Source organism: Hydrogenophaga sp. (assembly GCF_019264445.1).
Taxonomy (GTDB): domain Bacteria; phylum Pseudomonadota; class Gammaproteobacteria; order Burkholderiales; family Burkholderiaceae_C; genus Hydrogenophaga.
Genome location: NZ_JAHVAB010000061.1, coordinates 1 through 57,505, shown reverse-complemented (window position 1 = coordinate 57,505; position 57,505 = coordinate 1). Strand labels below are relative to the sequence as shown.

The window sequence follows — 57,505 nt, the reverse complement described above, 5'->3', positions numbered from 1 at the left end:
TCTGGGCCGCGCTGCTGGGCTCGTTGATCTATTCGGTGCTCATGCTCGTGGTGAACACCGCGACGCGATCCCTCCTGCGCTGAGCCTACTCTTCGCGCACCGACTCGCGAAGCCGCGCTTCCACCTCACGCCGGCGGCTGTCGACGATGGCCAGCTCCATGCCATCGGTGCGCTCCGCCGCAGGCAGCGCCTGAGCGGCCTTGAAGCGGTCGGCTGCGCCCGCAAAGTCCAGGTGTGCGGCACGTGCCTCGGCCTCGGCCCGGATCGCCCGAAGTTTCTGGCCTTGCACCTCGTACGCCCGCGACAACGTCTGCCACGCCACGGCATCGCGCGGCTGCAGCGCCACCCAGGCCTGCAGACGCGAGACCGCCCGCTGCGGTTGCCCGGTTGCGATGGCCGCTTGGGCGCCCTGCAGCGCACTGGCACGCGTCGTGCCTGCCAACGCCTGGTCGCGCAGCTCACCCAGCAAGGCTGATTGCGCAGGCGGCAGGGCAGCCGCACCACCCGCCGCAGGCGCCAGCAGAATGTCGAGCAACAACGCATCGACCGTGGCACGCGCCTCGGGCGCGGCCACCGCGCGCAACCGCTGCGCCAGATCCAGAGCGAGATCGCGCTGCCCCAGGCGCAATGCGGAGAGTGCCCCCGCATAGCGCTCGCCAGGCGACGCGTTGGCGCCCTGGCCCAGCGTCAGCCACGCGCGCTGGCGGTCCGGACCGTTCTCGGCCAGCACCCTCGCCCTTGCCGACACAAGCGCGTGCTGAGCCCGTGACGGCATGGCCAGACCCATTGCCGCAGACGGCGCATCGCGCCGGGGCAGATCGAGTTTCAGCCCACCTGTGCCTGTACCCGCGCGCGCTGCGGCCGCAGAAGGCGCGCCTGGCGCCGGCGCTGCACCGGCGGCGACCGTCGGGCCGGAGGGCACACGCGAGCGCATGTCGGCGATGCGCTCGCCCGTGAGCGGGTGGCTGCGCAGGTAGGGGAACGAGCCGTCGTCGTAACGCGAGGACTGCTGCATCTTGTCGAACATGCTCACGAAGCCCAGCCCGTCAAACCCGGCGCCGGTGAGCACACCGAATCCCACGCGGTCGGCCTCGCGCTCCATGTCGCGCGAAAAATTCAGCTGCGTCTGCGCAGCGACCGCCGAACTACCGGCAATGGCCGCGCCAGCCACTTGCGAGTTGGCGCCTGCCGCCAGCGCGCCAAGGATCATGGCGCCCAACATCCAGGGCGCCATGCGCTCCTCGCGCGTGATCATGCGTGCAATGTGGCGCTGCGACACGTGGCTGAGTTCGTGCGCCATCACCGAGGCCAGCTCTTCCGGTTTGTCGGTGAGCGCCAGCAGCCCCAGGTTCACGCCCAGATAACCCCCTGGCAAGGCAAAGGCATTGACGCGCTTGTCGCGCGACACCATGAGCTCCCAAGCCATGCGCTCGGCCAACTCGGGTGGCACGTCGCCACGGTCACGTGCAGCGCCCAGCAGCGGCTGCCACACGGCCTGGAGATAGTCGCCCAGCACGGGGTCGTCGAGGTAGTCGGGATCGCGGTAAATGTCGCGCGCAATGCGGTCGCCCAGACGGCGCTCTGCCGCAATCGACATGCCTTGGCCGTCCCCCAGACTGGGCAACGCCGAGCTGGACGCGCCGTCTCGAATCGGCTGCGCCATCAAGCCCGGCGAGGGCAGGCAGGTTGACACCAGGGCGAGCACGCCCAAGTACAAAGCACCACGGCGAGCGGACGGCAACAGCGAAGTGAGGGAAAAACGCATCCCCGTATGATGCCGCCAACGCCTGACGGTTCTGTAAAGCCCGCGAAACAAGCCCCCATGACCGATACAAAAACCCCCTCTCCGCTCACCCACTTTGATGCCCAGGGCCAGGCCCACATGGTCGATGTGGCGGCCAAGGCCAGCACGCACCGGGTTGCAGTCGCACAGGGCCGCATCAGCATGCAACCGGCCACACTGGCTTTGATTCAGTCGGGCTCAGCAAAAAAGGGCGACGTGCTCGGCATCGCCCGCATCGCCGGCATCCAGGCCGCCAAGAAAACCAGCGACCTCATCCCCCTGTGCCACCCCATCGCCCTGACCCGCGTGACGGTGGAATTCGACATTGATGTCGACACCCACAGCGTGCTGTGCCGCGCCACCGCCGAATGCACCGGCCAGACCGGCGTGGAAATGGAAGCCCTGTCCGCCGTGTCCGTGGCCTTGCTCACGATCTACGACATGTGCAAGGCGGTGGATCGGGGGATGGTGATGGATGGGGTGCGGTTGATGGAGAAGCGGGGGGGGAAGAGTGGGGAGTTTGTGGTTTGAGGTAAGGCACGTAGACACTACGGCCCTGTGTCCATGTGATCCTTGGACTTCTTCCATTCGGCATAGTCCTCCGGCCAAGCTGCTCTGAAGCGAGTTTCGTGCAATTGCGCCAAATCTGTTCGACCTAGCAACTTTGCGGCTTCAATCACGCGACGGATGATTCGTGCATCTGGTGCTGTATGCAGTGACGCCAGACCACCGGCCAGTATGAGCTCAGCATTGCCAGATTGGAGTTCGGTGGCAATAACTTGCGCGATCAAAACATGCGAATTGAACAGCACGGTGTCGCGAGACTTGTTGAAGGTGTCCTCGCGGTAGCTCTCCAGCCTTTTGCTCTCTGGCAAATAAAGCTGACTCACTTTGAGGTACTCCCATGCGATGAAGGCGAGGATCGCGAGCAGCAGAGCAGAAGCACACGCGCGCGCACCTGCACTCACGCGACGAGTTACCAGCTCGCTGCCTCCGCCCCGCGTCAGATATATTTGCCACCCGGCCAGTAGGGCCATCAGTTGGAAGACTCCAAACCAGAGCGGGTACTCCAGCAAGCTGTGCAAGGAAATCAACGCTACAACGCCCCAGCAAAGACGCTCTGTGGGATGTAACGCCTGCCAAGGGCGAAGCCTCCACACGAAGTACACCATCGCCGTACACGCAATGACCGCAATGGGAATGCCCATGGTGAAAGCGAGTTGCAGAGGCAGGTTATGAGCATGGGAGAGCTTCTCGCAAAAGCGGGAGTCGCCGAAGTCAGTCGCGTAATGCGCGTAAAGGAGCTCTCCGGGACCCCATCCCATCCACGGCTTGGCAGCAATGAGGTCAACCACATTGCTCCAGAGCAGCCGTCGGCTGTGACAGGTAGCACCAATCGAAAAGCGATCAAACAGTTGGCGCTCGACCGAGATGCCGCTCATTTCAGCGAGCATTGGCAGGCCATTCGCCGCGATGGCATAGAAAGTCCAACCAACTACAAGAATCAGAAGTGCTTTGCGCCACTGGCTTGAGTGCCAAAGCAGAAGCATGCATGAAATAGCCAAGAGATGCACCACACCCGTTCGAGATGCGGTTGCGGCAAGCGTTACTAATAGCAAGGCTGCCATCCAGACAACGTGCACCGTGGCAAGGCCGCGCCTGACCACCATCCACCATACGCACAGCAAACCCACAGCGAGCAACGTGGCCAGCATATTGAGCTGATGGACGTTCGCAGTGACGTAACCCGGCATCGTGGGTGCGATCCATGGATAAAATCCATTCTCAAGGTCGAAATACTGCATCAGGCCCAGCAGAGTGCTGCCCAACGCTGCAATCAACCAACCACTAACGAGAGCAAGCTCTCGTCGCGCACCTGTACTGGGCAGAAGGAACAGCAGCACTGCCCCCACTGTCCATGCGAAAAGATCTGGCCACATGGCCGACACGGGACCTGAGAGAAAAGGCCAAAACCAGGGAGCGGCCACCAGCAAGGCGCAAAGCGACGCCAACGCAACTGATGCTGCATCTGAAGCAGTTGTGGCTAAAGAGGGATTTCGCGCTAGGCTCATCGCCAACCATCCAAATGCAAATATGCGCGAGGCTGACCGCTGGCGCGCTCCACAATAGCGACCCAGTCGGTGATCTCTTCGCGAACCAAGGGTAGGTAACCCATTTGGGAATCCAGAAGCCCTGCTTCTGCCAATACCGCGTCGATAGTAGCGCCATCCTCGCGATGTCTCTCGCGAAGCACGCTCAAAGGCTGTAGTTCAGCCTGCAAAGACGGCAATTGCTCTCCCCAAGGGATCCAGCGAGAAGGTCTGAAAGACGGATGGAGCCCTTGCGTCGACATTTGCACGCTGGCGAGGTAGTCAGCATCACCGGGATGAGCAAGCCGGACACCGATGAGCTTTGGCCCCAACAGTGGAAGCGATTGCATTCCATCGCGCGCTTCAGGCAGTCGTTGCATATCTACGTCAAATGCCTGAACGACACGGAATCGATCCCCTTCGAAGGCTACGAATACTGGCCTTGCAGCAGCCACCTGACCAATGCCGTAGACCAAGGCACCAAGTTGCAAGAGAACAATCAGCGCAAGATCGACACGCCATTTAAGGCGGGACTTCGCCGGGTCATACAACACGAGAGTCAACATTGGACCGCAGACTAAATCCACGGCCATCAAAATGAGAAAGAGGTTTCGCCCTCCCGTCAACTCGTGGAGAGGGGAAGGGAACCAGACTACAAAGACCACCCAGGCCACGGTGGTCGCCACCAAGGCGCAAAACGCCAAATGCCAGAGAGCAGCCCGTAAAGCCGATCGGAAACGTGCAGTCCATACCATCTGACAAACTTCCTTCCAAGAAAAAAGAGCGCCGTAGCGCTCTTTTTCGTGATGCAAAGCTCAGCTTACTTGCATTCAGCGGGAGCGAAACGGGCCGGCAGGGTTGCGGCTGGGGTAGGAACGTTCGCCCAGCTTGCGGTGGCCGTGTTGGCCGCCAAGCATTTCCACGCAACGGACTGAGCGGGCGGGGTGAAAGCCGACGTACCGGTGGGCAGGCCGGTTCCACCCGGGGCATTTGGCACAACGTGCAAAGTGCCCCCGCCAGCAGCGGGGGTCGTCGTGATCGTGATGGCGCCTGTCGCTTCCGTGATGACCACACTGTTCACGTTACGGGTGGATGCAGGTGCGGTATAGCCCAGCGAGTAACCCGATGCAGAGTTCGAAGGGTTGCCGGAGGACAGCACATCCTGCACATTGACTTTGGCAGCGGATGCTGCAACCAAACCCTCAGACACACGCGCACGCACCGTGTAAACCTGATAAGCCGGCAGCGCAACAGCAGCCAAAATACCGATGATGGCCACCACGATCATCAGTTCGATCAGGGTGAAACCTTTTTGGAGGGAACGCTTCAGCTTCATGGAAAACTCCTAGGGGACAGAGGTTGGGTTAAGGACGGTTTCCTATCAGCAGACGCCGTGCCAACCTGAAATGGCGGGTTTTCTGAGGTCTATTTCACGCTTTAACCATCACCAGTGACATTTGGTGACCGCAGCGCCGGAATGTGACCGACATTTTTTGTCACCGTCGCCTTGCGCGACGGGATTTGTCACAGCTCGAAGGTGTCGCCCGCGCTGAGCCAGCGGATGTCGTGACGCGGTGCTTCCGTCGCCTGGGGCGCGTCGTCGAAACGCCGAATCTCTTCCATGATCAAGCCGGTCTCGGCGGGCTTGGTGTGGGTGATGTAGATCGGGTAGGGGTGGCGTGTATCGATCTGCGCGAGTTCCTGCGCCAGCATGCCGGGGGCCAGATGCAGGCTTCGCTGGGCGAGGTCGTTTTCACGGTCGCTGAAGGCCGTCTCGATCACCAGCTGGGCCACGGGCAGTTGGTTGACGCGCTGCCAGAAGGCTGGGTTGCGCCCGGTGTCGCCACTGAACACCCAATGCCCGGAAGCTGTGGCCGCGGCGAACCCCACGGCGGGCACGGTATGCACCGCAGGCAGCACCTCTACCGCCTTGCCCCCCACGTGCAGCACCTCGCCCACGGCGATGGACACGAAACGCATCAGCGGCGTATCGACGCTGGGGATGGCGGAGAAGTCGGGCCAGATGAGGTTGTTGAAGATGTGCACCTTGAGCGCGGCGATGGTGCCAGGCAGGGCGTACACCTGCAGCGGCGCCGCACCGCTGGCCAGGCGCCGCGCGGCAACGGCATCGAGCATCAGGGGCAGGGCTGCCACGTGATCCAGGTGGGAGTGCGTGAGCAGCACGTGGTCCACACGGGCCATCTCGTCCAGGGTGAGGTCGCCCACACCGGTACCAGCGTCAATCAGGACGTTGTCGTCGAGCAAGAAAGAGGTGGTGCGGCAACCTTGGGCAATGGCGCCGGAACACCCGAGTACGCGGACCCTCATGGGAAGCCTGGGCAGTGAAATGGCCGAAGAACCCGGCGCATCAAATGAAGAAACAGGTTGGCCGGACTCTGCTGGAGTCCAGTGGCAACCGCCTGCCGAAGGCTACCGCGTTGAACAAGTCCCGGAAAGGACTTTTTTGGCACTTCTGCCTGATGGCTCAACGCCTTTGGGCAGGCGTTGGCGAGGGTGGCTCAATGCTGCACGAACTGCATCTGCGTGCCGGCCAGTTCCAGCAAATCGCCGTGGTTCAGGTTCACGGCATCGGTGCCGATGGGGTTGCCATTGATGGTGGGCTTCTGGGTGCCCTCCACGAGCGCCACCACATAGCCATGGGGCCGCCGCGTGATGGCCGCCACGGCCACACCCGGTTTTCCGATGGTGGTCACGACCTTGACCAGAGGTACCTCACGGCCTGCGGCCGTGCCCGACATCACCTTGATCGCTGCGTTGCCCAGAGGAGCGCCTTGCGCATCGCCGGACTCCACCACGGAGCCTGCGCTGATGACCATGGTTTTTTCGTAGCTCTCGCTGGCGCCTTCGTGCACGAACTTGATTTTGTACTTGCCGATCTCGACCGCATCACCGTTTTGCAGCTGCTGCTTCTTGATCGCCTTGCCGTTGACGTAGGTGCCGTTGGTGCTGTTGAGGTCTTCCAGAAACACGTCCATGCCGGACATCTGCATCACGGCGTGTTCACCGCTGACGGCCAGGTTGTCGATGACGATGTCGTTGTAGGGACGGCGGCCAAGCGTGGTGCGGTCTTTGGTGAGCTGCACTTCCTTGATGACGACACCGTCAATCGAAACGATCATTTTCGGCATGGCCGACTCCTCTGGAACCTATTGGTTAATTCTCAAAATAACGCTGATTATTTGCCCAGCATGCGCGAGAGCAGGCCCTTGCGCACAGGCTTCGAGCGAGCATACGCCAGTATCACCGAAATATTGTCGCGCCCGCCGCAGTCGTTGGCGGCGTCCACCAGCGCCTGCGCCTTTTCCTCCAGCGTGCCTGCCGTCACCACCAACGCAGCAATGCGCTCGTCGCTCATCATGTCGCTCAGGCCGTCGGAGCAGAAGAGGTACAGGTCCTCGTCCTCGACGCGGTACTCGTTCACTTCGAGCAGCACGGTGTCTTCCACGCCAAGCGCCCGGGTGACGAGGTTTTTGTGGGTTGCGTACTGCGCCTGCTCCAGGGAAATCAGGCCGGCGTCGATCTGTTCCTGCAGCAGGGAATGATCGCGCGTGATCTGCATGAAGTTGCCTTCGCGGAGCCGGTAGCAACGGGAGTCGCCGACGTGGCCGATCATGGCGCGGGTGCCATGAAAGACGCCCATGACCAGGGTCGTGCCCATGCCCGCGTACTGCGCGTTGGAGTTGGCTGCGTTGAAGATGGACCGGTTGGCGTTGTCGATGCAGATTTCCATGGCGCGCTTGAGCTCGCGCGCGCTGGCCTCGTGCCCACCCTCGGACATCCAGCGCCCGAGCTCGGTCTTGATGAAGGTGGTCGCCATGGCGCTCGCCACCTCACCTGCGTTGTACCCGCCCATGCCGTCGGCCAGCACCGCGATCTGGTTCTCGGGATCGAGGGCCACGGAGTCCTCGTTGTTGTCCCTGACCAGACCAGGATCTGTGAGGCAAAAATACTCAAAAATCATATGGTTGGAGTTATAAGCGGATATCGAAGCCGGAGGTCTGGGACTCGGTCGAGGAAACCGGGGGCGGCGTGACAACTGTGGCAACCATGGCGCTTTCGTCGCGCTGCGCGTTCATGGCCTGCGTTCGCTGAAACGCCTGGGCGGTAGCGCTCGGTGCCACGGGCGTGTCCGGAACAGCGCGCAGTGCAGCGGCGATTTCAGCCCCGGTCTGGTAGCGCTCCGAGGGCGACTTCGCCAAGGTTTTGGCCAGTATATCGGCGAGGTCCTGCGGCAACTCGGGGCGCAACTCGCGCACGCTTGGCGCGGGTGTATTGGCAATCTGGTACATCAAGGCCGCGATGGAATCGCCTCTCAATGGCAGCATGCCGGTGAGCAGCTGAAACAGCATGACGCCCAAGGAGTACAGGTCAGAGCGACCGTCCACCCGCTGACCGCCGAGCTGCTCAGGCGACATGAAGCTGGGCGTGCCGAGCACCATGCCGGTCTTGGTTTTGCTGGTGCCGGTGATGCGCGCGATGCCAAAGTCGGTGACCTTCACGGCGTCCGTGGCGGCGTCGTACATCACGTTGGCCGGCTTGATGTCCCGGTGCACCACCTGCTGCCGGTGCGCGTGATCCAGCGCCAGGGCAACGCGCTCACCAATGCTCAGCACCGTGGCGACCGGCAGGAGCTGACCGGCGCGCGTGTGATCCACCAGATCACGCCCCTGCAGAAACTCCATGGCGATATAGGCCAGGTCGTGTTCTTCACCTGCGTCAAAGATGGTGACGATGTTGGGGTGCTGCAGCCGCCCGGCGGTTTCTGCTTCCCTGAAGAAGCGCTCGCGCACATCGGTGAGCTCCGAACCCTCGAACTCCGCGCTGAGCGCCAGGGTCTTGATCGCCACCGTGCGTCCGATCTTCGGGTCACGACCCAGGTAGACGACGCCCATGGCGCCTTTGCCCAGCTCTTTCTCCACCTGGTAGCGGCCCAGCATGGGCTTCTCGATGTCTCCACCGGAGAGCAGCAGCGTGCCGCCCGGGTGGGCAGAACCTGTCCCGAGCACCACGGTGTCCGACAAATTCTTGGCGCGCTTCAAGCGCGTCTGCACGTCGGTGTCGGTGCGATCCAGACGCGCCATGTGTTCGTACACAGCTTCGGCCTTGTTGAACTGGCGTTTGCGTTCAAAGTCCAGCGCCAGATGCTTGAGCGTGTCCATCAGCGCGGGGCTGTAAGGCACGCGGCGCAGCCGGTCGAACGCCATGTCGAGCTGGCCCTGACCTTGCAGCGCGAGCGCCATCATTCGGTTGGTTTCTGCCGACTCCGCATCGGTCTTCTGCTTTCCCGCCTCCGTCACCAGAAAACGCCGCGTGGTGAGCGCCAGGTGCCCGATCAGCAGCAGCGCCACCGGAAACACCAGCTGGAGCCAGATCGCTGTGGCGGCGAGCAACTGGTATTCCGCAACGAGCAGCGTGATGAACAGGACCCCCGTCACAACGGCGCCAGCGGCAGCGGACAGTCTGGGCAACACCACCAGGAGATAGAGGGTGACCAGCAGCAGCACGGCGAGCACCGCCATGTCACCCCACGCCGGGCTTGCAATGAAGTGCCCACTGAGGATGCTCGATGTGATGTGCGCCAGGATCGTTGCGGGCGACATCGCGGCCGACACCGGCGTGGTGAACAAGGTGCCGACACCCGCCGCCGTGGCTCCAATGATGACGATCTTGTCGGCGTATTTGCTTGCAGGAATGCGCCCGGACATCACGTCGTAGAAAGAGTCCACCGCAAACGCCGGCTTGCCATTGCGATCGGCGTAGAACTGCGGCAGCAAGCGGGCTGAGGCGTCGGTGGGGATGACGGTAGGACCCAACTGCACGCCAACGCCGGGCAAACGGCGGATGTCCTGGGTGCTCAGATTCAGGCTGTGCGCAGCAATCGCGAGCCCCATGGACGGCACCGAAAATCCGTCGAAACGCACGAGCAGCGGCTCTTGTCGCACCGAGCCATCGGCGTCAGGCAACAGGTTCAGGTGGCCAACCGCCTTGGCCGCATCGCCCACGCCAGCCAAAGGCTGTTGGGAGCGAAGGGCGGGTACGCCAAAGCCGTCGTCGCCAGCCAGCGCGCTGCGCTGGGCAAAAGCCGGCAGGGGTTCGTCGGGTCGGCCCAGTGGATCGCCCAGGGTAAAGACCGAAGGCACGATCACGTTGCCCGCCCGCTCCACGCTCGCCACAAGGCGGGCGTCTGAATCCAGGCGCTGCTCGGCTTCGCCGATGAAACCCAGCAGCCGCCGACGCGAGTCCTCACCCAGATCCGGCCAGGGGGCAGCGCCAGTTGCGGTGCCATCCACCTGGCTTCGAAGCTCGCGCAACTGCGACAACCCGCGGTCTGTCTGGGGCTCAAAGAAAAAGGCGGTATGGGCGATGGTCTTCGCCTTGGCGGCGCTGAGCTGATCGATGAGCTCGGCATGCACTTCACGCGGCCAAGGCCAGCGCCCGATGTTCGCGATGCTCTCGTCGTCAATCGCAATGATGGCGATGCGGTCGCTCGGCAGGCGGCTGCTGGCGGCGCTGGCGAGGTCGTAAAAGCGACGTTCCAGGCCACTGAAAAGGTCGGTGGAGGCGTGCAACACAAAGACCGCCACCACCACGAGCAGGCCCATCAGGGCGTCGGATCGCCAGATCCGGCCTTTGCCTCTTTTGGATTTCGCCTTGTTGGTGGACACGCTGCACATTCTCCGGGTGGGTTCGCCTGCTGGTCGCCGCGAGCCGCCCGAAGGTCAGAGACAAGCGCACCATCGGTGCCGATTCACGGAATCAGCGACCAAAGCGTGGCATTTTGTTGCAGCCGCCGCGGGCTGGGCAAGAGGCTCTGTGGGGTTGAAACCTCAATAACCGGCGACGCAAAGAAAAAGGCAACGCAAGCGTTGCCTTCTTCACGCGGAGCGCCAGCAGATCAGAGCTGGGCCTTGAGCAGCTTGCCCAGTTCCGACGGGTTGCGCGTGATGATGAAGCCAGACTCTTCCATGATGGCCAGCTTGGCATCGGCCGTGTCGGCACCGCCAGAGATGAGCGCGCCAGCGTGGCCCATGCGCTTGCCGGGGGGCGCGGTCACGCCAGCGATGAAGCCCACGATAGGCTTCTTCATGTTGGCCTTGCACCACTGGGCGGCTTCGGCTTCGTCCGGACCACCGATCTCACCGATCATGATGACGGCGTCGGTATCGGGATCGTCGTTGAAGGCCTTCATCACGTCGATGTGCTTCAGACCGTTGATGGGGTCGCCACCAATGCCCACCGCGCTCGACTGGCCCAGACCCACTTCGGTCAGCATCGCCACGGCTTCGTAGGTCAGCGTGCCCGAGCGGGACACCACGCCGATACGACCCTTGCGGTGGATGTGGCCGGGCATGATGCCGATCTTGATTTCGTCCGGCGTGATCAGGCCAGGGCAGTTGGGGCCCAGCAGCAGCGTCTTCTTGCCGCCAGCGGCTTCCTTGGCCTTCATCTTGTTGCGCACTTCGAGCATGTCGCGAACGGGGATGCCTTCGGTGATGCAGATGGCCATGTCCAGGTCCGCTTCGACGGCCTCCCAGATGGCGGCGGCCGCGCCTGCAGGCGGGACGTAGATCACCGACACGGTAGCGCCGGTCTGCGATGCGGCTTCCTTGACGGAGGCGTAGATCGGGATGTTGAAGATCGACTCACCGGCCTTCTTGGGGTTCACGCCAGCCACGAAGCAGTTCTTACCGTTCGCGTATTCCTGGCACTTCTCAGTGTGGAACTGGCCCGTCTTGCCCGTGATGCCCTGGGTGATGACCTTGGTGTCTTTGTTGATGTAGATCGACATGATGCTAGTCCTAGTCAGTGAGGGACAGAGCGAAAGATCTGTCCCCAGGTCATTACTTAACGGCAGCGACGATCTTGGTCGCAGCTTCGGCCATGGTGTCTGCAGCGATGATGGGCAGGCCGGACTCGGCCAGCATCTTCTTGCCCAGCTCTTCGTTCGTGCCCTTCATGCGCACGACCAGCGGCACGTTCAGGTTCACGGCCTTGCAGGCGGTGATCACGCCGGTGGCGATGGTGTCGCACTTCATGATGCCGCCGAAGATGTTGACCAGAATGCCTTCGACCTTGGGGTTCTTCAGCATGATCTTGAAGGCTTCGGTGACCTTCTCGGGGGTGGCACCGCCGCCCACGTCCAGGAAGTTGGCGGGCTCGCCGCCAAACAGCTTGATGGTGTCCATGGTGGCCATGGCCAGGCCGGCGCCGTTCACCAGGCAGCCGATGTTGCCGTCGAGGCTGATGTAGGCCAGATCGAACTTGGACGCTTCCACTTCGGCCGGGTCTTCTTCGTCCAGATCGCGGTAGGCCACGATTTCAGGGTGGCGGAAGAGGGCGTTGGAGTCGAAGTTGAACTTGGCGTCCAGCGCCATCAGGTTGCCCTTGGAGTCGCAGTTCAGCGGGTTGATTTCCACCAGCGACGCGTCCGTGTCCATGTAGCACTTGTAGATCTTCGAGAAGATGTCCACGGCCTGGTCGACCGACGCACCGGTCAGGCCAATGGCGGCAGCCACCTTCTTGCTCTGCTCGGGCGTGATGCCCGTCAGCGGGTCGATCATTTCGGTGATGATCTTTTCGGGCGTGGCGTGCGCCACTTCTTCAATGTCCATGCCGCCTTCGCTGGAGGCGATCAGCGCCACCTTCTGCGTGGCGCGGTCGGTGACCAGGGAGACGTACAGTTCGTTCTTGATGTCGGCGCCGTCTTCAATATAGAGGCGGCGAACCTTCTGGCCTTCAGGGCCGGTCTGGTGGGTCTTGAGCTGCATGCCCAGGATCTCGCCAGCCAGACGCTTCACATCGTCCACCGACTTGGCCACCTTCACACCACCGCCCTTGCCGCGGCCGCCGGCGTGGATCTGTGCCTTGACCACCCAGATCGGGCCGCCCAGCTTTTGAGCGGCTTCCACCGCTTCTTGCACCGTAAACGCCGCAATGCCGCGCGGCACGGGCACACCAAACTGGCGCAAGATTTCCTTGCCTTGGTATTCATGGATCTTCATGAGGTGTCTCTCAGGAACAGGTAAAGGAGTGACGGCCGCACCGAGGTGGCCGCAAGGTGGGCACTGAAAACAGCAACCCGGGACTGTATCATGGTGCAACGCACCAAAACAGCGCGCCTGGCGGGCGAGTTTTGGCTCCTTTCCTGAATCCCAACTGACAAGACGGAGCGGCCATGGCCAAGGTTTTCATCGATGGCGAAGCGGGCACCACCGGGCTGCAAATCCGTGAACGCCTTCAGGGCATGCCGCAGATCGAGCTGGTGAGCATCGCGCCCGAGCATCGCAAGGACCCTGCGGTCAAACGCGAGCTGATGGCGCAGGTGGACCTGGTCATCTTGTGTCTGCACGACGACGCTGCCCGCGAATCGGTGGCGATGATCGACGCCCTGCCCGGCGCGCGCCCCAAGGTCATTGACGCGTCCACCGCGCACCGCACGGCAGCGGGCTGGGTGTTCGGATTCCCCGAGCTGGCCGCCGGCCAGCGCGATGCCGTGAAGAACGCCAGCCGCGTGGCCAACCCGGGCTGCTACGCCACAGGCGCCATCGCCCTGCTGCGTCCACTGATCGACGCCGGCGTGCTGCCGGCGGACCACCCCGTAAACCTGCCTGCGGTCAGCGGCTATTCCGGCGGCGGCCGCACGATGATCGAGTCCTACGAAAAGGGCGAGTCGCCCGCGTACGAGCTCTATGCGCTGGGCCTGCAGCACAAACACATCCCTGAAATCATGGCGTACACGGGCCTGCAGCGCCGGCCCATCTTTGTGCCTTCAGTGGGCAACTTTGCCCAGGGCATGCTGGTGCAGTTGCCGCTGCACCTGGACACACTGCCTGCCAGGCCCACACTTGATGACTTGAACGCGGTGTATTCAAAGCACTATGCGGGCAGCGAGTGGGTCAGCCTCCAGCCCGCGACCGCCGACGGCAAGCTCGACGCACTCGCGCTCAACGACACCAACCAGCTCGAAATCCGCGTGTTCGGCAACGCCCAGGCGCAGCATGCCGTGCTGGTGGCGCGGCTGGACAACCTCGGCAAAGGCGCCAGCGGCGCTGCGGTGCAAAACCTCAAGCTCATGCTGGGGCTGTAAACGCCGGCGGCGCTGGTCGAAACGGGCCACATCGCTTCGTCGTGCCTTGTGACGCACCGGCCAACGCCGGGCGCCATGCACGGCTGAAACCTGAGGAGATGCCCCTTGTCCGCCACCCACGCGCCACCCGACATCGCACCGCCGCACGCCACCCGCCGTGAGTGGGTGGCGCTGGGCGTGATCGCTTTGCCTTGCCTGGTCTACGCGATGGACCTCACGGTGCTCAACCTGGCGTTGCCCGCCATCAGCGCCGACCTGCGCCCCTCGGCCTCCGAGCTGCTCTGGATCATCGACATCTATGGCTTCATGGTGGCCGGCCTGCTCATCACCATGGGCACGCTGGGCGACCGCGTGGGGCGCCGGCGCCTGTTGATGATCGGTGCAGCGGCGTTTGCGGCGGCTTCGGTGGCCGCCGCGCTGTCCACCACCGCGCAGGGTCTCATTGCCACGCGCGCACTGCTGGGCATGGCGGGCGCCACGCTCGCGCCCTCGACGCTTTCGCTCATCTCCAACATGTTCCGCAACGAGCGAGAGCGGCGCATCGCCATCGGCATCTGGATCTCAAGCTACTCGGTGGGCGGCGCCATCGGTCCACTCGTGGGTGGCGTGATCCTGCAGTACTTCGCGTGGCCGGCCATTTTCTGGGCGGCGGTGCCAGTGATGTTGTTGCTGCTGGCCGTCGGCCCCTTCCTGCTGCCCGAGTACCGCGATCCGGATGCTGGCCGGCTCGACCTGCGCAGCGTCGCGTTGTCGTTGACCGCGGTGCTCGGCGGTGTGTTTGCACTGAAACGGCTGGCCGAAGGCCATGTCGATGCGCTGACCGCCAGCGCGGCCGCGCTGGGGTTGGCCGCTGGCGTGGCCTTTGTGCGGCGCCAGCGCCGCATCGACTATCCGCTGCTGGACATCGGGTTGTTCGCGCAACCCCGCTTCGCTGCCGCCATCTGCACCTACGCCCTCACCTCGTTCGCCATGTTCGGCGTCTACATCTTCATCTCGCAGCACCTGCAGCTGGTGCTGGGGCTCTCGCCGCTGGTGGCCGGCCTTTGCACCGTGCCCTGGGCGCTGTCGTTCGTGGTCGGCTCCCTGTGTACGCCCGCGCTCGCACAGCGCTGGTCGGCACCCCGCACCATGGTGGCCGGGCTTTCGCTGGCCGCCGTCGGTTTTGCGAGCATGACGATGGTGGACGGCGCGCTCGGACTGGCCTGGCTGATGGGCGGCATGTTGCTCATGGGTCTGGGCATGGCGCCGGTCTTCACCCTGGGCAATGACATCGTGATCAGCTCGGCACCACCCGAGCGGGCTGGCGCGGCTTCGGCCTTGTCGGAAACCAGCGCGGAGCTCTCGGGAGCGCTGGGCATCGCGGTGTTCGGCAGCCTGGCCACAGGGCTGTACCGCGCCGGCATGGCGGGTCAGCTGCCGCCGGGCCTGTCGGCTCAAGCAACGGCAGAGGCGTCCACGCTGGGTGGCGCACTCACCTTGGCAGACAGCCTGGCGGCACCGTCCGCCGAAGCCCTGCGCAGCGCTGCGCGCGCCGCTTTTGTGGACGGGCTTCAGGCGGCGTCGGTGGTGGGCACCGCCATCATGGTGGGCAGTGCGGTGCTGGCCTGGCGCATGCTGCGTTCGGGCAAGGCACAGGCCGCTGCGCCGGACAGCGCGAAGCCCTGAGGCGGACGGTCAGTCGTCCTCGGGCGCGCCTCGCACCACGCGGCGCACGACCTCCGCCTGAAAGCCCCGCGTGAGCAGGAAGCGCATTTGCTTGCCGTGTTCGGCCGCGTCGCCGGGAGGTGCCCCGAATCGCTTGCGCCAGACCTCGCGGGCTCGCGCTTCCTCGGAACCCTGCAAGCTGGCCACCGCTGTGGCCACCGCCTGCGGGTCCAGCCCTTTGGCCTGCAGCTCCTGGCGCACCCGGGCCGCGCCCAGGCGGCCAGCACGCCGATGCACCACCGACTCCAGCACGCGCTGTTCGTCAATGAAGCCCTTGGCGGCGAGCTCGTCCAGCGCCCTGGCCAGTTCGCCAGGCTCGGTTTCGTGTGCGCTCAGCTTGCGCTGGAGCTCGGCGCGCGAATGCTCGCGCCCGGCGAGCAGCCTCAGCGCACGGCCTTTGAGGGAGATCTGGTCGAAGCCCATCAACACCTTCCGGTTGCCATGCCCACGGCAGGTGCCGCGGGCGCTGCGCACTCAGCCGGCCACGGGGGCGGTGTCGGCGTCCTTGTCCTTGGCCGCCTTGGCGGCCTTGCCACCTTTGGTGGCAACGGGCGCTTCGTCCACCGGCAGCAGCGGCACGCCCAGCTCGGTGCGCACCTTGTTCTCGATCTCGACGCGCAATTCGGGGTTTTCGCGCAGGAATTCGCGCGAGTTGTCGCGGCCCTGCCCGATCTTCTCGCCGTTGTAGGCGTACCAGGCACCCGACTTTTCCACCACGCGGTTCACCACGCCCAGGTCGAGGATCTCACCCTCCCGACTGATGCCTTCGCCAAACAGGATGTCGAACTCGGCCGTCTTGAATGGGGGTGACACCTTGTTCTTCACCACCTTGACCTTGGTCTCGTTGCCGATCGAGTCCTCGCCTTTCTTGATCGTGCCGGTGCGGCGAATGTCCAGGCGCACCGAGGCGTAGAACTTCAGCGCGTTGCCGCCGGTGGTGGTCTCGGGGCTGCCGAACATCACGCCGATCTTCATGCGGATCTGGTTGATGAAGATGACCATGCAGTTGGTCTTCTTGATGTGGGCGGTGAGCTTGCGCAGCGCCTGGCTCATCAGGCGGGCCTGCAGGCCGGGCAGCGAGTCGCCCATTTCGCCTTCGAGTTCGGCCTTGGGCGTGAGCGCAGCCACCGAGTCCACCACGATGAGGTCGACCGCGCCGGAGCGGACCAGGCTGTCGACGATTTCAAGCGCCTGTTCGCCGGTGTCGGGCTGGGAAATCAGCAGGTCCTGCAGGTTCACGCCCAGCTTCTGGGCGTACTGGATGTCCAGCGCGTGCTCGGCGTCCACAAAGGCGCAGGTGCCAGCCAGCTTCTGCATTTCGGCGATCACCTGCAGCGTGAGCGTGGTCTTGCCCGACGATTCCGGGCCGTAGATTTCGATGACGCGGCCGCGCGGCAAGCCGCCAACGCCCAGAGCGATGTCCAGGCCCAGCGAGCCGGTGGAGACCACCTGGATGTCCTCGATCACTTCGCCCTCGCCCAGCCGCATGATGGTGCCCTTGCCGAACTGCTTTTCGATCTGGGCCAGTGCGGCCTGCAGGGCCTTGGCTTTTTCGCTGTTGAGGGGGTTGTTCTTGACGGCTGCGTCCATGAGGGGCTCCTGAGCGGTGGGTGGAAGTTCGCAGGGCCTGTGTGAATGCGTACAGGCTGGATGCTTGAACAGCAGTTTACAAGCGCATTGAACGTTCACAATCGATTATTTGGTCAGTTTGCCTTACCATCTGGGCATGTCTGACGCACCCTTGCCTGACGACCGCTGGCGCGGCAGCCACCTGGGCCGTTTGATGGGCCTGGCGCTGCGGCGGTTCGACGAGCGCGTGCTCAGCCTGATGGCGCACGACGCCAACGTGCCGCTGGCGCTTTCCCATCTGGCCGCGCGGGCGCAGGTGGGCGCGGCCCATATTCACCTCACGCGCCACCTCGGCCTGCAAGGCTCGCGGTTGACGGAGCTGGCGCAGCAGGCGGGCATGAGCAAGCAGGCGATGGGCGATCTGGTCACGCAATGCGAAGCGTGGGGACTGGTGCGGCGCGAGCCCGACGCGCGCGATGCCCGCGCCCGGCGCATCGTGTTCACCGACACCGGCTTGCTGTGGCTGGAGGCGTTTCGCCAGGCCGTCGCCCAGGCCGAAGGCGAATTCCGGGCGCAGGTGGGCGACGAAGTGGCCACCGTGGTGGCGCTGGGCCTGGAGGCCTATGGTTCGGAATTGCCGGGCGCGCGCGCGGCGGTGGCCGCCCGGTAAACCCCGGCTGCACCCGCACACGCGCGGCCTAAAATGAGCGGCCCGGTCCAGGGCGCCCCACCGCCCAGCGCTGCCCAGCCAGCCACCCAGGAGACAACCATGCGCATCCTGATTGCCGAAGACGACCACGTGCTGGCCGACGGCCTGCTGCGCAGCCTGCGCGCCGCAGGCGCTGCGGTGGACCACGTCACCAGCGGCACCGAGGCCGATGCCGCCTTGTTGACCAACAACGAATTCGATCTGCTCATCCTCGACCTGGGGCTGCCCAAGCTGCACGGGCTGGAGGTGCTGCGGCGACTGCGCTCGCGGGGCTCGGCACTGCCGGTGCTCATCCTGACCGCGGCCGACAGCATCGAGGAGCGAGTCAAGGGCCTGGACTATGGCGCGGACGACTACATGGCCAAGCCGTTCTCGCTGCAGGAGCTCGAAGCGCGCGTGCGCGCCCTCACGCGGCGCGGCATGGGCGGCTCCACCAACACCATTCGCCACGGCCCGCTGGAGTACGACCAGGCCGGTCGTGTGGCCACCATCGACGGCAAGATGGTGGAGCTGTCGGCGCGCGAGCTGGGCCTGCTGGAGGTGCTGCTGCAGCGCGCAGGACGCCTCGTCAGCAAAGACCAGCTCGTCGAGCGGCTCTGCGAGTGGGGCGAAGAGGTGAGCAACAACGCCATCGAGGTGTACATCCACCGCCTGCGCAAGAAGATCGAGAAGGGCCCGATCCGCATTGCCACCGTGCGCGGCCTGGGCTACTGCCTTGAAAAAATCGCCGGCTGAAACCCCTGCCGGCAACGAAGCCTTGCCGCCCGCGCTGGAGGTGCGTGCAGGGCCCAAGTCGTTCGGCCTCTTCCAGCGCGAGCAACGCAGCCTGTTCGGTGAAATCCTGGACTGGATGCTCACGCCGCTGCTGCTGCTGTGGCCGCTGTCACTGGCCCTGACGTGGTTTGTCGCGCAGGGCATCGCCAGCAAACCGTTCGACCGCGCGCTGGAGTTCAACCTGCAGGCCCTCACGCAGTTCGTGGCCAAGCAGAACGGCCAGGTGAGCTTCAACCTCACGCCCCAGGCGCGGGACCTGCTGCGCGCAGACGACAGCGACCTCGTCTACTACCAGGTGGTCGACCACCGCGGCAAGCTGGTGAGCGGCGAGCCCGAGTTCCCGGCACCCCGCGACAGCGGCATTCCCGAGCCCGGGCTGGTGCTGCTGCGCGATGACGTGGTGCGTGGCGATGAGGTGCGCGTGGCCTACACCTGGCTGGTGCGCGACAACCCCGAACAACTGGTGCTCATGCAGGTGGGTGAGACGCGTGGCAAGCGCTCCACACTCGCGGCGGAAATCATCAAGGGCGTGATGGTGCCGCAGTTCGTCATCCTGCCGCTGGCGGTGTTGCTCGTGTGGCTGGCGCTGGTGCGCGCCATCCGCCCGCTCAACGAGCTGGAGCAGCGCATCCGCGCGCGCAAGCCCGATGACCTGAGCCCGATCGAAGAGTCGGCCATTCCGCAGGAGGTGGCGCCCCTGGTGTCGTCGATCAACGACCTGCTCACGCGGCTCAAAGCCTCGCTCACCACCCAGCGGCGCTTTCTGGCCGATGCGGCGCACCAGCTCAAGACACCGCTGGCAGGCCTGCGCATGCAGGCCGAGCTGGCCCAGCGCGAAAGCGATCCCGCCGAAATCCGGGGCTCGCTGAAGCAAATCGCGCACTCGAGCTCGCGCGCCACGCACACCGTGAACCAGCTGCTGGCGCTGGCGCGCGCCGAAACCACGGGCCGCACCTTGCCCACCGCCCGTATCGACCTCGCGCGCCTGGTGCGCGGCGTGGTGCAGGAGTCGGTTCCGCGAGCGCTGGAACATGGCATCGACCTCGGCTGCGAAGGCCCCGAGGAAGTGCCCGAAGACTGCCTGATGGACGGCAACCCTATCCTGCTGCAGGAGATGGTGCGCAACCTCGTGGACAACGCGATCAACTACAGCGGGCGCGGCGGCGTGGTGACCGCGCGCGTGCTGATCGACCGGTTCAGCGGTGTGCAGATCCTGCAGGTGGAAGACAACGGGCCCGGCATCCCCGAGAACGAACGGGAGTTCGTGCTGCAGCCGTTCTACCGCGCGCTCGGCACCAACGTGGACGGCTCAGGGCTGGGGCTGACCATCGTGCAGGAAATCGCGCAGCAGCACGGCGCCACGGTGCTGATCGACAGCGCCCACCCCGACCGCAGCCCCTCCGGGCTGCTGGCTTCGGTGCGCTTCACGCCGAAAACGCCCCGACAGGAATGACGCGTCAGGCCGCGGGCTTGTAGACGTTGAGCGTGAGGCGCTCGCGCTCCACCGCGCGCGCCACGGGCGGCAGGGCAGCAAAGCGCTGCGCCAGCGCCCAGGTGGCGGGCAGCGTGGTCGGGTCGATACCGGCAAAACCGCCCCAGCGCAGCAGCGTGAGCGCATAGGCATCGAGTGCACCGGGTTGCTCGCCGGTCATCCAGGGCGATGCTTTCTCGGCCAGCAACTCGATCTCGCCCAGCAGTCCCCGGTAGGTCTTGGCGGCGTAAGCGCGAATCGCCTGCCTGGCGGCCTCGTCGTCGGTGAACTTCTCCGGCATGAACACGTGTGTGAACGTGGGATGCACGGTGTTGTTCATCCAGGTCAGTGTCTGCAGGGCCCGCGTGCGTGCCTCACCCGCAGCGGGCAGGATGCCGGCTTGCGGCAGCCGGGCATCCAGGTGCAGCAGGATCGCCACGATCTGCGTGACCACCTGATCGCCGTCCACCAGCACTGGCACCTGGCCACGCGGGTTGATCGCCAGGTACTCCGGGCTGCGCTGCTCGTTCTTGTGCAGCTTCACACCGTGCGGTTCGAACTCGACACCGGAGAGCTCCAGCATGCTGTGCGGCACAAAGGAACAGGCGCCAGGGGCGAAATACAGTTTGAGGCTCATGCGAAACGTCTCCTTGAATGCGATCAACTCAGGTGCTGGCCCACCAGGCCGGCAATCTCGAACATCGTGACCTGGTCCTTGCCGAACACGGGCCGCAGCTTGGCGTCGGCATTGACGCGGCGCTTGTCGGCGGCATCCTGCAGGCCGTTGGCCTTGATGTAGTCCCACAGCTTCTTGACCACCTCGGGGCGCGAGACCAGACCCTCGCCAATGACGGCGGCCAGCGCCGCGCTGGGTTGCTTGCCGCTGGCAGCGGTGGTCTTGCGTGGGGCCTTGGGCGTTTTGGCCGCGGCGGCTTTTTTGGCGGCTGGCGCCTTCTTTGCTGCGGGTGCTTTGGCGGGCGCAGCCTTCTTCGCCGCAGGCGCTTTGGCCGGTGCACCGGCGGCCGTCTTGCGCGGCGGGAACTTGCTGGCACGCGGCTCGAACTCGAAGTTCACCTTGCCCGCCTCCTTGTCCCAGGCCAGGAAGGCCTTGAACGCGCGGCGCGTGCGCATGGAGACGAACTTGTCGAGCAGGTCGGTCTTGCCGGTGGCCAGCAGCTTGGTCATCTGCTCGCGCGAGACCGGCTGCTGCAAGATGATCTTGCCGCTCTTGAAGTCGCAGCTGGGGGTGGGCTGGGCCATGGTGGGCACCGACTTCTCGCACACGTAGTTGCTGCCATGCTCGTGGACCGCACCACCGCACTTGGGGCACTGGCCCAGCGGCTCGCTGCCCGTGAAGTCGACCAGTTCGCCGCTTTCCTCGCCCTTCTTGTCGTCGCCGAAGTCGAACTCCAGCTTCCAGTTCTTTTCTTCTTCGTTGAACTTGATGACGATCTCCGCCACGAACGGCCAGCCCGCCTTGGAGCGGAAGCCTTCCAGCGGGCCGATCTGCTTGGTGGCCAGCAACTGCTCGGCTTCTTCAGGCTCGAAGGTGCGCCCCGCCGGGGACTTGCCAAACGAAAAGCCACACCCTTCGCTGTTGCCGTCGACGCCGGTACAGCCGTAGCGGCGGTAGTTTTCCTTCACCACGCCGCCGCAATTGGGGCAAGGCGTGGACAGCGTGGCGTAGTTGCCCGGAATGGTGTCGCGGTCGTATTCCTTGGCCTTCTTCACCATGCGTTCGGTCATGGCGGCGATCTCGCCCATGAAGGCGGCGCGGCTGAGCTTGCCGTGCTCCATCTGCGCCAGCTTGTATTCCCACTCGCCCGTGAGCTCGGGCTTGGAGAGCTCTTCCACACCCAGCCCGCGCAACAGCGTCATGAGCTGGAAGGCCTTCGCGGTGGGGATGATTTCGCGCCCTTCGCGCAGCATGTACTTCTCGGTCAGCAGACCTTCAATGATGGCAGCGCGCGTGGCTGGCGTGCCCAGCCCCTTCTCCTGCATGGCCTCGCGCAGTTCGTCATCGTCCACCAGCTTGCCCGCGCCTTCCATGGCGCCCAGCAGCGTGGCTTCGGAGTAGCGCGCGGGCGGCTTGGTCTTGAGGCCTTTGGGCTCCACGGTCTCGGTGCGCACGGTCTCGCCTTCGCGCACGGGCACCAGGTTCTGGCCCTTGTCGCCTTCTTTGGCATCAGCCACGTCTTCGGCGGCTTCCTTGCCGTACACCGCCATCCAGCCCGGCTTGACCAGCACCTTGCCTTCGGTCTTAAAGTGGTGGCCCACCGACGAGGTGATGCGCGTGGTCACCATGAATTCCGCCGACGGGAAGAACACCGCCAGGAAGCGGCGCACCACCAGGTCATAGAGCTTCTGCTCGGCTTCGCTCAGGCCGCTGGGCGCCTGCAGCGTGGGGATGATGGCGAAGTGGTCCGACACCTTGCTGTTGTCGAAAACACGCTTGGTCGGGCGGATGTAGTTGTTGTTGAGCGCAGTGAGGGCGTGCGGCGCCAGGTGCTTCATGCCGCTGTCGGCCAGCATCTCAAACGTCTGCTTGACCGTGGGCAGATAGTCCTCGGGCAGGGCGCGCGAATCGGTACGCGGGTAGGTCAACGCCTTGTGGCGTTCGTACAGGCTTTGCGCCAGCTGCAATGTGGTCTTGGCCGAGAAGCCGAAGCGGCCGTTGGCCTCGCGCTGCAGGCTGGTCAGGTCGTACAGCAGACCGCTGGCCTGCGTGGTGGGCTTGCTTTCTTCCTTGACGCTGGCCGCCTTGCCGCGCACGGCCTCGGCAATGGCCATCGCCTCGCGCTGGCTCCAGACGCGGTCGGCGCGCAGCTCGGCATCGGCGTCGTCGCCGGTCGGCTTCTTGAAATTGGGGTCGAACCACTTGCCCGGGTACTCACCGGCCTCGGCCAGAAAGCTGGCGTGGATTTCCCAATAGTCGCGGCTGCGGTGGGCGCGGATCTTTTCTTCACGCTCCACCACGATCGACAGCGTGGGCGTCTGCACGCGGCCCACGGTGGTCAGGAAGAAGCCGCCGTCGCGCGAGTTGAACGCCGTCATGGCGCGCGTGCCGTTGATGCCCACCATCCAGTCGGCTTCCGAGCGGCTGCGAGCGGCGTCGGCCAGGCCGAGCATCTGTTCGTTGCTGCGCAGCTGCTCGAAGCCATCGCGGATGGCCGCTGGCGTCATGGACTGCAGCCACAGGCGCTGCACCGGCTTGCCCAGCGGTTGGTACTGGCCACCTTTGAGGCCACCTGCGTACTGCTCGATCAGGCGAAAGATGAGCTCGCCTTCGCGCCCCGCGTCGCAGGCGTTGATCAGGCGCGTGACGTCCTTGCGCTTGACCAGCTTGACCACCGCGCCCAGACGCGACTTGGTCTTGTCGATGGGCTTGAGTTCAAAGTAAGGCGGCAACACCGGCAGGTGGGCAAAGCTCCACTTGCCACGCTTCACGTCGAACTCTTCGGGTGCAGCAATCTCCACCAGGTGACCCACAGCGGAGGTCACCACGTACTTGTCATTTTCAAAGTGGTCATCGTGCTTGTCGAACTTGCCCGCCACCGGGGTAAGCGCTCGCACGATGTCTTGGGCCACGGATGGCTTCTCGGCAATGACCAGGGTTTTCATCTCTACAATCGGCTTTCCACGCGCGTGTACACGCGCACATGGGCACGCGCACACTCGCGCGCACCTGCATGAAACAACCTTACCAAATATTTTGGCCGTGACGAAAAGCCCCCGCCAGACGCAGCCGCGCCCCACATTGGCCACCAAGGCCCCCGCCGGCGGGAGCCGCCGCATCCAGACACGCCGCTCCGGCGTGCACGGCAAGGGGGTGTACGCCGTGGTTGATCTGGCCGAGGGCGAGACACTGATTGAATACGTCGGCGAGATCATCACCTGGGAAGAAGCGCTGCGCCGCCACCCGCACGACCCGAGCGATCCGAACCACACCTTCTACTTCCACATCGACGAAGACCACGTGATCGACGCCAAGGTGGGCGGCAACTCGGCCCGCTGGATCAACCACAGCTGCGCGCCCAATTGCGAAGCCGACGTGGAAGACGGGCGCGTGTTCATCCGCGCGCGGCGCAACATCCAGGCCGGTGAAGAGCTGTTCTATGACTACGGTCTTGTGATCGACGAGCCCTACACCGCCAAGCTCAAGGCAGAGTACCCCTGCTGGTGCGGCGCCAAGAACTGCCGCGGCACCTTGCTCGCGCCCAAGCGCGCGGGGCGCGCTTCCAAGCTCGGTTGAGGGCGCACTTCCCCGCATGGCCGACACCCTGACCCACCACGCCGAGGCGGTCTGGGAGGCCGTGGTGCCCCTGTTGCCGGGTTTCACGGTAGAAGTGCTGCCCAGCATCGACTCCACCAGCAGCGAACTGATGCGCCGCGCGCGCAACGGGCTCATGGAGCCCGTGCTGCTGACCACCGAGCAGCAAACCGCTGGGCGAGGCCGCCTGGGGAAGGCCTGGCTGAGCAAGCCCGGCCAGTCACTCACCTTTTCCATGGCGTTGCCGCTGGCGCCCGCCAGCTGGTCCGGCCTGTCGCTGGCGGTGGGCGTGAGCCTGGCCAGCAGCCTGCACCCCGATGTGCGACTGAAGTGGCCCAACGACCTCTGGCTGCACCAGCGCAAGCTGGGCGGCATTCTGGTGGAAACCGCGGGTACCGGAGAAGCATCGCAGGGGCAGCGCCTGGTGGTGATCGGCGTGGGCATCAACATCGCCCGGCCCGATGCGTCGGCGGTGGCGGCCCTGGTGCCGGAGGGCTCGGCGGTGGCGGCCATGGCTCCGGCCGGGCTGGCCGAGGTGCACATGGGCATCACCGCCGGCGAGGTGCTCGAACGGGTGGCGCCCGCGCTGGTGCGCGACGTGCTGGCCTTTGCATCCCAGGGGTTTGGCGCGTTCTCGCAGCGCTTCGAACAGCTCGACGCACTGCAAGGCCAGACGGTGCAACTCAGCGACGGCACACGCGGCACAGCCTGCGGCGTCAATGGCGACGGTGCCTTGCAGGTGCTCACTGCGCACGGCATGCAAAGCGTCACGAGCGCAGAAGTGAGTGTGCGACCGTGCTGAGATGGGCCATCGCTGTTCTGGTGCTGGCCAACGCGGGCTACTTCGCATGGACGCAGGGCTATCTCGATGGCCTGGGCCTGTCACCCTTGGAGCAGCGCGAGCCACACCGGCTGGCCGAACAGGTGAAACCGGACGTGCTGCGTTTGCTCAACGGCCCCAAGGCCACGGTGAACGAGCCCGTCGCGCTGGCGCCAGCTCCCGCACCAGCCACCGCAGCCGAGCCCGCACCCGCACCCACACCCACATCGGCTGCGAGCGAGCCCGCGTCGCCTGCCACGAGTGGCCCTTCGGCGGCGGTGCAAGGCCCCGTCTCTGCTGCAGTCGCAGCGGCCAACGGACCCCGCTCCTGCTGGCAGGCAACGGGATTTACCGAAACACAAACCGAGCTGCTCAAGGCCGAACTGGCGCTGCTGGGCCTGCCGGCCAGCAGCTGGCAGCTCAGCGAGGTCCGCAGCAGCGGGCGCTGGATCGTCTACATGGGGCGATACGACAACAACGAACAGGTCGAGCGCAAGAAGGCCGAGTTGCGCGGTCTGGGTGTGCAGTTCCGTGAGATCTCGGCGCCCGGTCTGGCGCCCGGTCTGGCGCTGGGCACCTACTCCACCGAAGACGCGGCGCGTCAGGCGCTGCAGAAGACCGAGCGGGATGGCGTGCGCACCGCCAAGGTGGCGCAAGAGAGAGCGGAGTCCGTCTCGTTCACCTTGCGCCTGCCCGCCATCACCGATGGTCAGCGGTCAGCGGTCGACGGCCTGCGCGAGGCCATGTCGGGCAAGACGCTGAAAAGCTGCGGTTGATCCTGCGCTGCGGTGGCTCGTCGCTCAGGCGCTGCGGCGGCGGCGCTGCCACAACGCCACGGCGATCACCCAGGCCCAGAGGCTCGCGCCCCAGAGTTGACCCGTGGAGCCTCCGCCACCGCCTGACACGACGGGCATGGCGGCCACGACTTGCACGATGTCTTCGCCTGATCGGCTTGGGCTTGCGTCATCGACGACCGTGAGCGAGAACACGTAGGTGCCCTCGCTGCGCAAGGTGGCCTGCGCCACGGCACTGCTCGACGAAGTGATGGTGGCCGCTGGCCCGCTGACCTGCGTCCACTGGTAAGTGACGATCTGTGCCCCGGGAATGGCCACGCTCTGGCTGCCGTCGAGCGTGATCACGGTGCCGGGCTCCACTTGCGACAACGGCTGGATCACCACGGCAGGCCCCGTGGCCAGCGCGACGGACAGGTTCGCATCCAGCAGCCCCGCGCCACAGGTGGTGGTGGTACAGGCACATGGCCCCACGCCGGCGGTTCCGCAGACAGGCAAGCCGGTCATCGGGACGTGCGGGCGCACGCCTGCTTTCATGCGTTCGATGAGCTGGCGCGGACTCAGCGACGGATTCACGGCGAGCATCAGGCTGGCCACGCCCGCAGCCTGTGGAGCGGCAAAACTCGTGCCCTGCTTGTAGCCATAGCCATCGACGCCAGGCACGGTGGCTCCGCTGTTGTCCGCGGACAGCAGCAGCGTCGCTGCGCCGCCTTCGTTGGTGCCGCCGGGCGCGGCCAGGGCCACGCGATCGCCAAAACTGGAGTACCACGCCTTCGAACCGTCCTTGTGCACCGAGGCCACCGTCATGACCCGACGGCAGTCGGCCGGCCGCGTGAGCGTGCTGTCGGCGTTGCCTGCGGCCACGACGATGAGCGCACCCGCTGCGGTGACCGCATCGATGGTCATCTGATAGGCGAACGAACAAGGCGCATCGCCGCCAAAGCTGAGGTTGATCACGCGCGCGGGGTTGGGATTGGTCGGCAGACCCGAGACGGGCAGGCCGGCCGCCCAGCGCAGGCCATCGAGCAGATCGGAGAGCAGGGCGCCGCATTTGCCGGACACGCGCACCGGCAACACACGGGCGCGCCAGTTCAGACCGGCCACGCCCTGCCCGTTGTCGGTGGCGGCCGCCAACTGACCCGCAATGAAGGTGCCGTGCCATGAGCTGCCCGACAGGTCGCAGCTGGCAAAGAGCGGGTTGGCACGGTCGGCAGAGTCGATCCAGTCGCCAGGGTCGGTGGGATCGTTGTCGCGGCCGTTGCCGTCGTTGGCCACAGACAGCTCGCTCACCAGGTCGTACCCTGGCAGCAACTTGCCGGCGAGGTCCGGGTGCCCGGGGCGAATGCCGCTGTCGACCACCGCGACCACGGCCGTGCTGCCCGACAGGCTGCCAATGGTGTCGCCCCACGCGGGAGGCAGGTTCAAGCCCGTGGGGTTGCCCGGGGCCGTGGGCGACTGGAGATGCCATTGCTGGTTGAACAGCGCGTCGTTCGGGACCCGGGGCACACCCAGGCGCGGCACCAGCACATTGGGCTCGACCCACGCCACGTCAGGGTGCAGGCGGGCGCGGCGCAGCGCGTTGTCCAGGGCCTTGCCGCGCAAGGGCTGGTTGAAACGCAGCAACCGGCCGTTGCCTGCTTCGCCGATCGTGCCTTCGGGCAGGCCCGCTTCTTTGGCAACGCGGGAGAGGCGTTCGCGACCCTCGCGCGCCTTTTTGTCCCACCGGGCTTTCGCACCGTCGCGCCCTGAAGCCCAGGGGCCATGCGGCTTGTCGGACGGCGGGTCGTCTGCTTCGTCGCCCTTGAAGCCGATGATCAGGCCTGACGCCTCTGCCACGGAAATCGACTGCTCGGCCCGAGCCGAGGCTGGGGCCAGGATCGCGCCGGCCAGCAGGGCTGCGGAGATCAGGGCGGAGAGCAAGTGCCTCATGGGTGTGAGCGGAAAGCCAATGAACAAGGGCCATCAAACGTTGAAGGGCGGGCGTTGGATTTTGGCACGGCACCCCGCCCTGCCATCCCTGCAAACCCGCCTTTCGGCTGCTTCGCACCGCTTTACAACACACCCTTGACGGAACAGCAAAGCGGCCGATGGGCGCACAAAAAGGGCGCCCGCGGGCGCCTTTTTGCAGTGCAGCACAACGAGTGCTTACTTCGCCACCACGCGCACCATTTCCAGGCACTTGTTGGAGTAACCCCACTCGTTGTCGTACCAGCTCACGACCTTGATGAAGGTCTTGTCCAGCGCGATGCCGGCGTCGGCGTCGAAGATGGAGGTGCGGGTGTCGCCACGGAAGTCGGTGGCCACCACCTTGTCCGTCGTGTAGCCCAGCACGCCCTTCAGGGCGCCTTCGCTCTGTGCCTTCATCTCGGCGCAGATCTCTTCGTAGGTCGCTTCCTTGTTGAGCTCCACGGTCAGATCGACCACCGACACGTCGGACGTGGGCACGCGGAAGCTCATGCCGGTGAGCTTCTTGTTCAGCTCGGGGATCACCACGCCCACCGCCTTGGCAGCGCCCGTGCTGCTGGGGATGATGTTTTCCAGGATGCCGCGGCCGCCGCGCCAGTCCTTGTTGCTCGGGCCGTCCACGGTTTTCTGCGTGGCGGTGGCGGCGTGCACGGTGGTCATCAGCCCCCGCTTGATGCCCCACTTGTCGTTGAGGACCTTGGCAATCGGGGCCAGGCAGTTGGTGGTGCACGAGGCGTTGGAGATGATGGCCTCGCCCTTGTAGGTCTTGTCGTTCACGCCGAAGACAAACATGGGGGTGTCGTCCTTGGACGGGGCGGAGAGGATGACCTTCTTCGCGCCGGCATCCAGGTGCTTCTGGGCGGTGACCTTGTCCAGGAACAGGCCGGTGGATTCGATGACGACGTCGGCGCCAACTTCGTTCCACTTCAGGTTGGCGGGGTCGCGCTCCTGGGTCAGGCGGATCTTCTTGCCGTTGACGATGAGCGTGTTGCCCTCGACAGAAACGGTGCCCTTGAAGCGGCCGTGCACGCTGTCGTACTGCAGCATGTAGGCCAGGTAATCGGGCTCGAGCAGGTCGTTGATGGCCACGACTTCGATGTCGCTGAAGTTCTGGATGGCGCTGCGCAGCACGTTGCGGCCAATGCGGCCAAAGCCGTTGATGCCGATCTTGATGGTCATGAATGCTCCTTTGTTTGAAAAAACCGATCCGTTCGCCCTGAGCCTGTCGAAGGGCTCACCCGTGCGGGGGCTTCGACAAGCTCAGCCCGAACGGGCTTATTGCTTCGCGAGCACGGCACGCACCGTGTCCGCCACGTTCTCAGGGGTGAAGCCGAAGTGCTTGAAGAGCACCGGGGCCGGGGCCGATTCGCCGTAGGTGTCGATGCCGACCACCGCGGCCACGCCGTACTTCCACCAGCCGTCGGTGCTGCCCATTTCAACGGCGACACGCGGCACACCGGCCGGCAGCACCGAAGCCTTGTAGGCCGCGCTCTGGCGGTCAAACGTCGTGGTGCTGGGCATGGACACGACGCGCACGGCGATTTTGTGCTCGCGGGCCAGCAGTTCCTGGGCCTTGAGGGCCAGCTGCACCTCGGAACCCGTGGCAACGATCACGGCCTGCGCTTTTTTCTTCAGGCCGACTTCGGCGGGCTCGGCCAGCACATAGGCGCCCTGGCTGATGTGGCCCAGGTCATCTTTGGGTGCGTAGGGCAGGTTCTGGCGGCTGAGTAGCAGCGCGGTCGGGCGGCTGGTGTTTTGCAGGGCCACCGCCCAGGCCACGGCGGTCTCGGCCGTGTCGGCAGGGCGCCACACGTCGAGATTGGGGATGAGGCGCAGGCTCGCCGCATGTTCGATGGACTGGTGCGTCGGGCCGTCTTCACCCAGGCCGATGGAATCGTGCGTGAACACATGGATCACGCGCTGCTTCATCAGCGCGGCCATGCGGATGGCGTTGCGGCTGTAGTCGCTGAAGGTGAGGAAGGTGCCGCCGTACGGAATGAAGCCGCCGTGCAGCGCCACGCCGTTCATGATGGCGGCCATGCCGAACTCGCGCACGCCGTAGTTGATGTGGCGACCGCCTTGCCCCTGCTCGTTCTTCACCACGTCGCCCGCGAGGTTGAAGCGCAATGCGGGCGTGCTCTTGGTGTTGGTGAGGTTGGAGCCGGTGAGGTCGGCGCTGCCTCCGAGCAACTCGGGCAGTGCGGCGGTGAAGGTTTCCAGCGCGAGCTGGCTGGCCTTGCGGCTGGCCACGGTTTCGGCCTTGGTGTGCGCGGCCACGGCAGCGTCCACCGCCACTTGCGCGAAGTGCTTCGGCAGCTCGCCTTTCATGCGGCGGGTGAACTCTTTCGCGAGCTCGGGGAAGGCGGCCTTGTAGGCGGCAAATTTCGTGTTCCAGTCGGCCTCGGCGGCCTTGCCGGCGGCCTTGGCGTCCCAGGCGGCGTACACGTCTTTCGGCACATCGAAAGGTTTGTGCATCCAGCCCAGCGCTTCGCGGGTGAGCTGGATTTCTTCGCTGCCAAGCGGCTCGCCATGCGCCTTGGCGGTGTTGGCGCGGTTGGGGCTGCCCTTGCCGATGTGCGTCTTGCAGAGGATCAGCGTGGGGCCGTCGGCCTTGTTCTTCGCATCGCTGATGGCGCGGTCCACGGCGTCGGCATCGTGGCCGTCGATCGGGCCGATCACGTTCCAGCCGCAGGCGGTGAAGCGCAGGGCGGTGTTGTCGATGAACCAGGGCGTGACCTGGCCGTCGATGGAAATGCCGTTGTCGTCGTACAGCGCAATCAGCTTGTTGAGCTTCCAGGCGCCGGCCAGGGCCACGGCCTCGTGGCTGATGCCTTCCATCAGGCAACCGTCGCCCATGAACACGTAGGTGTGGTGGTCCACCACGGTGTGGCCGTCGCGGTTGAACTCCGACGCCAGCAGCTTCTCAGCCAGCGCCATGCCCACGGCGTTGGTGATGCCCTGGCCCAGCGGGCCGGTGGTGGTTTCCACGCCGGGGGTGATGCCCACTTCGGGGTGACCCGCGGTCTTGCTGTGCAGCTGGCGGAAGTTCTTGAGTTCACCGATCGGCAGCTTGTAGCCCGTGAGGTGCAGCAGCGCGTAGATCAGCATGGAGCCGTGGCCGTTGGACAGCACGAAGCGGTCGCGGTTGGCCCACTGCGGGTTGGTGGGGTTGTGGCGCAGGTGGCGGCCCCACAGCGCGACCGCCATGTCGGCCATGCCCATGGGCGCACCGGGGTGGCCCGAGTTGGCGGCTTGCACCGCGTCCATGGCAAGGGCGCGGATGGCGTTGGCCTGGGTCTGGGCCGTCACGGCCGAGGCGGCAGGAGCGGTGCTGATGGGAGTGCTGGCGGCGTCGGACATGGCAGTGGGCAGGTGGGGAAGGGAATGGGCTGCGCGGTGGCGCAAAACCTGCGATTTTATCGGCCTGCCTGCTGCGCGCGCCCCACAGCGACCCGTGGGCTCGCACGCGCTCATAATTCCCCACGCGTGCGGCCCTGTGTGCCCGGCACGCGCACCGCACTCCGACATGACACGCCTCGCCACCGAACCGTCCGCCGCCTCCATCCCGGCCATGCTGCTGGCCGCCGGTCGCGGCATGCGCATGCGCCCCCTGACCGACCACACGCCCAAACCGCTGCTGGCCGTGCAGGGCCAGCCTTTGATGCAGTGGCCCCTGGCGTCGCTGCTGGCCGCAGGTTTTCGGCGCTTTGTGGTCAACACCGCCTGGCTGGGCGAGCAGATCGATGCCTTCTGCACCGACTGGCAGGCACAGCATGCCGGCACGCAGGTGACAGTTTCACGCGAAGGGCAGGATTTCGGCTACGCCCTGGAAACCGCTGGCGGCATTGCCCGCGCACTGCCGTTGCTGGGCGATGTGTTCTGGGTGCTGGCTGGCGATGTGTACGTGCCCGGCTTTCCCTTTTCACAGGCCAGCGTGGCGCAGTTCAAGGCCAGCGACAAGCTCGCGCATATCTGGCTGGTGCCCAACCCGGCGCACAACCCGCGTGGCGACTTCGGTCTGAGCGCGCAGGGCCTCGCGCTCAACGACGCCGACGAGAAGCACACCTACAGCACCATCGGCCTGTACCGGCGCGAGCTGTTCGAGCCGCCGTGGTGCGAGATCCTGCCCGGCAACCCGCAAGGCACGGCCGAGCCGCTGGCGCCGCTGCTGCGCCGCGCCATGGACGCTGGACGCGTGAGCGCCGAGCTCTACACCGGCCCATGGGTCGACGTCGGCACACCGCAGCGACTGGACGCACTGAACCGCGCGGTCTGACCCCCGGCGCTCCCAGAAAGCGCCAAAACCTTGACAATGGCGCGCATGGACGCCACCACCCACACCCACCTCTACGCCGAACGCCGCGCCCGCGTGGCTGCCCAGCTGGGCTCAGGCGGCATCGCCATCGTGCCCACCGCGCCGGAGCGCCCGCGCAACCGCGACAGCGACTTCCTCTACCGGCACGACAGCTACTTTTATTACCTCACTGGCTTCACCGAACCCAACGCCTGGCTGGTGATCACCGCCGACGGCAGCACCACGCTGTTCTGCCAGCCCAAAGACCTGGAGCGCGAAATCTGGGACGGCATTCGCCTGGGCCCGGCTGCCGCACCCGAACAGCTGGGCGTGAGCGAGGCGTTTTCGGTGGCCGAGCTCGACGCGCGCCTGCCGCGCCTGCTGGAGAACCGCCACACCGTGTGGTATCCCTTTGCCACCCACGAAGGCCTTGAGAGCCGCGTCAACGGCTGGCTGCAGCCCGTGCGCGCCCGCGTGCGCTACGGCGCGCTGTGCCCGGAATCGCAGCGCGACCTGTGTGGCGTGCTCGACGAAATGCGGCTGGTGAAGGACGCGTTCGAGCAGGCCACCATGCGCCGCGCCGCGCAGATCAGCGCCAAGGCCCACATCCGCGCCATGCAGCGCAGCGCGGCGATGCTGCGCGCCGGCCAGGACGTGCGCGAGTACCACCTGGACGCCGAGCTTCTGCACAGCTTCCGCGAGCACGGCTCCCAGTACCCGGCCTACGGCAGCATCGTGGCCGCCGGCGCCAACGCCTGCGTGCTGCACTACCGCGCCGATGCCGCCCCCATCCGCAGCGGTGAGCTGGTGCTGATCGACGCCGGCTGCGAACTCGATGGCTATGCCAGCGACATCACGCGCACCTTTCCGGCCAATGGGGTGTTCACCGGCCCGCAGCGCGAGCTGTATGACCTGGTGCTGGCCAGCCAGATCGCCGCGGTCAACGCCACCAAGGCCGGCGCGCGCTTCGTTGACCCGCACGAGGCCACCGTGGCGGTGCTCGCGCAGGGCCTGCTCGATGTGGGTCTGCTGGACCGCAACAAGGTGGGCAGCGCACAGGACGTGATCGCCAACCGCGCCTATTTCCCCTTCTACATGCACCGCACCGGCCACTGGCTGGGCATGGACGTGCACGACTGCGGCAGCTACGTGGAGCCGTCCGAGCTGGGCACGGTGAGCGAGCGCAAAGACCCCTTGAGTGGCGAAACCATCAAGGACCGGCCCAGCCGCGTGCTGCAACCGGGCATGGTGCTCACCATCGAGCCGGGCCTGTATGTGCGCCCGGGCGAAGGCGTGCCGGAGAAGTTCTGGAACATCGGCATCCGCATCGAAGACGACGCCATCGTCACCGCCACCGGCTGCGAACTGATTTCGCGTGATGTGCCGGTGAATGCCGACGAGATCGAGGCGCTGATGCGCGGTTGACGCGGCGCCAATCCCGAGCGATTCAGGATATTTTTCTGATAATCATTCGCATTTAGGTTATTCTCGCGTGGTCGTGCGGGCCGTCGTCCGCCCCCTCGCAGGAGAACCCATGCAGATCAAGAACGTCCTGGCCGCTGCCGTCCTCGGCCTGGCTTTGAGCGCTGGCGCGCAGGCCCAGACCGCCGCCACCCCGGCCAGCGTGGCCACGCACTACGCCGAGCTCGTCCACGCCAACTACAGCGACACGCTGGCCGCCGCGCAGGACATGCAGGCGGCCATTGCTACCTTTGTGGCCGCCCCTTCGGCCGAAGGCCTGGCCGCGGCCCGCAAGGCCTGGCTGCAAGCACGCGAGTTCTATGGCCAGACCGAGGCCTTCCGCTTCTACGGCGGCCCGATCGATGACGACAAGGGCCCTGAAGGCCGCATCAACGCTTGGCCGCTGGACGAGGCGTATGTCGACTACGTGCAGGGCAAGCCCAAGGCCGGGCTGATCAACAACCCGAAGTTCAAGATCACCAAAGCCAACCTGGCGAAGTTCAACGAGCGCGGTGGCGAAGAAAACATCAGCTCGGGCTGGCACGCGGTGGAGTTCCTGCTGTGGGGTCAGGACCTGAGCGAGACCGGACCGGGCAACCGCTCGTTCGAGGACTACGTGGACGGCAAGACGCCCAACGCCGACCGCCGCCGCCAGTTCCTCACCGTGGCCACCGCGCTGCTTGTGGACGACCTGACCTCGGTCAACAAGGCCTGGTTGCCGGGCCAGAAGAACTACCGCGCCCGCTTTGAAAAAGGCGGCAAGGAATCGGTGCGCAAGATCATCGTGGGCCTGGGCTCGCTGTCGCGCGGTGAACTGGCCGGCGAACGCATGGAAGTGGCGCTGAATTCACAGGACCAGGAAGACGAGCACTCCTGCTTCTCGGACAACACGCACCGCGACATCGTCACCAATGCGCTGGGCATTCAGAACGTGTGGCTGGGGCAGTACAAGAAGCGCGACGGCAGCCTGCTGCAAGGTCCGTCCGTGCGCGATCTGGTGGCGGCCAGCAAGGCCGATCTGGCCGAGAAAACGTCCGCACAACTGGCTTCATCGCTGGCCGCGGCCGAGTCCATCCCCGCACCGTTCGACCGCGCCATCGCCAAGGGCGCGCCGGGCCGCCCGGCCATCGAGAAAACCATCGCCAGCCTTGTCGAGCAGTCCAAGCTGCTGGTGGAATCGGCCAGCGCGGTGGGCATCGCCAAGCTCACGCTGGTGGAGCCTTGATTCGGAACACCCCCCTGCGCCGCTTTGCGGCTTCCCCCCTCTCTGGCGCGCCTGCGGCGCTGGGAGGGGGGACGGCATCTCGGGTCGGCGGAGCCGGACCCTTGATGCCTCTGGACTGACACGTCACTTCGCTCCGGCTGCTCACTTGCCATAGGTTCTCTTTCACATGCCGTTTCTGCCCAAAGCCACGCGCCTTGCGCTCGCCATGGGGGTCCTGCTCTGCGGCTCGGCCGCCTTCGTCCTGCATGCCGACGAGGTACCCGACCCTCTCGGTGAGAAGACCGGGGGCGCGACCACGGTGTACGCCACGGGCAAGAACGCGTTCTCGTTTCCGCTGGCCAACCTGGACGATGCGGGGCGCACGCGCTTCGTGATCGGCAATTCGTTCTTCAAGCGCAACTGGGTCGAAGCGCCGGCATCGACCACCGCGCGCGATGGCTTGGGGCCGCACTTCATTGCGCGCTCGTGCGCGGGCTGCCACGTGCTCGACGGGCGGGGCGAACCTCCGGCCTGGAAGAACACGCTGGGGCCCGAACCCGAAGGCACGGTGGCGCTGCTCATGCGCCTGTCGGTGGCGGGCACGCCCGACCCCAAGGCGGGCGTGCGGCCCGACCCGGTGTACGGCGACCAGTTCAACAACGCCGCGGTCCAGGGCGTCCAGCCCGAGGGCCGGGTGGAGATCCGCCAGCGGGCGATCCAGGGCCGCTTTGCCGACGGCACGCGCTACACGCTGCAACAGCCCGTCTACCGGTTGACCGACCTGGCCTACGGACCGCTCGCACCCGGCGTGATGATGAGCCCGCGCATCGCGCCGCAGCTCGCCGGCATCGGCCTGCTCGAAGCCATCCCGGAGGCCGAAGTGCTGCGCAACGCACGCGAGCAGGCGGCTGCCGCCGGCCCCATCAAGGGCCAGCCCAACCGTGTGTGGGACGTGTTCGCGCAAGAGGAACGTCTCGGCCGCTTCGGGTGGAAGGCCAACGTGGCCACGCTCGCGCACCAGACGGCCGGCGCCTTTCATGGCGACATCGGCATCACCTCCAACGCCTTCCCGCAAGAGACCTGCACGCCCACCCAGAAAGACTGCCTGGCCGCACCGCACGGCGGCGGCAAAACGAGCGGCCGAGACGGCATCGTGCCGGCCTCCAGCGCGAGCGAACGGCAACCCGAGATCGACGACGAGACGCTGGGCCACGTGGTTTTCTACCAGGCCACGCTCGCCCCCGCCGCACGGCGCAACGTGAACGACCCGCAGGTGCTGCGCGGCCAGGCGCTGTTTGCGCAGGCGCAATGCGCGGTGTGCCACCGCCCGAGCTACGTCACGGCCGAAGGCCCGTTTCCGCCACTCACGAGCCCGGCGCTGAAGAACCAGCGCATCTGGCCCTACACCGACCTGCTGCTGCACGACATGGGGCCGGACCTGGCCGATGGCCGGCTCGACTTTCTGGCCACCGGCCGCCAGTGGAAGACGCCGCCGCTGTGGGGCATCGGGTTGATCAAGGACGTCAACGGTCACACGCGCCTGCTGCACGATGGCCGCGCCAACGGCGTGCTCGAAGCCATCCTCTGGCACGGTGGCGAGGCCCAGGCGTCCAAGGAGCAGGTGCTGAAAATGAAACCGGCCGAGCGCAACGCGCTGGTGAAATTCGTGGAGTCGCTATGACATGCAATGCGTCGTCTCTCGCCCGGTGCGCCACCGCACTGTCGCTCGGCCTGGGTCTGGCTGGCCTCGCGGCAGCTCAAACGACCGCGCCCGTCGTGGCCGCGCCCTACTACTCGGCCGAGCAGGCAATGCAGGGTGTGTACACGCACCACCTGCCACCGCTGGCGCGCGAGTTTCAGGCGCAAGCCGAACGGCTGGTGACCACCACCGCGCAACATTGCCAGGGCCAGGCCCCGCTGCCGGCACTCCGCGCGCAATGGCAGCAAACGCTGGTGAGCTGGGAAGCCCTGTCCACCCCGGCGGTGGGCCCGCTGGTGGCGCGGCGTTCGCAGCGCCAGATCGACTTCTGGCCCACCCGTCCCGAGCTGCTGCGCCGCTCCATGGACAAGGCTCCCGCCACGCTGGCCGACATGGAGCGCGTGGGCACCCCCGCCAAAGGCTTCCCCGCCCTTGAACTGCTGATCAACCAATGGAGCGAGAGCCGCAAGCCCCCGCCCGCCACGGCCTGCCGCTACGCCGAACTTGTGGCAGAGGGCATCGCGGCCGAAGCGCGCGCGCTCCACAACGAGCTCGGCGAATGGGCCACGCGCGAGTGGGAAGACGAACCGGAAGTGACCACCGCCGCCCTGGCCGAGTGGGTGAACCAGTGGCTCGCCGGCCTGGAGCGGCTGCGCTGGGCGCACATTGAAAAACCCATCACCTCCCACCAGACCACAGGCAGTGCCGCCAAGGGCGCGCCGGTGCCCTTCGCGCGGCTGGACCGCGACAGCAACCTGCGCGACTGGCGCGCGCAGTGGCAAAGCCTGCTCGCGCAAGGCCGCCTGCCCGCTGGCGCACAGCCGCCCGCAGCCGGCCAGGCGCTGGTACCGATGGAGGCGCTGCTCATGGGCCGGGGCCAGCTCGCGCTGGCGCAGCAATGGGGCCAGGCGCTGGACCAGGTCTCTGCAGGCATGGGCGCGCTCACGCCGCGCGCCAGCGAGCGCGAACTGCTCGCGCTCACCAAGTCGATGAAGGCGGTGACCGTGCTGTTCCAGAAAGAAGTGGCCGCCGCGCTGGATGTGCCGCTGGGGTTTTCGGATGCGGACGGGGACTAGATGAGCACCCTCGCCGCGCTCTCGCGCCGTGAGTGGCTGCTGGCTGCAACCGCCCTCGCGCTGAGCCCTTCGTGGGCGGCACCTGCACAGGAGACGCACCTTGTCTCGGCCTGGCAGACCGCCAATGAACACCGCATCGGTGTGATCGCGGTGGAGGGCGCGCGGTGGTCGGTGCAGCGCTCGCTGGCGGTGCCCACGCGCGCGCACGGCTTGCTGGTGGAGCCTGGCGGCAGCGTGCTGGCCAGCGCGCGCCGGCCAGGCGACTGGCTGCTGCGCTGGCACCCGGTGAGCGGTCAGACGCAATGGCACTGGATCGAGGACGACCGCCGCTTCAACGGACACGCGGTGGCCAGCCCCGACAACCAGAGCCTGTGGACCACCGAAACCCACCTCGACACCGCGCAGGGCCAGCTCGCCGTGCGGGACAGGGCGTCGCTCGAGAAGCGCGCCGAATGGCCCACCCACGGCATGGACCCGCACGAGCTGCTGGTGCTGCCCGCGCGGGTGGGCGATGTGCCGGCCGGCAGCCTGATCGTGGCCAATGGCGGCATTCCCACCCTGCCCGAAACCGGGCGCAGCAAACGCCAGCTGGGCCGCATGGACGCATCGCTCGTGGCGCTCGATCCGCGCGACGGCACGCTGCTCGGCCAGTGGCGCCTGGACGACCCGTACCTCAGCATCCGCCACCTGGCCTGGGACCCGCACTCGCAGACCGTGGGCATTGCGCTGCAGGCCGAGCACCCCGACGCCGACGCCAAACGCAAAGCGCCGGTGTTCGCGGTGTGGAACGGTCAAGGCCTGCAGGCCGCGCAGGCCCAGCCCGCCGTGCAGGGCTACGGCGGTGACATCTGCGCGCTGCCCGGCGGCGGCTTTGTGGTGAGCTGCCCGCGCGCCGATGCACTCGCGCTGTTCGGCTCGGACGCGCGCTGGTGGCAGAACGTGGCGCTCCGCGAGGCCTGTGCGCTGGCGTCTGACGCGGGCCACTGGTGGGCCTGCGGCAGCGACGGCGTGTGGTGCGCGCCGCAAGGCACCGAGGCCCGATCGGGCGAGCGCCTGCAGATCGACAACCACTGGGCGCTCACCTGACGCAAAGCCGCGCCGCTCATGCCCGACAGCGAGAACGGTTCTCATTTTTCAGGTGGAGCGATTCTCACCACCGAACAGACCGCGCACTGCGCGCACAATGCGCGCCTGTCCACCAGAAACGAAAGGAGTTCGACCCATGAAAGGCGACGCGAAGGTCATCAGCCACCTGCAGGCCCAGCTCAAGAACGAGCTCACTGCGATCAACCAGTATTTCGTCCACTACCGCATGCTCAAGCACTGGGGTCTGGACAAGCTGGCCGCCAAGGAATACGAGGAATCGATCGGCGAGATGAAGCACGCCGACAAACTGATGGACCGTATCTTCACGCTGGACGGCCTGCCCAACCTGCAAGACCTGGGCAAGCTCAACATCGGTGAAGACGTGCCCGAGATCCTGCGCAGCGACCTGGCGCTGGAAACCGGCGCGCAGCACACCATCAAGGACGGCATCGCCCACTGCGAAGCGGTGCGCGACTACGTCTCGCGCGACCTGCTTCAGACGATCCTCGACGACACCGAAGAGCACATCGACTTTCTGGAAACGCAGATCGATCTGGTCGACAAAGTCGGCATTCAGAACTACCTGCAGAGCCAGATGGGTTCGGTCAGCTGAGCGCGACGGCCTGAGCGCCGTCCCCGATGCGCCACATGGCCCCGCCACTTGCGGGGCTTTTTTTGCACTATTGAATACGATCAATTATCATTTGCAAACTTTTTCCCTTCGACCCCGTTCCATGATCGTTTGCGTTTGCCACCGCGTCAGTGACCAGACCATCGCCCGTTGCGCGCGGTCGGGCATGGCGTTTGACGACATCCAGCTGGAGCTGGGCGTGGCCACGCAATGCGGCCAGTGCGAGCCCTGCGCGCGCTCGCTGTGGTCTGAATGTTCGCCGCAACAGTCGGTCGTGCACCTTCAGTTGCACCCGGCCAAGGTCCCGGCGCAGGCTGCTGCGGCCTGAGCGCCGACAGGCACGCCCACCTCCTGACTTTCCCTGCCCCGCGCGCCCCAGGCGCGCCCCGGACGCATACTGCAACGCCCAGGCGTTGTCACGGTCGTGCCGCGTGAATTCCCTCCCGAAAAGTCACAGGCACCCGACCGGTTTACGCGGTTTTACGCACTAGGGTTTTCCCGGTCGCCGCTTTAGAATGCGCAACCCCTTTCCGCATCGCAAGATAACAACTCGATGGAGACACGAGCATGAGCATGGAAAACAGCCCCGAGAACAAACGCGCAGAGCTGCGCCGCGCCGCCCTCGAATACCACGAGTTCCCGACCCCCGGCAAACTGGCTATTGCGCCCACGAAGCAGCTCACCAACCAGCGCGATCTGGCGCTGGCGTACTCGCCCGGTGTGGCAGCGCCTTGCGAAGAGATCGTGGCCGACCCGGTCAACGCCTTCAAATACACCGCTCGCGGCAACCTGGTGGGTGTCATCACCAACGGCACTGCCGTGCTCGGCCTGGGTGACATCGGCCCGCTCGCCTCCAAACCGGTGATGGAGGGCAAAGGCGTCCTCTTCAAGAAGTTTGCCGGCGTCGACGTGTTCGACATCGAAATCGACGAGAAGGACCCGGCCAAGCTGGTCGAGGTGATTGCCGCACTCGAGCCCACCTTCGGCGCCATCAACCTGGAAGACATCAAGGCCCCGGACTGCTTCTACGTGGAGCGCGAGTTGCGCAAGCGCATGAAGATTCCGGTGTTCCACGACGACCAGCACGGTACGGCCATCACCGTGGCGGCGGCCATGCTCAACGGCCTGAAGGTCGCCGGCAAGGACATCGGGCAAGTCAAGCTGGTGACCTCCGGCGCTGGCGCGGCTGCGCTGGCCTGCCTGAACCTGCTGCTCAAGGTCGGGCTCAAGCGCGAAAACGTGTTCGTCACCGACCTGGCCGGCGTGGTCTATGAGGGCCGCGAGGAGCTCATGGACGACGACAAGCGCCAGTACATGCAAAAGACCGACAAGCGCAAGCTGGCCGAGGTGATCGAAGGCGCCGATGTGTTCCTCGGCCTCTCGGCCGGTGGCGTGCTCAAGCCCGCCATGGTGGCCTCGATGGCCGCCAAGCCGGTGATTTTTGCGCTGGCCAACCCCAACCCCGAGATCTCGCCTGAAGACGCCCACGCGGTGCGCAACGACGTGATCATGGCCACGGGCCGCACCGACTACCCGAACCAGGTCAACAACGTCCTGTGTTTCCCGTACATCTTCCGTGGGGCGCTGGACTGCGGCGCGACCACCATCACCGACGAAATGGAAATCGCCGCGGTGCATGCAATTGCGGAACTGGCACAGGCCGAGCAGAGCGAGGTGGTGGCTGCGGCCTACGCGGGCGAAAAACTCGCCTTCGGACCGGAGTACCTCATCCCGAAACCGTTCGACCCGCGCCTGATGATGAAGATCGCGCCGGCCGTGGCACAGGCTGCCGCCGACTGCGGCGTGGCGCTGCGCCCCATCGCCGACATGGCCGCGTACCGCCAGCGCCTGCAGAGCTTCGTGTTTGCGTCGGGCACCATCATGAAGCCCATCTTCGCTGCGGCCAAGGCGGCCGAGCGCAAGCGCGTGGCGTACGCAGAGGGTGAAGAAGAGCGCGTTCTGCGCGCCTGCCAGATCGTGGTGGACGAAGGACTGGCACGGCCTACGCTGATCGGCCGCCCGACGGTCATCGCCCAGCGCATCGAAAAATTCGGCCTGCGCCTGCGCGAAGAATTGGACTACGACGTCGTCAATGTCGAGCAGGACGACCGCTACCGCGACTTCTGGCAAACGTACCACCGCATGAGCGAGCGCAAAGGCGTGACGCAACAGCTCGCCAAGATCGAGATGCGCCGCCGCCTCACGCTGATCGGCGCCATGCTGCTGCACAAGGGGCAGGTGGACGGTCTGATCTGCGGCACGTGGGGCTCGACCCACACGCACCTGAAGTACATCGACCAGGTGATCGGCAAGCGCGAGGGCGGCAGCCCGAGCACCGCCCAGGACGTGCGCATCTACGCCTGCATGAACGGCCTCATGCTGCCCGGACGCCAGGTGTTCCTGGTGGACACGCACGTCAACTACGACCCCACGCCCGAAGAGCTGTGCGAAATCACGGTCATGGCCGCCGAGGAAATGCTGCGCTTCGGCCTGGAGCCCAAGGTGGCACTGCTGTCGCATTCCAACTTCGGCTCCAGCGACGAGCCCAGTGCCATCAAGATGCGCCGCACGCTCGAGCTGCTGCGTGAGCAGGCCGCCTGGCTGGAAGTCGATGGCGAAATGCACGGAGATGTGGCACTGGACGCCGACGCCCGCATGGCCATGATGCCCAACTCCACCCTCAAGGGCCCGGCCAACCTGCTGGTACTGCCCAACATCGATGCCGCCAACATCGCCTACAACCTGCTCAAGACGGCCGCGGGCGGCAACATCGCCATTGGCCCGGTGCTGCTCGGCGCCGACAAACCGGTGCACATCCTGACGGCCAGCGCCACGGTGCGCCGCATCGTCAATATGACCGCCTTGACGGTGGCGGACGCAAACGTTTCTCGCTGACGTTTTGCAAAAAAGCAAGCGCTAACTTTCTCATACAAATTCGGCGCAGCGCCTTGCTGATTATTTCAGCAGGCGCTTGCTTTTTTGGCCTCCCTCAGGCACACTAGCGCGCTTGGATTTCAGGGTTAACCCACCCCCGTCACGCGCCCAAATTCATGCTTTTGACTGCATGAAACCCATGGCGACTTCGGGCTGATACCACCAGAAATCGGGAAATTTTTCATGGGTCTGAAACAGATCCGGGCTCGTTTCGGAACGGCCAAGGGAGTGGCCACGCTGACCTTCGCGGTCGTGCTGGCGGCGGCGCTGGGCACCATTGCGGTGCAGGCCCGCTCCCCTGACCCCACGGCGATCCCGTTGAATGCGGCCTCGGTGGCGCTCGAGCGACTGCCACCGCAAGGTCGGGAAGTGATGAACCAGATTCGACAGGGCGGGCCCTTCCGCCATGACAAAGATGGCACGGTGTTCGGGAATCGCGAGCGGCTGTTGCCCAGCAGCAAACGGGGTTACTACCGTGAGTACACGGTACCCACGCCGAGCCTCGGTCACCGGGGGGCCAAGCGGATTGTGTGTGGCGGGTTTGAGCCCCGAGCCCCTGATGCGTGTTACTACACCGAAGACCACTACGGCAGCTTTCGGCTGATCGTGCAGTGAGTTGCGGTGGTGTGAGAGATTTTTAACTTTGACCTTAGAAAGAGACGCGGAGATGGACACGCCACTTCGTAACGTACGCCCCAATATCGTTCAGTCGATTCGCGCCCACGGCGTGAAAGACCTGCAGGCTGCGGCCGAGCATCTGGGGCATCACTTCCTGTACGCCAACCTGGCCAAGGCCCAGAGCAAGCAGGACGTGCTGGAATTGATTGCGGCTCAGTACACCTTGCCCTCGCACTTTGGCAAGAACTTCGATGCGCTCTACGACTGCATGACCGACATGGTCCACAAGTCGGGCCCGCAGACCGGTTTCATCGTGGTGCTGGAGCACATCCCCGCCCACGCCAAGTTCGACAAGGAAGCGCGCGAGCAACTGCTCGACATCTTCCGCGACGCCGCCGACTACTGGTCGGACCGCAAGGTCCCGTTCCGCTGCTTCTACTCTTTCTCGGTGGCGCGCGCCCCCAAGGGCGAAGAACCGATTGAAGTGCAGAGCGATGAGCCCATGCCCACCGACAAGATCCTCGATGTGAGCCCGATGGCGCTGCGCATGAGCAGCCCGTTCAATGCTGGCTACTGGCTGGCGGCTGCCTGAGCACAAGGCATCCCTTGCTCCATGAAAAAGCCGCTCACGCGGCTTTTTTCATGTCTGCAAGGCTTTCGCCAGGGCCACGTATTCGCCCACTGGCACCTCTTCGGCGCGGCGCTGGAGATCGAATTCGCCGGCAAATCCCTGCTCATCGAGCCAGCGCCCCAGCGTGTTGCGCAGCATCTTGCGGCGCTGGCTGAACGCCACCTGCACCAGGGTGCCATACCGCACCACATCCAGTGCAGGCGGCTCAGACAACGGCACCATGCGCACGATCGCGCTGTCCACGCGCGGAGGCGGATCAAAGCTCTCGGGGGGCACGAACAGCACGTTGTCCATGGCGTATCGCCACTGCAGCATGACGGTCAGGCGTCCGTAGTCGGCCGTTGCGGGCCTCGCCACCATGCGGTCGATCACTTCTTTCTGAAGCATGAAATGCTGGTCCTGCACCACCGCCACGTGGTCCAGCAGGTGAAAGAGGATGGGCGTGGAGATGTTGTAGGGCAGGTTGCCCACGACACGCAGTGCTCGGGTGGCTTTGCCACCGGCCAGGGCCGTGAAGTCCACCTTGAGCACGTCGGACTCGATCACTTCCAGCTGACCATGACCGCGCAACCGCACCGCCAGATCACGGTCCAGCTCGATCACGGTCAAGTGGCCAAGGCGCTCCACCAGGGGCTGCGTGAGCGCAGCCAGACCAGGGCCGATCTCGACCATGGCATCACCGGCCGCAGGCGCAATCGCCTCCACGATGGCATCAATGATGGCGCTGTCGGTCAGGAAGTGCTGTCCGAAGCGCTTGCGTGCGATGTGTTTCATGCGCGCCCCGGCTCGACGCCCCGCAGCAAGATGGTCACGGCTGCGGCGGGTCGCGGTATTCCACGAAAGCCCGGCTGCGGGTGTCCTGCGACCACACGCGCAGCGCGTCATCGAGCTTCTTTTCGCGCGCGAGGCCGCGCACCTGTTCGCGCTGCTCGCGCTGGTTCAGCGTGGACTGGCGACGCTCGTCGACGCGAATCAGGTGAACCCCAAAGCGGGACACCAGCGGCGCGGACATTTCGCCCGGGCGCAAAGCGTTCATGGCCTGCTCGAACTCGGGCACGAACATGCCCGGGCTGGCCCAACCGAGGTCACCACCCTGGCTGGCCGAGCCGTCCTGGCTGTGCTCGCGAGCCAGCGCCTCGAAGTTGGCCTGGCCACTGGCGATCTGCTGGCGATATCCGGCCAGGCGCGCCACCGCATCGGACTGGCTCAGCTGAGGGCTGGTGCGCAGCAGGATGTGGCGTGCGCGGGTTTGTGTGACGACCGCCGCGGGCATGCCCGCCTGGCGTTTCTCGATCACTTTGAGCACGTGAAAGCCCGCCGGGCTGCGAAGCGGCCCGGCCACGGCGCCCGGGTTGAGCGCACGCGTCGCATCGACAAACAAGGTGGGCAGGCGGCTGGCGGCGCGCATGCCGAACACACCGCCGTTGGCGCGCTCTGGCGCATCGGAGAAGTCGCGGGCGAGCTGCGCAAAGTCGGCACCACCGCGCGCGCGGTCTGCCACGCCTTGCGCACGAGCCTGGAGCTCCTGGATGCGCTCGGCCGAAGCGCCCTCCGGTACCGCCACCAGCACATGGGCGAGGTTCAGTTCCAGGCTGGCCACGTCGTTGCTGCCTTGGCGCTCGCGAATGAAATCGTCGATGTCGGCATCGGTCACGCGCACGCGCGAATCGACCTGCCGCTCGCGCACGCGCTGCAGCACGATCTGGCCGCGCAGGTCATTGCGAAAGCGGTTGATGTCGATGCCATCGGCGGCCAGGCGACGGCGCAGCTCATCGGGCGAGATCTGGTTCTGAGCGGCAATGGACTGCTCGGCCTGCGTCACGGCGGCTTCGTCCACAGTGATGCCGAGTTCCGTGGCTTGCTGCATCTGGGCGCGCTCGTTGATGATCTGCTCGAGGATCTCGCGCGCCAGCACGTCGCGTGCCGGCATGGGCGCGCCCTCCTGGGCCATCTGCTGTTCCACGCGCAGCAGGCGCTGGCGCACCTCGTTGTTGGTGACGGGCTCGGAGTTCACCAGCGCCACGATGAAGTCTGCCGTGCTTTGTTGCGCTGGGGCCGACTGCGTGGCAGCGGCGCGCGACGGGTTCAGTTGCCCCGAGAGCCGCAGACCCTGGGCCTGAACCGTGGAAGCCAGCAGCAAGGGCGCACACAGCAACCAGGTGGACAGGCGGGAAGGGGCGGTGAAGCGGTCAGTCATATTGTTGGAACCGGCTGGGCGGGTTGATCTCTTCGCGCAGGTACTGGTAGCGCGGCACGTTTTCCTTCAGCGTCTTCAACGGGTTGGAGCCGAGGCGGGAGAAGCCGGTGAATTCCAGCTGGAACAGGATACGCTGGTTGGCCGAGGCGGCGCTGCGCTGCAGGCGCTCCAGAACGACGCGACCGATCCAGCAACCGGCGTCGTACTCAAAACCAGCCACCAGATCCACCACCTTGCGATCGGGCACGCTGTAGTTGATGCGCCCCACGCTGTACCACTGGCCAGCGCCCAGGCCACGCCCGGGCACACCGGTGGTCGCGGGCTTTTCCCACAGGTCGTTGAGCGGCCATTGCCAGCCAAAGTCGTATTGCTCGCTGCTGCCGCGCTGCAGGCGGTAGGCGGCGCTGAAGACGCGGTAGCGGCTGGGCATGTAGCGCACGCCCAGCGTGGTGCGCACCGATTCGCCGGCGCCAGGGCTGTACTGGAAGTTGGTATCCACCATCCAGCGCGGGGTCCATTGCACGCGGGTGGCGAGCAGGATGTCGCTGAAGCGTTCGGTCACTGGCGCGCCGCCAGCCACACCGGTCGCGTTGGGCAGGAAGACGTTCTGATCGCGGATCAGGTAGCGCTGGGCCAGCCCCACGCGAACCACCTCGGCACCGGTGTCGGGGTCGAGCAGGCGCGAACTGGCGCCCACCGTGAAGGCACGCGTGTCGGAAATGCGGTCGTTGCCGCCGAACACGTTCTCCGAAAAGATGGTGGCGAAGTTGAAATCGTTCGCGGCCGAGTCGTAGTTGGGCAGGAGGCTCTGGTCGCTGTACGGCGTCCAGGTGAAGAAGGCGCGGGGCTCCAGCGTCTGCACGAAGTTGCGGCCGAAATAGCGCGCATCGCGCTCGAAGATGAGCCCGCTGTCGAGGCTGACGGTGGGCAGCACGCGAGAGGCGCTGCGCGAGCCGTTGGCCAGCGGGTTGTCGAACTGGTACTGCGTGGCGTGCAGCTGCGTGCGGGGTTTGATGAACCAGCCCGGTGCCTGCCAGCGGCGGCTGAGTTCGGCGATGGCCAGCGAACGTGAGCCGTTGGTCTGCCGGGTGAGCAGGGGGTTGGACTCGAACCGCGTGTACTCGCTGGTGAGCGTGTAGTTCCAGTCGTTCACGCCGGCGATGACGCCGTCGTCGCGGGTGTAGCGCAAGGCGACCGAGGGCAGCCGGTCGTAGGGCGGCACGATGGGGGCATCGATGTCCTGCAGCGTCTGCCAGCTGAACATGCCTGCGCTCAACGCCCAAGGGCCGCGGTTCCAGCTGTACACCGCGTCGCTCGCCAGCAGGCGGTTGGTGAGCGTGCCGCCAGCACGCGGGAAGTCGCGCCAGTAGTTGTCGTCGCTCACGCGGTTGAAGTTCAGGTTCAAACCGGCCGAGCCACCGAATCCGAGCCCGGTGTTGCTCAGGTTCTGCGCATGCTGCAGCGAATAGCCCCAGCGGTCGTCATTGCGCAGCGGGTCGGAGGGCAGAAAGGCGCCGCGCACCTGGCCCGCGTAGTCCGGCTGCAGGTAGCGCACCTCGGCCCCGAGATCCACACCGCGCTTGCTCATGAGCGTGGGGTAGATCGTGGCGTCCAAGTTGGGCGCGATGTTGAGGTAATACGGCAGCGTGAGCTCAAGGCCGTTGATGTTGTCCAGGTTGATCGTGGGCGGCAACAGGCCGGACTTGCGCGCATCGGTCAACGGAAACGTGAAGCGCGGCCAGCCCAGGATCGGCACGCCCTTGAACTCCAGTGCACCACCGGTGGCGGTACCGGTCTCGGCCACGTTGTCGAAATCGATGCGCGTGGCGCGGATCAGCCACGCGGGCATCCAGTCGGCGCCGGGTGTGCGGGGGCAGGTGGAGTAGCGGGCATCGTGCGCGGTGGCCTTGTCCTCGCCCAGAAAGTCCAGCCGGCTGGCGTCACCCTTGCCTTCGTTCTTGAGCAGGGTGAACTCGGGCTTGATGAAGAAGCCTTCGAAGGTGTCCACGTTGAGCTGCAACTCGGGGCCTTCGAAGCGATCACCGTTGCGGTTGATCAGCACGTTGCCCTTCGCCTTGGCCTCGCTGCTGCGCTGGTCGAGTTCGAGGCGATCGGCGCGAATGACCGTCTCGTGGCGGCGCAGTTCGGCGCTGCCCTCGATGGTCGTGACGCCGTCGGTCTGGCCCTCGATGCGATCACCGGACACGAAGGTCGGCGCTTGCTGAGCCGCCTCGGGTGGCAGGCTTTCCTGCAGGAGGCGACTGGGCTTGAGGTTCATGCCCGAAGACACGGGCTCATCCCCATCACCCGACTGCGCGCGCACCGCAGCGGGCACCAGCAACGCGCTGCACGCCACCGCAGCCAGCAGGCCATGCACCGCGCGCGCCACCGGCGCCTTCGCAAAAAGCGGGGGGGCAAGCGCTGCGCGCGGGCGCTGGAGGGACGACAAATCGGTGCGGCGGTTCAAGGGAATGAATTCGGTGGTCCGGCTGCCAGTACAGGCCCGAAGGCCCGTCGCCGCGATGCAGGGGGTTTGTAGAATCAGGCGCGATTATCCACTGCCGGAAGCCCGGACAGGTCGTACGGCCCACCACGTCCCCACCCCCACTCCCATGACCACGCCTCACCCCGCCGTCACCTGGGCCGACCCCGTGCGCGAGGCCGCCTTTCACACCTGGTTGCAGCCGCTGGTGACGCGCCTGAATCTGTTGCCCGACACCCTGCGCCCCGCCTCGGCCGACGCCAGCTTTCGCCGCTACCTGCGCATCGACACGCGCGCCGGTGGCAGCCTGATCGTGATGGACGCGCCGCCCGCGCACGAGAACTGCCAGCCCTTCGTGCACGTGGCCGGTCTGCTTCGCGATGCAGGCCTGCTGGTGCCCGAGATCCTGGCCTGGGACGAGCCGCAAGGCTTCATGCTGCTGAGCGACCTGGGGCACCAGACGATGCTGGACGGCATCAACGCCGACAACGCGCAGGCCAACCACACGCGCTACATGCAGGCGCTCGACGCGCTGCTGGCCTGGCAGCTGGCCTCCCGCCCGGGCGTGCTGCCGCCTTACAACGAGGCCTTGCTGCGCCGCGAGCTGCAGCTGTTTCCCGACTGGTACCTGCAGCAGCACAAGGGCCTGACGCTGAGCGAAGCGCAGGCCCAGACCTTGCAGAAGACCTTTGACACCGTGGTGGCGCACAACCTCGCCGCGCCCACCGTGTATGTGCACCGCGACTTCATGCCGCGCAACCTCATGTTGCCCCTGCAACCCGGTGATACACCGGCGCAGCAGCTCGGCGTGCTCGACTTCCAGGACGCGGTGCACGGTCCCATCACCTACGACATTGCCAGCCTCATGCGCGACGCCTTCCTCACATGGGAAGAAGACTTCGTGATCGATGTGACCGTGCGCTACTGGGAGAAGGCACGCGCCGCCGGCCTCATGGACTTCGAGGACTGGCACAGCGACTTCGGCGCCTTCTACCGGGGCGTGGAGTGGATGGGCCTGCAGCGCCACCTGAAAGTGGCGGGCATCTTTGCGCGGCTGACCCTGCGCGATGGCAAGCCCAAATACCTCGCCGACGCGCCGCGCTTCATCGGTTACATCCGCCACACCGCGCACCGCTACCGGGCACTGGGCCCGTTCCTGAAAATGCTTGACGAGATCGAAGGTCTGCAGGCGGCCTCGGGGTACGCGTTCGGTCGCGTCTAGGCATGCCGCGCTTCCATTGCCCAGCGGTGCTGCAAGGCGGCCAGCCCCTCACGCTGCCTGCCGGCACCGCGCGCCATGTGCAGGTGCTGCGCCTGCAGCCCGGGCAGGTCATCACGCTTTTCAATGGCGAGGGCGGCGAGTGGGAAGCCACCATCACCCGCATGGGCCGCAGCGATGTGGACGTGGTGCTGGGCACGCACCACGCCGTCGAGCGCGAAGCAGGCCGCGCCGTGCACCTGGCGCTGGGCATGCCCGCCAACGACCGCATGGACTGGCTGGTGGAGAAGGCCGCCGAACTCGGTGTGGCCTCGGTGCAGCCGCTGCACACGGCGCACAGCGTGCTGCGGCTCGCGGGCGAGCGGGCCACCAAGAAGCAGGCCCACTGGCAATCAGTGGCCGTGGCGGCGTGCGAACAGTGCGGTGGCAACCGTGTGCCCCATGTGCACGCCGTGGGGGACTTCGCGGCCTGGTTGAAGGCCCTGCCATCGACCGAAGCCGGCACGCCGTCGCTGCGCTGCCTGCTGTCGCTGGCCGCAGGCACGCAGCCGCTCACGCAGGCGCTCGCACAAGCACCGGCGGGCGCAGCGGTGTGGTTCCTCAGCGGACCGGAAGGCGGCCTGAGCCCGGCCGAAGACGCGCTGGCTCGCGCAGCGGGCTTCGTGCCTGTGACGCTGGGGCCGCGCGTGCTGCGCGCCGAGACCGCCGCGCTGGCAGCGCTGACGCTGGCGCTGGGCGGCTGAACCGCAGCGAACGAACCGCTGCGGCTCAGGCCGTGCCGGTGGCGCGCGCGAGGGCCGCATGCGCCAGCAGCCGGGTCGAGTCCAGCGTGGGCAGCGGCGAATTGGCGTCGCTCATGATCAGCGGGATTTCGGTGCAGCCGAGCACCACGGCGTCGCACCCTTCGTCTTTCAGACGCGAGAACACGGCCTGGAATCGCGCGACGCTCTCGGGCTTGAACACGCCATACACGAGCTCGTCCATGATGATGCGATCCAGCTCGACACGCTCCGCCTCGCTCGGGCGCACCGCCTGCAGGCCACGCGCGCCGAGTTGCTCGGGATACACCTCGCTGTCGACCAGCCAGCGCGTGCCGGTGATGCCCAGCCGCCGGTGACCACGCTCGGCCGCCGCCTGCGCCACCACCTCGGCGATGTGCAACCAGGGTAGCGGCGATCGGGGCGCCACGTGCGCGAACGCCTGGTGGATGGTGTTGTCCGGGCAGATGAGGAAGTCAGCCCCCGCGGCCGCGAGCTTGCGGGCCGAGGTGAGCATCAGATCGCCCACGCCGCGCAGATCGCCACGGTTGAGGCAGTCGACGTAATCGGCCAGCGATAGGGAGTGCAGCGACACCTCCGGATGCGCGTGCGGGCCCAGCAATGCCGCGCCTTGCGCACAGAGGGTGCGGTAGCGCAGCGCCTTCGGCCGAACAGGCCACGATGCCAATGTGTTGGGTCATGGGTCAACAGAGGGACACGGGGTGCGCACTATAAACCGCCGCCAGCTTGTATAAACAGCCGCTTATGAACAAAAACCTCTGGCTGCTGGCCGCCGCGCAAGGCCTCTTCATGACCAACAACGTGGTGTTCATCGCCATCAATGGTCTGGTGGGGCTGTCGCTGGCGCCCCTGGGCTGGATGGCCACCCTGCCGGTCATGGGGTATGTGGTGGGCGGTGCGTTGTCCACGCCGCTGGTGGCGCGCACGCAGAGCGCCTTCGGGCGCCAGGTGTCGTTCCAGATCGGCCTGCTGGTGGCGCTGGCCTCGGCGCTGCTATGCGCGTGGGCCGTGATGGAGCGCAACTTCTGGCTGCTGGTGGCGGCCACCGTGGTCGCCGGTTACTACAGCGCCAACGGGCAGCTCTACCGTTTTGCAGCGGCCGAACTCAGCGCCACTGCGTTTCGGGAAAAGGCGGTATCGCTGGTGCTGGCCGGTGGCCTGGCGGGCGCCGTGATCGGCCCGAACCTGGCCACGCGCACGCAGCACTGGCTGCCTGTGCCTTTTGCCGGAGCCTACGTGGCGCTGGCCGCGGTGGCGCTGTTGTCGATGCTGGCCATTGCCTTCATGACCTTCCCACCCGTGCCGCCCAGGGCGGCGCATGCCGAACGCGGCCGGCCGCTGGGCGAGATCATGCGGCAACCCATCTTCATCGTGGCGGCCGGCTGCGCCGCACTGGGCTATGGCGTCATGAACCTGCTGATGGCCGCCACGCCCCTGGCCATGCAGGTGTGCGGCTTTCCCTTTGGTGACGCCGCGCTGGTGCTGGAGTGGCACGTCATCGGCATGTTCGCGCCCGGCTTCTTCACGGGCCACCTCATCCGGCGCTTCGGCGCGCTCACCATCATGGGCGTGGGCGTGGCCCTCTACCTGATGTGTATCGGCATTGCGCTCACAGGCGTGGACCTGCACCAGTTCCTGGTCGCGCTGTTTCTGCTCGGCGTGGGCTGGAACTTCCTCTTTACCGGCAGCACCACGCTCTCGCTGCAGGCCTGGCGACCCGAGGAAAAGGACCGCGCGCAGGCGGCCATCAACTTCTGTGTGTTCGCCACCATGGCACTGACGTCGTTTGCCTCCGGTGCGCTGGTCACCACGCAAGGCTGGCAATGGCTCAACCTGGGCTCGCTGGTACCGGTCGCCCTCACCGGACTGGCCCTGGTCTGGCTTGCCTGGGTGCGCCGCCGCGACCACAATCCGGCCTGACCGAGCGCCCATTCCGGGTGCCCAACACAGGGAACAACGCCATGGGACTTCTGGATTCTTTGATCGGTGCCGCCGCCGAAGCGGCTTCGGGTTCGCTGCAGGGGCAACGCGCCCCATCCGTATCGGCCACCGGCCTGCCGGGCGGGCTGGACCCGCAGATGCTCATGGGACTGGTAGGTGCGCTGCTCGCCAGCTCGGGGGGGTTGCAGGGCCTGCTGGCCAAGCTGCAGTCGGGCGGCCTCGGTGAGGCGGTGCAGTCGTGGATCGGCACGGGCGCCAACCAGCCGGTGTCGGGCGAACAACTGGGCGGTGCGCTCGGGCCCGACCTCATGGGCATGATCGCCTCGCAACTCGGCGGCAGCCAGCAGCAGGCCTCGGGCGCGCTGGCCGAGCTGCTGCCCGGTCTGATCGACCAGCTCACCCCCAAAGGCCAGCTGCCCGATGACAACGCGCTGGGCGGCCTCGGCGGCCTGGGTGACTTGCTCGGTGGTGGCCAGGGGGGCGGCAACGCGCCCGACCTGATGGGCATGCTCGGCGGCCTGATGCAGCCGCGCCGCTGAGCGCCGGGCGCCTCTAGGCCGCGGGCGCGATCACGTCGAGCCAGGCCTTGAGCGTGCCGAACACGGCCGACGGATCGGCCTCGTTGAAGATTTCGTGGTACAGCCCGTCAAACGCCTGGCTGTGCACCACCTTGCGCGGTGCAGCGGCGGCAAACGCCTTGCTGCCGGCGGGCCGCACGAGGTGGTCGGCGCCGGCGTACATGAGCAGCGTGGGCACGCGCCATTGCGCCGCCGCAGCCACCACGGTGGGGCCGTTGTCGTCAATGAAGCGCGCCAGGCGCGCGCTGATGCGGTCGTGCACCAGCGGGTCTTTGCGGTAGGTGTCCACCACGGCCGCGTTGTGGGACAGCTTGCTCGAGTCCAGTCCATTGGACAGGGTGAAATCGGGCGCGAAGCGGTAGAGCAGCGAGATGAATTTCTTCTGCAAGGCACCGATGCCGGCATCGAGTGCCGGCGACGACAGCACCAGGCCATCCACCGGCGCCATGCGGCGCTGCACGAATGTGGATGCGATCAAGCCACCCAGGCTGTGGCCCATCAGGATGAGCGGGCAAGCCCAGGGCTCGGCAATGTGGCTGCGCGTGTCTTCCACCACCTCGGCCAGGTCGTCCAGCAGCGCGTCGTCGTCGGGCAACACGCCCCGCTCACCGCCCGACTCCCCGTGGCCGCGCTGGTCGTAAGCGCGCACGCAAAAGCCCCATTCATTCAGGCGCTGCGCCACCGGGTCGTAGCGCCAGGCGTGCTCGCCCAGGCCATGCACGATGAGCACCACCGCACGGGGACGCCAGCGCATGGGCAGCGGCCAGTCGAACAAGGCCAGGTTCAGGCCATCGCGCAGGGTGAAGGGTGCCTGGGTGGTGTCAGACGACATGGTGGCCGCTCAAGGCATGCGGGCGATCACCTGGGCCACGGTGGCCGTGAGGCGCTGCGCGTAGTCCAGGTGCAGGAACTCGTTCGGGCCGTGCGCATTGCTCTTGGGGCCGAGCACGCCGCACACCATCATCTGCGCGCTCGGAAAGCCTTTGCTGAGCATGTTCATGAGCGGAATGGTGCCGCCCTGGCCGATGGTGCCGCAGCCCGCGCCGAAGTGCGCCTGCGACGCGCCCTGCAGCGCCTGCTCGAACCAGGGCGCGGTGGTGGGCGCGTTCCAGCCGCTGGCCGCGCCCTCGCCTTCAAACGTCACTTTCGCCTTGTACGGGGCGTTGTCTTCCAGCAAGGCCTTGAGTTCGCGCACCGCGGCAGGCGCGTCCACCAGCGGGGGCAGACGCAAGCTGAGCTTGAAGGCGGTGTAAGGGCGCAGCACGTTGCCGGCATTGCGCAACTCGGGGAAGCCTTCGGCGCCAGTCACCGACAGGGTGGGACGCCACGTGCGGTTGAGCAAGGCGTCCACCGGGTCGTTGGTGGTGGGCAGGGCAAACACGGTGGAGCCCCCGCAGTCGTGGTGCGCCCACGGAAAGCGCTTGTAGATCTCATCGCCCAGAATGGCCGCCGTGGCGCGCGCCTGCTCGACGCGTTCGGCCGGCACTTCGCAGTGAAAGCTGGCGGGCAACAAGCGGCCGGTGGCGCTGTCTTCGAGCCGATCAAGCACCTGGCGCATGATGCGAAAGCTCGACGGCACCAGGCCCGATGCGTCGCCCGAGTGGATGCCTTCCGTGAGCACCTCGACCTTGAGCACGCCGCTGGCCATGCCGCGCAGGCTGGTGGTGAGCCAGAGCTGGTCGTAGTTGCCGGCGCCGCTGTCCAGGCAGATCACCAGACCCACGTCGCCCAGCCGCGCGCGCAGCGCGTCCACATAAGGCAGCAGGTCGCCCGAGCCGCTCTCCTCACACGTTTCGATCAGGCCGACGATGCGCGGGTGCGCCACGCCCTGCGCCTTGAGGGCCTGCAGCGCGGCGATGCTGGCGTAGACCGCGTAGCCGTCGTCGGCGCCGCCTCGGCCATAGAGCTTGCCGCCGTCGATCTTGGGTGTCCAGGGGCCCAGGTCGCTGCGCCAGCCGGTGAACTCGGGCTGTTTGTCGAGGTGGCCATACATCAGCACGGTCTGGCCGGAGGCGGGCGCTGGCGTGCCGTCCTGGCCGGCGCTGGCGGGCACCTCGAAAAACAGCACCGGGGTGCGTGGCTTGCCGTGCGCGTCGTTCAGGCGAATGACTTCCAGCTGCAGGCCGTCCACCTTCTGCGCCCGCACCCAGTCGGCCGCGCCTTGCAGCACGCGATCGAGCAGGCCGTGGGCGGCCCAGTCGGCATCAAAGGCGGGCGACTTCGCCGGCACCTCGATGTAGCGGACCAGTTCAGGAATGATGCGGCCCGACCAGCTGGCGTCTACGTGCGCCTGCAAAGCGGTCGGGTCCAGCGGGGGCGTGGCGTGGGGCAGGCGGGCGTTCATGGGGCGGTCTCCGGGTGCGCTGACGAAGGGGCGCCGGCGTCCAGGGCACAGGAGTCCTCAGGGCTGGCGGCCAAGGAATGAGTATAGGCACGCACCGTCTGTTACAGGCTGCGCAAAGGCCCTCAAACGCGCTGCCCTCAACCGCCTTTCCCTCCGGAAATGCCTTCCGTCTGGTGAGGGTCAGCCGTGGTGCCGGCCGTCGGCCCAGCCGGCGGCATCCGACATGACCACGGCGTTGTCGACCCGGAAGAAGCGGACCGACTCGGCCAGACGGCCCGCCTGGTCCTTGAGGCTCTCGGCCGCCGCCGCGCTCTCCTCCACCAGCGCCGCGTTCTGCTGCGTCATGTGGTCCAGCTGCGTCACCGCCACATTCACCTGTCCGATGCCGTCGCTCTGCTCGCCGGCGGCGGTGGTGATGTCGCTGATAAAGGCCGACACCTTCTCGGCGTTGGCCACGATCTCGCTGATCGTGCTGCCCGCCTGGGCCACCAGGCGCGAGCCGTCCTCGACCTTGCCAACGCTGGTCTCGATCAGACCCTTGATTTCCTTGGCGGCTTGCGCACTGCGCTGCGCGAGGCTTCGCACCTCGGCGGCCACCACCGCAAAGCCCCGGCCCTGCTCGCCCGCACGTGCGGCTTCCACCGCCGCGTTCAACGCCAGGATGTTCGTCTGGAACGCGATGCCGTCGATCACGCCAATGATGTCGCCAATCTTTTTGCTGCTGTGGTTGATCTCGTCCATCGTGGTCACCACCTGGCCCACCACCTGACCACCGCGCACCGCCACCTCGGCGTTGGCGGTCGCCATCTGTGTGGCCTGGCGTGCAGCGTCCGCGCTCTGGCGCACCGTGCTCGTGAGCTGCTCCATGCTCGCCGCCGTCTCCTGCAGGTTGCTCGCCGCTTGCTCCGTGCGCGCGCTCAGGTCCTGGTTGCCGCTGGCGATCTGCTGGCTCGCGGTGCCAATGCTGTCGGTGGAGCTGCGCACCTCGCTCACGATGCGCAGCAGCGCCGCCTGCATGTCGCCCAGCGCGCGCATGAGCGCAGCGGTTTCGTCTTTGCCCTGGTGGTGGACGGCTCGCGTGAGGTCACCTTGCGCGATCGCACTGGCCAGGCGCTGCGCTTCGTTCAACGGCCCGCAAATGCTGGTCATGTTCGACAGCGTGGTGGGCACCACCACCAACGCGGCAATGGCCACGGCCACGCCAAACAGCAACAGCGTCTGGCTGTTGGCATCGGTGCCTGCCTGGCGTGCGCTGGCCGCCTCGGCCATCAACAGCTCTTCAAGCTGCTTGAGGCTCTGCAACAGATCGCCGTAGTTGGCATGCGCCCGGTTGAGCATGCGGTTGGCCACGGTGGCCGAGTCGTAGCCATTGGACTCCAGCTGGCGCGTGACAGGCGCCACAGCGCTCACGTATTGGGCGAGGTGCTCTTTCATCTGCGTCACCAGCGCGGCATGCCGGGCCTCGTCGCCATTGAGCATGGCGTCCATCTGGCGCAGCGCCTCACCGTGCGCGCCTTCCCATTGCGCCTTGATCTTCGTGACGACTTCGGGCTTCTCGTAGGCAATGATCATGTCCTTCTCAAGCCGCCCCATGTCACCCAGCGCCACCTGCAGGCGCGAGAGCCCGAGGGTTTGCTGGAAGGCGTTGTCCACAAACGCTTCATTGAGCTTGTGCAGCCGCTCCATGCCCCACCAGCCGGCGCCACCCACCAGGGTCAGCAGCATCAACACCACACCGATGGCACCCGTCATTCGGGTGCGGATTGAAAATTGGCGCATCAGCTGCTGCATGGTGTTCTCCTGTTGAAATGGAAAGGCTGCCAGGTCTGAACGACCTGGCCGGCGCCCTGTCTCCGGGCTTGAAAAAATGCGTGTGGCGTCGCGGGCGCGCGCCGCTTCAGAAACTTTCCCAGTCGCCTTCGGCGCGGGCGTTGTCGTTCGAGGCCTGGGCCACCGCAACGGGCTGTGGTGCCTTGCGCGGTGCTGGCGCGGCCAGCGCGGGCTTGGGCTGTGCGGCAGGCTTGCTTGCCACAGGCTTGGGCGCCACGGCGGTGCGAGCAGGTGCGTGCACCACCGGTGCGACCTGGCTGGCCATGCCATCGAGCCGGAAAACCTGCACCACCCCTGCCAGGCGGTTGGCCTGGTCCTTGAGGCTCTCGGCAGCGGCGGCGCTCTCTTCCACCAGCGCTGCGTTCTGCTGCGTCATCTGGTCCAGCTGCGTCACCGCCACGTTCACCTGTCCGATGCCGTCGCTCTGCTCGCCCGCTGCCGCCGTGA

The 57,505-nt window shown here is 66.1% G+C and carries 47 protein-coding genes and 3 pseudogenes (1 of these 50 cut by a window edge); 25 read left to right on the top strand and 25 right to left on the bottom strand.

Annotation, left to right across the window (positions count from 1 at the left end; genetic code table 11):
• On the top strand, positions 1-83 hold the 3' end of the coding sequence (locus KXJ60_RS12595) for a phage holin family protein (protein WP_291127931.1). 265 nt of this gene lie to the left of the window's left edge; only the last 83 of its 348 coding nucleotides appear in the window; its start codon lies beyond the left edge, outside the window; it ends in the stop codon at positions 81-83.
• Between the two features lie 2 nt (positions 84-85).
• Here KXJ60_RS12595 and KXJ60_RS12590 read toward each other — a convergent pair whose 3' ends face one another.
• Entirely contained in the window at positions 86-1,765 is a 1,680-nt protein-coding gene (locus KXJ60_RS12590; protein WP_291127929.1) for a M48 family metalloprotease, read from the bottom strand.
• A 57-nt stretch (positions 1,766-1,822) separates the two neighbouring features.
• On the opposite strand from KXJ60_RS12590, the gene moaC reads away from it, so the two are divergent.
• The gene (gene moaC, locus KXJ60_RS12585) at positions 1,823-2,314 is read left to right on the top strand and encodes a cyclic pyranopterin monophosphate synthase MoaC (protein ID WP_291127927.1); all 492 of its coding nucleotides are present in this window, start codon (positions 1,823-1,825) and stop codon (positions 2,312-2,314) included.
• A gap of 17 nt (positions 2,315-2,331) precedes the next feature.
• On the opposite strand, the gene KXJ60_RS12580 is transcribed toward moaC, so the two are convergent.
• The 9 genes from KXJ60_RS12580 to sucC form a co-directional block, all read right to left on the bottom strand.
• Positions 2,332-3,687, bottom strand: coding sequence for an O-antigen ligase family protein (locus tag KXJ60_RS12580; protein ID WP_291127924.1), 1,356 nt, complete (start codon positions 3,685-3,687; stop codon positions 2,332-2,334).
• Between the two features lie 164 nt (positions 3,688-3,851).
• Positions 3,852-4,628: a TfpX/TfpZ family type IV pilin accessory protein gene (gene tfpZ, locus KXJ60_RS12575; RefSeq protein ID WP_291127949.1), complete on the bottom strand. Its 777-nt coding sequence runs from the start codon at positions 4,626-4,628 to the stop codon at positions 3,852-3,854.
• 65 nt (positions 4,629-4,693) lie between these two features.
• Positions 4,694-5,209, bottom strand: coding sequence for a pilin (locus KXJ60_RS12570; protein ID WP_291127921.1), 516 nt, complete (start codon positions 5,207-5,209; stop codon positions 4,694-4,696).
• A 188-nt stretch (positions 5,210-5,397) separates the two neighbouring features.
• Positions 5,398-6,201 carry a 3',5'-cyclic-nucleotide phosphodiesterase gene (locus tag KXJ60_RS12565; RefSeq protein WP_291127918.1) on the bottom strand — a complete coding sequence of 268 codons (804 nt, stop codon included), beginning with the start codon at positions 6,199-6,201 and terminating at the stop codon, positions 5,398-5,400.
• A 191-nt stretch (positions 6,202-6,392) separates the two neighbouring features.
• Positions 6,393-7,022: an FHA domain-containing protein gene (locus KXJ60_RS12560; RefSeq protein WP_291127915.1), complete on the bottom strand. Its 630-nt coding sequence runs from the start codon at positions 7,020-7,022 to the stop codon at positions 6,393-6,395.
• Positions 7,023-7,069: 47 nt separating this feature from the next.
• Positions 7,070-7,855, bottom strand: a complete 786-nt coding sequence (locus tag KXJ60_RS12555; protein WP_291127913.1) for a Stp1/IreP family PP2C-type Ser/Thr phosphatase — start codon at positions 7,853-7,855, stop codon at positions 7,070-7,072.
• A 10-nt stretch (positions 7,856-7,865) separates the two neighbouring features.
• Entirely contained in the window at positions 7,866-10,559 is a 2,694-nt protein-coding gene (locus KXJ60_RS12550) for a serine/threonine-protein kinase (protein WP_291127911.1), read from the bottom strand.
• 230 nt (positions 10,560-10,789) lie between these two features.
• The gene (sucD, locus tag KXJ60_RS12545) at positions 10,790-11,683 is read right to left on the bottom strand and encodes a succinate--CoA ligase subunit alpha (protein ID WP_291127908.1); all 894 of its coding nucleotides are present in this window, start codon (positions 11,681-11,683) and stop codon (positions 10,790-10,792) included.
• Positions 11,684-11,735: 52 nt separating this feature from the next.
• Positions 11,736-12,896: an ADP-forming succinate--CoA ligase subunit beta gene (sucC, locus tag KXJ60_RS12540; RefSeq protein WP_291127906.1), complete on the bottom strand. Its 1,161-nt coding sequence runs from the start codon at positions 12,894-12,896 to the stop codon at positions 11,736-11,738.
• 173 nt (positions 12,897-13,069) lie between these two features.
• Here sucC and argC point away from each other — a divergent pair, with 173 nt between their 5' ends.
• Positions 13,070-13,981 carry an N-acetyl-gamma-glutamyl-phosphate reductase gene (gene argC / locus KXJ60_RS12535; protein WP_291127904.1) on the top strand — a complete coding sequence of 304 codons (912 nt, stop codon included), beginning with the start codon at positions 13,070-13,072 and terminating at the stop codon, positions 13,979-13,981.
• A 105-nt stretch (positions 13,982-14,086) separates the two neighbouring features.
• On the top strand, positions 14,087-15,646 hold the full coding sequence (locus tag KXJ60_RS12530) for an MFS transporter (protein ID WP_291127902.1): 1,560 nt from the start codon (positions 14,087-14,089) through the stop codon (positions 15,644-15,646).
• 9 nt (positions 15,647-15,655) lie between these two features.
• On the opposite strand, the gene recX is transcribed toward KXJ60_RS12530, so the two are convergent.
• Both recX and recA read right to left on the bottom strand, forming a co-directional pair.
• On the bottom strand, positions 15,656-16,108 hold the full coding sequence (gene recX / locus KXJ60_RS12525; RefSeq protein WP_291127899.1) for a recombination regulator RecX: 453 nt from the start codon (positions 16,106-16,108) through the stop codon (positions 15,656-15,658).
• A 51-nt stretch (positions 16,109-16,159) separates the two neighbouring features.
• Positions 16,160-17,275 carry a recombinase RecA gene (recA, locus tag KXJ60_RS12520; RefSeq protein ID WP_291127896.1) on the bottom strand — a complete coding sequence of 372 codons (1,116 nt, stop codon included), beginning with the start codon at positions 17,273-17,275 and terminating at the stop codon, positions 16,160-16,162.
• A gap of 136 nt (positions 17,276-17,411) precedes the next feature.
• Here recA and KXJ60_RS12515 point away from each other — a divergent pair, with 136 nt between their 5' ends.
• The 3 genes from KXJ60_RS12515 (at position 17,412) to KXJ60_RS12505 (ending at position 20,190) form a co-directional block, all read left to right on the top strand.
• Positions 17,412-17,924, top strand: a complete 513-nt coding sequence (locus tag KXJ60_RS12515; protein ID WP_291127893.1) for a MarR family transcriptional regulator — start codon at positions 17,412-17,414, stop codon at positions 17,922-17,924.
• A 99-nt stretch (positions 17,925-18,023) separates the two neighbouring features.
• Complete coding sequence (locus KXJ60_RS12510; protein ID WP_291127890.1) at positions 18,024-18,698, top strand: response regulator transcription factor; 675 nt, start codon at positions 18,024-18,026, stop codon at positions 18,696-18,698.
• Between the two features lie 115 nt (positions 18,699-18,813).
• Positions 18,814-20,190 carry a sensor histidine kinase gene (locus tag KXJ60_RS12505; protein WP_291127946.1) on the top strand — a complete coding sequence of 459 codons (1,377 nt, stop codon included), beginning with the start codon at positions 18,814-18,816 and terminating at the stop codon, positions 20,188-20,190.
• Positions 20,191-20,194: 4 nt separating this feature from the next.
• On the opposite strand, the gene KXJ60_RS12500 is transcribed toward KXJ60_RS12505, so the two are convergent.
• Both KXJ60_RS12500 and KXJ60_RS12495 read right to left on the bottom strand, forming a co-directional pair.
• Positions 20,195-20,845, bottom strand: coding sequence for a glutathione S-transferase family protein (locus KXJ60_RS12500; RefSeq protein WP_291127887.1), 651 nt, complete (start codon positions 20,843-20,845; stop codon positions 20,195-20,197).
• A gap of 23 nt (positions 20,846-20,868) precedes the next feature.
• Positions 20,869-23,829, bottom strand: coding sequence for a DNA topoisomerase III (locus KXJ60_RS12495; protein WP_291127884.1), 2,961 nt, complete (start codon positions 23,827-23,829; stop codon positions 20,869-20,871).
• Positions 23,830-23,926: 97 nt separating this feature from the next.
• Between KXJ60_RS12495 and KXJ60_RS12490 the strand changes: the two genes are divergently transcribed.
• The 3 genes from KXJ60_RS12490 to KXJ60_RS12480 are packed head-to-tail and all read left to right on the top strand — an operon-like array spanning position 23,927 to position 26,074.
• Positions 23,927-24,460, top strand: a complete 534-nt coding sequence (locus KXJ60_RS12490) for an SET domain-containing protein-lysine N-methyltransferase (protein WP_291127881.1) — start codon at positions 23,927-23,929, stop codon at positions 24,458-24,460.
• Positions 24,461-24,476: 16 nt separating this feature from the next.
• Positions 24,477-25,280 carry a biotin--[acetyl-CoA-carboxylase] ligase gene (locus tag KXJ60_RS12485; RefSeq protein ID WP_291127879.1) on the top strand — a complete coding sequence of 268 codons (804 nt, stop codon included), beginning with the start codon at positions 24,477-24,479 and terminating at the stop codon, positions 25,278-25,280.
• The gene (locus KXJ60_RS12480; protein WP_291127878.1) at positions 25,274-26,074 is read left to right on the top strand and encodes an SPOR domain-containing protein; all 801 of its coding nucleotides are present in this window, start codon (positions 25,274-25,276) and stop codon (positions 26,072-26,074) included. Before KXJ60_RS12485 ends, KXJ60_RS12480 begins: the two co-directional genes overlap by 7 nt.
• Before the next feature lie 24 nt (positions 26,075-26,098).
• Here KXJ60_RS12480 and KXJ60_RS12475 read toward each other — a convergent pair whose 3' ends face one another.
• From KXJ60_RS12475 to tkt, 3 genes are all read right to left on the bottom strand, one after another.
• Positions 26,099-28,018 (bottom strand): S8 family serine peptidase, encoded by a 1,920-nt coding sequence (locus KXJ60_RS12475; RefSeq protein WP_291127876.1) that lies wholly within the window; start codon positions 28,016-28,018, stop codon positions 26,099-26,101.
• 216 nt (positions 28,019-28,234) lie between these two features.
• Positions 28,235-29,233, bottom strand: a complete 999-nt coding sequence (gap, locus tag KXJ60_RS12470; protein WP_291127874.1) for a type I glyceraldehyde-3-phosphate dehydrogenase — start codon at positions 29,231-29,233, stop codon at positions 28,235-28,237.
• A 96-nt stretch (positions 29,234-29,329) separates the two neighbouring features.
• Entirely contained in the window at positions 29,330-31,414 is a 2,085-nt protein-coding gene (gene tkt, locus KXJ60_RS12465; RefSeq protein WP_291127872.1) for a transketolase, read from the bottom strand.
• 166 nt (positions 31,415-31,580) lie between these two features.
• Here tkt and KXJ60_RS12460 point away from each other — a divergent pair, with 166 nt between their 5' ends.
• From KXJ60_RS12460 to KXJ60_RS12410, 11 genes and pseudogenes are all read left to right on the top strand, one after another.
• Positions 31,581-32,330 (top strand): nucleotidyltransferase family protein, encoded by a 750-nt coding sequence (locus KXJ60_RS12460; RefSeq protein ID WP_291127869.1) that lies wholly within the window; start codon positions 31,581-31,583, stop codon positions 32,328-32,330.
• 45 nt (positions 32,331-32,375) lie between these two features.
• A complete protein-coding gene (locus KXJ60_RS12455) occupies positions 32,376-33,773 on the top strand; it encodes an aminopeptidase P N-terminal domain-containing protein (RefSeq protein ID WP_291127866.1) in 1,398 nt (465 codons plus the stop codon).
• A 109-nt stretch (positions 33,774-33,882) separates the two neighbouring features.
• Positions 33,883-35,034, top strand: a complete 1,152-nt coding sequence (locus KXJ60_RS12450; RefSeq protein ID WP_291127863.1) for an imelysin family protein — start codon at positions 33,883-33,885, stop codon at positions 35,032-35,034.
• 205 nt (positions 35,035-35,239) lie between these two features.
• Positions 35,240-36,694 (top strand): di-heme oxidoredictase family protein, encoded by a 1,455-nt coding sequence (locus tag KXJ60_RS12445; RefSeq protein WP_291127944.1) that lies wholly within the window; start codon positions 35,240-35,242, stop codon positions 36,692-36,694.
• On the top strand, positions 36,691-37,788 hold the full coding sequence (locus tag KXJ60_RS12440; RefSeq protein WP_291127861.1) for an imelysin family protein: 1,098 nt from the start codon (positions 36,691-36,693) through the stop codon (positions 37,786-37,788). The genes KXJ60_RS12445 and KXJ60_RS12440 overlap by 4 nt, the downstream gene beginning before the upstream one ends.
• Positions 37,789-38,874 carry a DUF1513 domain-containing protein gene (locus tag KXJ60_RS12435; RefSeq protein ID WP_291127858.1) on the top strand — a complete coding sequence of 362 codons (1,086 nt, stop codon included), beginning with the start codon at positions 37,789-37,791 and terminating at the stop codon, positions 38,872-38,874.
• 136 nt (positions 38,875-39,010) lie between these two features.
• Positions 39,011-39,487 (top strand): bacterioferritin, encoded by a 477-nt coding sequence (bfr, locus tag KXJ60_RS12430; protein WP_291127856.1) that lies wholly within the window; start codon positions 39,011-39,013, stop codon positions 39,485-39,487.
• A 121-nt stretch (positions 39,488-39,608) separates the two neighbouring features.
• Entirely contained in the window at positions 39,609-39,833 is a 225-nt protein-coding gene (locus KXJ60_RS12425; protein ID WP_291127853.1) for a (2Fe-2S)-binding protein, read from the top strand.
• 239 nt (positions 39,834-40,072) lie between these two features.
• Positions 40,073-42,400 carry an NADP-dependent malic enzyme gene (locus KXJ60_RS12420; protein WP_291127852.1) on the top strand — a complete coding sequence of 776 codons (2,328 nt, stop codon included), beginning with the start codon at positions 40,073-40,075 and terminating at the stop codon, positions 42,398-42,400.
• Between the two features lie 222 nt (positions 42,401-42,622).
• Positions 42,623-43,054 (top strand): ribonuclease domain-containing protein, encoded by a 432-nt coding sequence (locus KXJ60_RS12415; RefSeq protein WP_291127850.1) that lies wholly within the window; start codon positions 42,623-42,625, stop codon positions 43,052-43,054.
• A 52-nt stretch (positions 43,055-43,106) separates the two neighbouring features.
• A pseudogene (locus tag KXJ60_RS12410) lies at positions 43,107-43,502 on the top strand (barstar family protein); the annotation flags it as partial.
• 195 nt (positions 43,503-43,697) lie between these two features.
• Here the strand turns inward: KXJ60_RS12410 and rsmA are convergent.
• The 3 genes from rsmA to lptD are packed head-to-tail and all read right to left on the bottom strand — an operon-like array spanning position 43,698 to position 48,352.
• Positions 43,698-44,462, bottom strand: a complete 765-nt coding sequence (gene rsmA / locus KXJ60_RS12405; RefSeq protein ID WP_291127844.1) for a 16S rRNA (adenine(1518)-N(6)/adenine(1519)-N(6))-dimethyltransferase RsmA — start codon at positions 44,460-44,462, stop codon at positions 43,698-43,700.
• Between the two features lie 34 nt (positions 44,463-44,496).
• Positions 44,497-45,885: a peptidylprolyl isomerase gene (locus tag KXJ60_RS12400; protein WP_291127842.1), complete on the bottom strand. Its 1,389-nt coding sequence runs from the start codon at positions 45,883-45,885 to the stop codon at positions 44,497-44,499.
• Positions 45,878-48,352 (bottom strand): LPS assembly protein LptD, encoded by a 2,475-nt coding sequence (gene lptD / locus KXJ60_RS12395; protein ID WP_291127839.1) that lies wholly within the window; start codon positions 48,350-48,352, stop codon positions 45,878-45,880. Before lptD ends, KXJ60_RS12400 begins: the two co-directional genes overlap by 8 nt.
• A 145-nt stretch (positions 48,353-48,497) precedes the next feature.
• Here lptD and KXJ60_RS12390 point away from each other — a divergent pair, with 145 nt between their 5' ends.
• Both KXJ60_RS12390 and KXJ60_RS12385 read left to right on the top strand, forming a co-directional pair.
• Positions 48,498-49,589, top strand: a complete 1,092-nt coding sequence (locus tag KXJ60_RS12390) for a phosphotransferase (protein WP_291127836.1) — start codon at positions 48,498-48,500, stop codon at positions 49,587-49,589.
• A 2-nt stretch (positions 49,590-49,591) separates the two neighbouring features.
• The gene (locus KXJ60_RS12385) at positions 49,592-50,329 is read left to right on the top strand and encodes a 16S rRNA (uracil(1498)-N(3))-methyltransferase (RefSeq protein ID WP_291127834.1); all 738 of its coding nucleotides are present in this window, start codon (positions 49,592-49,594) and stop codon (positions 50,327-50,329) included.
• A gap of 25 nt (positions 50,330-50,354) precedes the next feature.
• Here KXJ60_RS12385 and KXJ60_RS12380 read toward each other — a convergent pair.
• Positions 50,355-51,045, bottom strand: a pseudogene (locus KXJ60_RS12380) (amino acid racemase).
• Positions 51,046-51,109: 64 nt separating this feature from the next.
• Between KXJ60_RS12380 and KXJ60_RS12375 the strand changes: the two are divergent.
• Both KXJ60_RS12375 and KXJ60_RS12370 read left to right on the top strand, forming a co-directional pair.
• Positions 51,110-52,285, top strand: coding sequence for an MFS transporter (locus KXJ60_RS12375; protein ID WP_291127831.1), 1,176 nt, complete (start codon positions 51,110-51,112; stop codon positions 52,283-52,285).
• A 41-nt stretch (positions 52,286-52,326) separates the two neighbouring features.
• Complete coding sequence (locus tag KXJ60_RS12370; RefSeq protein ID WP_291127829.1) at positions 52,327-52,845, top strand: YidB family protein; 519 nt, start codon at positions 52,327-52,329, stop codon at positions 52,843-52,845.
• Positions 52,846-52,858: 13 nt separating this feature from the next.
• Here the strand turns inward: KXJ60_RS12370 and KXJ60_RS12365 are convergent, their stop codons facing one another.
• The 4 genes and pseudogenes from KXJ60_RS12365 to KXJ60_RS12350 all read right to left on the bottom strand — a co-directional run.
• Entirely contained in the window at positions 52,859-53,716 is an 858-nt protein-coding gene (locus tag KXJ60_RS12365) for an alpha/beta hydrolase (RefSeq protein WP_291127827.1), read from the bottom strand.
• A 9-nt stretch (positions 53,717-53,725) separates the two neighbouring features.
• Entirely contained in the window at positions 53,726-55,228 is a 1,503-nt protein-coding gene (locus KXJ60_RS12360; RefSeq protein ID WP_291127825.1) for a M20 family metallopeptidase, read from the bottom strand.
• 180 nt (positions 55,229-55,408) lie between these two features.
• Positions 55,409-57,019, bottom strand: coding sequence for a methyl-accepting chemotaxis protein (locus KXJ60_RS12355; RefSeq protein WP_291127822.1), 1,611 nt, complete (start codon positions 57,017-57,019; stop codon positions 55,409-55,411).
• A 106-nt stretch (positions 57,020-57,125) separates the two neighbouring features.
• Positions 57,126-57,505: pseudogene (locus tag KXJ60_RS12350) on the bottom strand (methyl-accepting chemotaxis protein); the annotation flags it as partial.

Bases quoted from the DNA above. Each gene is read 5' to 3' on its own strand.
- KXJ60_RS12590 (WP_291127929.1), bottom strand. From the start codon at position 1,765: ATGCGTTTTTCCCTCACTTCGCTGTTGCCGTCCGCTCGCCGTGGTGCT.
- moaC (WP_291127927.1), top strand. From the start codon at position 1,823: ATGACCGATACAAAAACCCCCTCTCCGCTCACCCACTTTGATGCCCAG.
- tfpZ (WP_291127949.1), bottom strand. From the start codon at position 4,628: ATGGTATGGACTGCACGTTTCCGATCGGCTTTACGGGCTGCTCTCTGG.
- KXJ60_RS12570 (WP_291127921.1), bottom strand. From the start codon at position 5,209: ATGAAGCTGAAGCGTTCCCTCCAAAAAGGTTTCACCCTGATCGAACTG.
- KXJ60_RS12565 (WP_291127918.1), bottom strand. From the start codon at position 6,201: ATGAGGGTCCGCGTACTCGGGTGTTCCGGCGCCATTGCCCAAGGTTGC.
- KXJ60_RS12560 (WP_291127915.1), bottom strand. From the start codon at position 7,022: ATGCCGAAAATGATCGTTTCGATTGACGGTGTCGTCATCAAGGAAGTG.
- KXJ60_RS12555 (WP_291127913.1), bottom strand. From the start codon at position 7,855: ATGATTTTTGAGTATTTTTGCCTCACAGATCCTGGTCTGGTCAGGGAC.
- sucD (WP_291127908.1), bottom strand. From the start codon at position 11,683: ATGTCGATCTACATCAACAAAGACACCAAGGTCATCACCCAGGGCATC.
- sucC (WP_291127906.1), bottom strand. From the start codon at position 12,896: ATGAAGATCCATGAATACCAAGGCAAGGAAATCTTGCGCCAGTTTGGT.
- argC (WP_291127904.1), top strand. From the start codon at position 13,070: ATGGCCAAGGTTTTCATCGATGGCGAAGCGGGCACCACCGGGCTGCAA.
- recX (WP_291127899.1), bottom strand. From the start codon at position 16,108: ATGGGCTTCGACCAGATCTCCCTCAAAGGCCGTGCGCTGAGGCTGCTC.
- recA (WP_291127896.1), bottom strand. From the start codon at position 17,275: ATGGACGCAGCCGTCAAGAACAACCCCCTCAACAGCGAAAAAGCCAAG.
- KXJ60_RS12515 (WP_291127893.1), top strand. From the start codon at position 17,412: ATGTCTGACGCACCCTTGCCTGACGACCGCTGGCGCGGCAGCCACCTG.
- KXJ60_RS12510 (WP_291127890.1), top strand. From the start codon at position 18,024: ATGCGCATCCTGATTGCCGAAGACGACCACGTGCTGGCCGACGGCCTG.
- KXJ60_RS12505 (WP_291127946.1), top strand. From the start codon at position 18,814: ATGCTCACGCCGCTGCTGCTGCTGTGGCCGCTGTCACTGGCCCTGACG.
- KXJ60_RS12500 (WP_291127887.1), bottom strand. From the start codon at position 20,845: ATGAGCCTCAAACTGTATTTCGCCCCTGGCGCCTGTTCCTTTGTGCCG.
- KXJ60_RS12495 (WP_291127884.1), bottom strand. From the start codon at position 23,829: ATGAAAACCCTGGTCATTGCCGAGAAGCCATCCGTGGCCCAAGACATC.
- KXJ60_RS12485 (WP_291127879.1), top strand. From the start codon at position 24,477: ATGGCCGACACCCTGACCCACCACGCCGAGGCGGTCTGGGAGGCCGTG.
- KXJ60_RS12475 (WP_291127876.1), bottom strand. From the start codon at position 28,018: ATGAGGCACTTGCTCTCCGCCCTGATCTCCGCAGCCCTGCTGGCCGGC.
- gap (WP_291127874.1), bottom strand. From the start codon at position 29,233: ATGACCATCAAGATCGGCATCAACGGCTTTGGCCGCATTGGCCGCAAC.
- tkt (WP_291127872.1), bottom strand. From the start codon at position 31,414: ATGTCCGACGCCGCCAGCACTCCCATCAGCACCGCTCCTGCCGCCTCG.
- KXJ60_RS12460 (WP_291127869.1), top strand. From the start codon at position 31,581: ATGACACGCCTCGCCACCGAACCGTCCGCCGCCTCCATCCCGGCCATG.
- KXJ60_RS12455 (WP_291127866.1), top strand. From the start codon at position 32,376: ATGGACGCCACCACCCACACCCACCTCTACGCCGAACGCCGCGCCCGC.
- KXJ60_RS12450 (WP_291127863.1), top strand. From the start codon at position 33,883: ATGCAGATCAAGAACGTCCTGGCCGCTGCCGTCCTCGGCCTGGCTTTG.
- KXJ60_RS12445 (WP_291127944.1), top strand. From the start codon at position 35,240: ATGGGGGTCCTGCTCTGCGGCTCGGCCGCCTTCGTCCTGCATGCCGAC.
- KXJ60_RS12440 (WP_291127861.1), top strand. From the start codon at position 36,691: ATGACATGCAATGCGTCGTCTCTCGCCCGGTGCGCCACCGCACTGTCG.
- KXJ60_RS12435 (WP_291127858.1), top strand. From the start codon at position 37,789: ATGAGCACCCTCGCCGCGCTCTCGCGCCGTGAGTGGCTGCTGGCTGCA.
- bfr (WP_291127856.1), top strand. From the start codon at position 39,011: ATGAAAGGCGACGCGAAGGTCATCAGCCACCTGCAGGCCCAGCTCAAG.
- KXJ60_RS12425 (WP_291127853.1), top strand. From the start codon at position 39,609: ATGATCGTTTGCGTTTGCCACCGCGTCAGTGACCAGACCATCGCCCGT.
- KXJ60_RS12420 (WP_291127852.1), top strand. From the start codon at position 40,073: ATGAGCATGGAAAACAGCCCCGAGAACAAACGCGCAGAGCTGCGCCGC.
- KXJ60_RS12415 (WP_291127850.1), top strand. From the start codon at position 42,623: ATGGGTCTGAAACAGATCCGGGCTCGTTTCGGAACGGCCAAGGGAGTG.
- rsmA (WP_291127844.1), bottom strand. From the start codon at position 44,462: ATGAAACACATCGCACGCAAGCGCTTCGGACAGCACTTCCTGACCGAC.
- KXJ60_RS12400 (WP_291127842.1), bottom strand. From the start codon at position 45,885: ATGACTGACCGCTTCACCGCCCCTTCCCGCCTGTCCACCTGGTTGCTG.
- KXJ60_RS12390 (WP_291127836.1), top strand. From the start codon at position 48,498: ATGACCACGCCTCACCCCGCCGTCACCTGGGCCGACCCCGTGCGCGAG.
- KXJ60_RS12385 (WP_291127834.1), top strand. From the start codon at position 49,592: ATGCCGCGCTTCCATTGCCCAGCGGTGCTGCAAGGCGGCCAGCCCCTC.
- KXJ60_RS12375 (WP_291127831.1), top strand. From the start codon at position 51,110: ATGAACAAAAACCTCTGGCTGCTGGCCGCCGCGCAAGGCCTCTTCATG.
- KXJ60_RS12370 (WP_291127829.1), top strand. From the start codon at position 52,327: ATGGGACTTCTGGATTCTTTGATCGGTGCCGCCGCCGAAGCGGCTTCG.
- KXJ60_RS12365 (WP_291127827.1), bottom strand. From the start codon at position 53,716: ATGTCGTCTGACACCACCCAGGCACCCTTCACCCTGCGCGATGGCCTG.
- KXJ60_RS12360 (WP_291127825.1), bottom strand. From the start codon at position 55,228: ATGAACGCCCGCCTGCCCCACGCCACGCCCCCGCTGGACCCGACCGCT.
- KXJ60_RS12355 (WP_291127822.1), bottom strand. From the start codon at position 57,019: ATGCAGCAGCTGATGCGCCAATTTTCAATCCGCACCCGAATGACGGGT.